We start from the raw sequence: 57,671 nt of genomic DNA on the forward strand, positions 1-57,671 counted from the left end.
GCAGAACGAGGCCGGCACGCGCACCGAGCCGCCGGTATCGCTGCCGAGCGCGAAGTCGCACAGCGCGGCCGCCACCGCCGCCGCCGAGCCGGATGAAGAGCCGCCCGGGATGCGCCCGGGCGCGCGCACGTTGCGCGGCGTGCCGTAATGGGCGTTCTCGCCCGCCACGCTGTAGAACAGTTCATCGCACACGGTCTTGCCTATCATGTCGGCGCCGGCCGCGAGCAGGCGTGTGATGAGCGGCGAGGTATGTCGTGCCGGCGCATGGCTGGCGAGCCACGCCGGAGAGCCGCCGCCGCTCACGTAGCCTTCGATATCGAACAGGTCCTTGACCGCGAAGCGCAGGCCGCTGAGCGGGCCGCCGGGCGTGCCGGCGATCGGCGGCGGCGTGTGGGGCACGAAGGCGCCGACCGTGTCGTGCGGCGGCGTCGGCGCGGCAGGGTGGTTCATGATGGGTGCGCGGCGAGGCGCGCGATACGGCAGGGCAGGCCACGCAACAGCCACGCGCCCATTACCGGGTCGATGTTGGCATCGTCGTCCGCGGTGCAGACATTGATGTTGGTCGCCCACAGGCCGAACGGATCGGCGCGGTCGTCAGTGCCTTCCGGGTACCACCAGCGATCGGCCTGCACCACGCGCGGCGCGACCTTGTCCGACAGTTGCGCGACGTGACGTACCTGGCCGAGGGCGGTGTGGATCGTGAACCACGCGCCGTCGACGATGCCGGCCTCGCGTGGTGTGCGGATGCAGGAGTGCCACGGATGCGGCGTTACCGCCGGAAGCGCGCTGCCTGCACTTTCACGAAAGCTTCCGAGCGACGCGCCCGCCGCTGGTGAGCAGCAGCGGATAGCAGTCGGTCGGCGAACAGCGCGGGCCGGGTGGCCAGTGGCAGCGCCGACTGTCCCCAGCGTTCGAGCAGGCTCGACGCCAGTTCGACCTTGCCGCTGGGCGTGCCGTAACGCGTGGGCGTGAAAGCCGCCGCGTGATCGGGATGACGCGCCTCGGCGCCGGCCAACATGCCGCGCGCCGCCACGCGCTCGAAGTCGAGCCCGGCCGGCGCCAGGCATTGCGTGTAGAAGTCCTCGGCGCGCCGAGGCCACGCGTCGCCCTGGCCCAGATGTTGCGCGAGGTCGCGCCACAGGTCGTAGTCGGAGTGATGCTCGTGGTTCGTTTCGAGTGCGGCGTGATTGGCCGCGACAAAATCACCGGCCGGCGCGACGAAGGCGATGCCCAGCGAGAAATACGGTTTCTCCAGCCAATGGGCGGCCGGCAGCAGGTAATCAGCCAGCGCCGAGGTTGGGGTGTGGAAGAGATCCTGCACCACCAAGAGTTCGAGTTGCTCGCTCATCAGTGCGCGCGCCGCGGCGGCGGCGTTGGCATTGGCGCCGAGCGGATTGTGGTGCTGCACCACCAGCGCCTTGACCGCATAGGGTTCGGCGTCGGTGATGGCGCGCCATAAACTCGGTTCGTGGGCGGTGGCTATCCAGCTCAAGGCGTGACGATGGCCATGCCAGGCGCGCGCCATCGCTGCGTCGACATCGTGGTAACCGTGACCGAGAAACGCGAAGCGCTCGGCGCCGAGGCGCTTGGCCTGTTGCGCCGGCGGCAGATGATCGGCATCGAGCATGCGGCCGTTGGCGCGGATGTCGCGCGGCGGCCCGGCGAGCTGATGCGCGCCGGCGCGGCCGAGGTTGCCGCCGAGGGCGATGAGATTGGCGATGGCGCGCGGTGTGCAGCGCCGGCGTACCGCTCTGGCACAGCCCGTTGCCGGCATTGATGACGGTCGGCCCGTGACAGCCTATCGCCTCGGCCACGCCGGTCAGGGTGTCGACATCGATTGCGCACTCGGCGGCGAGCTCAGCCAGGGATTGCGCGGCGAGATGCGTGGCGAGCGCTTCGAAACCCACGCACTGTTCGCGCACGAAGTCGGCATCGAACCAGCGGCGTTCGATCATCACCTTGAGCAAGGCCAGCGCCAGCGCCGCGTCGCTGCCGGGCAAGGGCGCAAGCCACAGGTCGGCGCGTTGTGCTTCCTGGGTGCGCAAGGGATCGATGACGATGAGCTTCGCACCGGCGCGATGGGCGCGCGAGATGGCGCGCCACAGCAAGGGCGCCGAGGCGATGGGACGCATGCCCCACAGCACGATGCAGCGCGTGACGCCCGCGAGCGGCCACGCGAACACGCTGGGGCCGAAGCCATAGGTGAGCGACTCGGCGAGCGTCAGGGTGCCGTAGCAGACCTTGTCCTGGCCGCAGCTGTTGGGGCTGCCGAAGCGGTTGAGGAAACGCTCACCCATGCCCCAGTCACCGCCGCGAAACGGCCGTAGCTGTAGGCCAGGCCTTCGGCGCCATGCACGTCGGTGATGGCGGCTATGCGGCTCGCGATCTCGGCGATGGCGTCGGTCCAGGAAATCGGCTGCCATTGACCGGCGCCGCGCGCGCCGACGCGCTTCAAGGGCCGATGCACGCGCGCCGGGTGATACACGACCTCGGGCGCGTCGGTGGCCTTGGGGCAGACATAACCTTGGCTGATGGCGCCGTGCCGGCGCCACGCTCGTCAGCTTGTGAGGCGCCGGGGCGGTCGCGGCGCCGGGCGGCACGCTGGCGGCCAGCACCACGCGGTCGCGGCCTTCGTTCTTGGCGCGGTAGAGCGCGCGATCGGCGGCCGACAGCAGCTCGTCGATGCTCGCGCCATCGGCCGGGTAGCTCGCCACGCCGATACTGACCGTGCATTGCACGCGCTGGCCGCCGAAGTCGAAGGAGGTATTGGCGACACCCAGGCGGATGCGCTCGGCGGCGTCCAGCGCGGTGCGCGCATCGGATTCGGGCAGCAGCGCGATGAATTCGTCCCCGCCCTGGCGCGCGCAGTTGTCGGTGCCGCGCAGGGCGGTCTTCAAGACCTCGGCGATGGTCGTCAACAGCCGATCGCCGGCGGCATGGCCGTGTTGATCGTTGGTCGGCTTCAAGCCATCGGCGTCGATCATCAGCACCGCGAACGGCCGGCCATGACGCTGCGCGCGCTCGTGCTCACGCCTCAAGATGCCGCGAAACGCCCGGCGGTTGGGCAGCCGCGTCAAATCGTCGGTCTGCGACACGGCCTGCAGCGCGATGCGCGAGAACTTCATGTCGGCGGCGAGCTGCATGACGAGGTAGGTGGTCAACACCATGGGCGCGAAGCGCGTCAGGAGATCGTTGAGCATCGCGCCCGAGAATTTGAGTTCACCGACGGCGCCGAAATCGAACTGCAGGTAGATGACCAACACCAGCGCCAACTGCAGCAGCGTGGTGGTCTTGCCGAGGGTCAGGCCGCTCATGATCAGCGCCAGCAGGTAGAGATTGAGCAAGGGGCTGGCGCTCTTGCCGGTCTGCCATAGCAGGTAGGTGATGAACGTCACCATCAGCCAGGTTTCGACGGCGAGCCGCAGCCGGCTCTCGGTGCGGAACAGGCCGGAATAGCGATGGATCAACACGCTCGCCGCGTACAGCACGGTGGCGCCGATGAACAGCGGCGGGTTCGCGATCGGCGAAGTGGGGGCGACGTAATAGAGCGTGACCAGCGCCACCAGCAGCCACTGCAGTTCGGCCATGCTGCGCGAAAAGCCACGCAACTCCATTTGTTCGATGCTGAACACGCCGGTGGCTTGCAGGGCGTCAGCCAAAGGTGCCGGCATTGCGGCCCTCCAGTTCATTATTCTTGAACGCCCCTTAGCGGCCGCCCGTTCGCTCGGCTTTACCGGCGGCCGGCCTTGCGTTTCAATGCAGACGCTCGCGCGCCACGGTTGCGCGGGCCTTCATGAATACCAAGGAGCGAGCATGGGCGCAGCAGCCGGCGCGGGTGACTTGAGACCCACCACCTTCAACCGCCATCTCGGCAACGTGTATCCGGCCCTCGCGATGCTGGCTGGCATGCAGCTGGAAGTATTCACGCCGCTGGCCGCAGGGCCGCTGAGCGTCGACGAGCTGGCGGCGCGTCTCGCGGTGCAGCCGCGCAAGCTCAAGCCCTTGCTCTACGCGCTGGTGGTGGGCGGCCTGCTCGAGGTCGACGGCGAGCGTTTCGCCAATACCGCCGAGAGCAATGAATTCCTGGTGGTGGGCAAGCCGCGCTACCTCGGTGGCACGCATGGCGCCTATGCCGACCTGTGGTCGGCCAGCCTGCATACCGCCGCCTCGATCCGCAGTGGCCAACCGCAGGCGCGCCATGATTTCGCGGCGATGTCCCATGCCGAATTGAAAGCCTTCATGCTCGGGCTGGACGCCGGCGCCACCGCCACGGCGCGCCGCCTCAACAAGGATTTCGGCATCGGCGGCGCCATGCAGGTGCTGGACGCCGGCGGTGGCGCCGGTGGTCTCGCCATCGCGCTGTGCGAACTCGAGCCGGCCTTGCACGCCACCGTTGGCGAACTCGGCAATGTCGCGCCCATCGCCCGCGAATGCGTGGCCGAGGCCGGACTCGGCGCGCGCGTGACGGTGATCGAATGTGACCTGGTCAGCGCGCCGCCGCCCGGCGCCTACGACGCGGTCATCATGCGCGCGCTGCTGCAGGTCATGAGCGCCGAGCATGCGCGCCTCACCGTGCGTCACGGCGCGGCCACGCTCAAGCCGGGCGGTGGCCTGTACATCGTCGGTCGCACGCTGGACGACACGCGCCTGTCACCGCTCGACGCGGTGGCCGCCAACGTCATGTTCCTCAACATCTACGACGACGGCCAGGCCTACACCGAAAGCGAATACCGCGGCTGGCTCGCTGATGCCGGTCTGGGCGACATACAGCGCCGCGAACTCGCCGGCGGCTACAGCATCATCCACGGCCGCAAGGCGTGAACGGGAGCGCAGCAATGGCAATCACTCGGCAAAGCATGAGCGACGAACAGCGCAAGTCGGTGGCGCTCGAATATTTCAAGTCCATGGACCAGGGCGGCGTGACGTCCGACGGCCAGTCGATGTTCACGCTGTTCGATGAACGCGCGCAGGCCTACTTCCCGAAGTGGGGGCTGGCCAATGGCCGCGCCGAAATCGAGAAGATGTTCGGCGAGGTGGGCAGCACTTTGAAAGGCATCACCCATCATTACGCGACCTTCAACTGGATCTTTTCCGGCGGCGACCTGGTGGTGGTGGAAGGCACCAGTCACGGCGAACATCGCGACGGCGCGTGGCGCGCCGGCCAGCCCGAATCCGCGCCCGGGCGCTTTTGCGACGTGTTCGAGATCCGCGACTTCCTCATCCAGCGCGTCTTCATCTACCTCGACCCGGATTACGCGTGCAAGGACACGGCGCGTTACCCGTGGTTGGAGTCTCGCTAGTACGCGTCCATGTCAGGCTGAAGCCTGACCCACAACTCGGCTGACTTTCGGGCAGGCCGCCCGCATCGGGGGCCCCGCGCGCGCCCCCCGGGGCGACGACGGGGGGGGGGGGAAGGGGGGGGGGGCGTGGGGGGGGGGGGGGGGGGCACCCACAGGTCTCCTGACTGCAGGCAAGTATTCAACCGCTGGGGCAATCAATCGCCCCGCGCCAGCGCCCGCGCGATGACGAGATTCTGGATGTCATTGGTGCCTTCGTAGATCGACAACACCCGCGCATCGCGATAGTACTTTTCGAGCGGATGCTCGCGCGTGTAGCCGGCGCCGCCCAAGGTCTGCAGCGCGGCCGAGCACACCTGTTCGGCGCTTTCGGTGGCGAAAGCCTTGGCCATCGAGGCCGCCAGCAAGGCTGATTCGCCGGCGCTCGCCAAGGCCGCGGCATGCCAGGTCAACTGCCGCGCCGCCTCGAGGCGCGTGGCCATGGCGGCGAGGCGAAAGCCCACCGCCTGGTGTTCGATGATGGCCTGGCCGAAGGTCCGGCGTTCGCGCGCATAGGCGAGCGCGGCATCCAGCGCCGCGCGCGCCACGCCCACGGCCTGGGCGGCGACGCCGATGCGCCCGCCTTCGAGATAGGCGAGCGCGATGCGATAGCCGTCGCCGACCGCGCCGAGCACGGCGTCGTCGTCGAGTTCGAGATCTTCCAGCCGCACTTCGGCGGTATCGCAATTGCGATGCCCGAGCTTGTCTTCGAGCCGTGCGACGCGGTAACCCGGCGTGTCGGTCGGTGCCAGGAAGGCGCTGATGCCGCGCTTGCCGGCGCTGGCGTCGGTGACCGCGATGATCATCGCGAGCTGCGCGCTGGCGCCGGCGGTGACGAAATGCTTGGCGCCATTCAATACCCAGCGCTGGCCGCGCCGCTCGGCGCGCGTGGTGATGGCGGCCGCATCCGAACCGGCATGGCTCTCGGTCAGCAGGAAGCAGCCGCGCAGTTCGCCGCGCGCGAGCGGCTTCAACCAGCGCGCATGTTGCGCGGCCGTGCCATGATCGCGCAGCGCCGTCGACACCGGCGAGTTGGACACGTTCATGAGGTTGGTGAGACCGCAGTCGGCGGCGGCGAACTCTTCTGTGACGAGGGCATAGGACAGCATGTCGAGGCCGCTGCCGCCGAGTTCGGCGGGCACCAGCATGCCGAAATAACCGAGCGCGGCCATGTCGCGCAGCACGCCCGCCGGCACGCCGCGCTGCTCGCGTTCCCAGCGCCCGGCGTGGGGCGCTATCTCGGTCTGGGCAAAGACCCGTGCGCCGGCGCGCAGGGCCTGTTGTTCATCGTTGAGCAGCATGGTTCACAACGCGCCCAGCACCTCGTCGAGCGCGCCCAGCAGCAGGTCGGCGTGTTCGGTCTGGATCGGCAGCGGCGGCCTCATCTTCAAGACGTTGTCGAACTCGCCGATGCGGCCCATCAACACGCCGCGGTCTTTCATGAGATTGATGGCGCGCTGCGCTTCGGCGCTGGCGGGCGCCTTGCTGGCGCGGTCCCGCACCAGTTCGACGCCGACCCACAGGCCCTGGCCGCGGATGTCGCCGATGATGGCATGCCGCGCAGCGAGTGCACGCAGACCCGTGCGCAGGTGTTCGCCCACCGCGCGCGCGTTGTCCATGAGCCGGTCGCGTTCGAGGATCTCCAGCACCTTGGCGCCGACCGCGCAGGACACCGGGTTGCCACCGAAGGTGTTGAAGTAGAACACGCGTTCGCGGAATTCCTCGACGAGGTCGGCGCGCGCCACCACGGCGGCGAGCGGATGGCCGTTACCCATGGGCTTGCCGAGGGTGACGATGTCCGGCACCACGCCCATCGCTTCGTACCCCCACATGCGCCCGGTGCGACCGAAGCCGGCCTGCACTTCATCGGCGATGAACAGGCCACCGGCGCCATGCACCACCTCCACCGCGCGGCGCATGAAGCCCGGCGGCACATCGGGCAGCCCTTCGTTGGCGAAGATTGAACACAACAGGAGGCCGGCGAAGCCGACGCCGCTCGCCTCGAGATCGGCAATCGCGCGTTCGAGTGCCGCGATGTAGTAATCGCACAGCGCCTCGCCCGTCAAACCTTGCGGCGCGCGGTAGCTGTCGGGATAGGGAATGGTGCGCACTTCGGCATGGGGCGGCGCGGCGGCGCCGTAAAACAGCGGCGACACCGCGTCGACCGCCGTGGTGTTGCCGTGGTAGGTGAGATTGGTGCACACGATGCCCTGCTTGCCGGTATGGCAGCGCGCGATGCGCAGGGCCTGGTCGTTGGCCTCGCTGCCGGTGCACACGAACAGGATCATCGACAGCGACGGGTCGAACTTCGCCACCAGGCGTTCGCCGTAATCGAGGATGGTTTCGTGCAGGTAGCGGGTGTGGATGTTGAGCGTGCCGGCCTGGCGCGCCAGCGCTTCGACTACTTCGGGATGACAATGCCCGACCAGCGGCACGTTGTTGTAGGCATCGAGATAGCGGCGCCCGTCGACGTCGTACAGCCATACGCCTTCGCCGCGCACGATGTGCAAGGGCGCGTCGTAGAACAGCGGCGCCTTGGCGCCGAGCAGTTTCGCGCGGCGCGCGAGCAGGGTGGCGGTATCGCTCATCGCAGCACGTTGTTGGGCGTGTGGTCGCCCGCCAGCCAGCGTTTCAGATCGGCATGCGCCGAGGCGCGCCGCGCCGGCGCGATGTTGAGGCCGTCCGCGGAATCGACCGTGAACTCGATGATGCAGCCGTTCGGATCGGTGATGTAGATCGAATGGCAGTAGCCGTGCTCGAGTTCCATGAAGCGCGGCTCGGTGTAACCCGCCGCCAGCACGCGCGCCTTGATGGCGGCCTGGGTTTCGGCATCGACCTTGTAAGCCTGGTGCTGGAACAGGCAGAACGGCATGTCGGGCGCGAGTTCATCGTGATCGGCCGCATCGGCGAACTGGAAGAAGGCCAGCGCGCCGCCGTCGCCGATGCCGAAGAAGGCGTGGCAGTAGGTGCGCATCTTGCCGAGCAGGGTTTCCTTCTCGCACCAGGTCGCGATCAGGGGCAGGCCAAGCAGGTCTTCGTAGAAGTGCCGCGTGGCTTCCAGATCGCGCGTCACGGCGGCGGTGTGATGAAGGCGGCTGGGCAGGGACGGACTGGCGCTCATGATGTCTTCCTCGTTACTCGGTGATGGCACGCCGTTCAGGCGTTCAAGGCTTCCAGGCTTTCCGGTTGCACCTGCCCGCCATCGACGACGATGGTCTGGCCGGTGATGTAGGCCGCTTCCTTGGAGGCCAGGAACAAGGCGGCGTTGCCGACATCGTCCACCGATCCGAGCCGCTTCAAGGGAATCGAGGCGGCCATGGTCTTCAAGTAGTCCTCACCGAGGTCGGCGAGACCTTCGGTGACGATATTGCCGGGCAACACCGCGTTGATGGTGATGCCGAAATTCGCGAGTTCGATGCAGGCGGTGCGCATGAAGCCGAGTTGGCCGGCCTTGCTGGCGCCGTAGTGGGTCCAGCCGGGAAAGCCGGTGATGGGGCCGGTGATGGAGGAGGTCAGCACCACCCGCGCCTGGTCGGATTTCTTGAGATGGGGCAGGCAGGCTTTCACCGCCAGGAAGCTGCCCTTGAGATTGGTCGCCATCACCGCGTCCCATTCGGCGACGTCCATGTGCTCAATCTTGGTCTGCGGGAACATGCCGGCGTTGGCGCACAGCACGTCGATGGCGCCGAAGGCGTCGAGCGTCGCCTGCGCCATCGCCTGGCACGACGTCCAGTCGCTGACATCGGCCGCGCAGGCGCGCGCTCCCTGGCCGAGTTCCGCCGCGCAGGCCTCGGCCTCGGCGAGATGGCGCGAGACCACCATCACCCGCGCGCCGTGACGCGCGAACACGCGCGCGATGCCCTTGCCTATGCCCTTGCTCGCTCCCGTCACCAGCACCACGCGACCGGCTATCGACGTCAACATCCCGCATCCTCCCCAAGCTTCAAGATGAGTCTCGTCCACGGCAGGATAACCGATGAAATATCCGCGCCGGAATGATTTAATCGAAGTCGACTGAGGACTGACCGGGCAAGGGGCTGTCGGCCATGACCACGCCATTCGAGCAACTCGACGAAGCGCAACGGCGCGCGCATCTCGCGACGGTGGCGGCGCGCGCGGCGCCGCGCTGGGGCGTGACGCCGGGCGCGCGCATCACGCTGCTCAACATCTCGGAAAACGCCACCTACCGCATCGACGATGACGCCCATCCCGAGCCACTGATCCTGCGCGTGCATCGCACCGGCTATCACAGCATCGATGCGATACGCACTGAACTGGCGTGGATGAAGGCTTTGAAGGAAGACGCCGGCGTCGAGACGCCGCAGGCCATGCCGGCGCTGGACGGTGAACTGATCCAGACCATCGCCTGCCCGGAGCTCGATGAACAGCGCCAGGCCGTGATGTTCGCCTTCATCGCCGGTGCGGAGCCGGCCCAGGACTCGCTCATCGAACCGTTCAAACGCCTGGGCGCGATCGCCGCGCGCATGCACGCCCATGCGCGCAGCTGGCAACGGCCCGACTATTTCGAACGCCTGGTGTGGGACTTCGAAGGCGCGGTCGGCAAGCGTGGCAACTGGGGCGATTGGCGCAATGGCCTCGGACTCGACGCCGCCGCCATCGACCTGCTCGAGCAGATGGTGGACAAGATGGGCGTGCGGCTCGAAGCCTTCGGCATGGACGATACGCGCTTTGGTCTCATCCACGCGGATCTGCGCCTCGCCAACCTGCTGGTGACCGCCGACGATACGCGCGTGATCGATTTCGACGACGCCGGCCTCGGCTGGTACCTGTACGACATCGCGACCGCGGTCAGCTTCATGGAAGAACGTGAAGACCTGGCCACCCTGCTGACGGCGTGGGTGGCGGGTTATCGCAGCGTGGCGCCGCTCAGCGCGGCGGAGGAACGCGAGATCCCGACTTTCCTGATGCTGCGTCGCATGGCCATCCTGGCCTGGATCGGTTCCCACGGTGAAACCGATCTGGCGCGCGAACTGGGCTTGCCCTATACCGCCGGCACGCTGCGTCTCGCGCGGCGTTACCTCGACGAATTTCCCGGCTGACGACGCCGCGTGGGCGTGGCGCCGGGCCACGCCTGGTGACTGGAGTACTGCAATGCGTGTGAAGATGTCATGGGCGCGCCGTGCGGCGCTGCTGCTTTTCCTGTTGGCGGCGAGCGTTGCGCGGGCCGCGCCCGAGGTGGTGGAGAATTCGCTCGGCATGAAGTTCGTGCGCATTCCCGCCGGCGACTTCACCATGGGCAGCGATGCGACGCCGGACGATCTTGCGAAGCACTTTCCCGCTTACGACAAGCAGCGTCTCGGCAAGATTGACGACGAAGCGCCGGCCCATCGCGTGCGCATCTCGCGCCCGTTCTATCTCGGACAGCACGAGGTGACGGTGGGGCAGTTCCGTCGTTACTTGGAACAATCCGGCCATGTGCCTGAATCGATCGCCGATCGCACCGGCGGCTATGGCTACAACCCGGATTACGATCCGGACAAGACCGTGCGCGGCGATGCCTTCGAAGGTCGCGACCCGAAATATTCGTGGACCAATCCTGGCTTCAAACAGGGCGACGATGAACCGGTGGTCAACGTCAGCTGGAATGACGCGGTGGCGATGGCGAGATGGCTCAGCGTGAAGGAAGGGCGCCATTACCGCCTGCCGACCGAAGCCGAATGGGAGTACGCCTGCCGCGCCGGCAGCAATACGACCTTTCCCAACGGCGACGACCCGCAAGGCCTGCTCGCCATCGCCAACACCTTCGACGCCGATGCCGCGGTCAACTGGCCACGTTGGCAGGAGTGGGCGTTGCCGGGCCACGATGGCTACGCCTTCACTTCGCCGGTCGGGCGCTTTGCGCCCAACGCCTTCGGCGTCTACGACATGCTCGGCAACGTGTGGGAATGGGTCGGCGACTGGTACGGCGCCGACACCTATGCGCGTTCACCGGCGGCCGACCCCACTGGGCCGCCAAGCGGCACGCGCTACGTGCGCCGTGGCGGCGCCTGGCACAGCTGGTCGCTGTACGCGCGCTGCGGCTTTCGCAATTGGAACCCGCCGGAGTCGCGTTACACCCTGCTCGGCATGCGCCTGGTGTTCGAGGCCGAGCGCTGAGCGCGACGCGCGCGAAACACCCATCCCGTCACACAACCCGCTGCCACCACGGCGGGCGGCCTTGAACTCCGCACGCGCGTCCCGAGATACATGTTCGAAGCGACGCGCGTGCCGTGCATGAACGTCGAATTGAGAAGGCATCGGCATTCCGGTGGCGCCGCGCGATCTTTTTGGTGACCCGGGTCACCATGGCAGTGCTCGGCGCTCGGCATAGTGCGCGGCATTGACGGCGGCCCGCGCGGTCGTACAGAACATGAGGATGGAAGGACATGAAGAAGCGTATCGATGATTTTCTGCGCCGTCGCAACGGCGGTGATGACGACGACGTGTTGCACGGCGATCGCGGCAGCGACGATCTGCGTGGCGGCGGCGGTGACGATGTACTGGACGGTGGCCGCGGCGACGACGACCTGGTTGGCGGCACCGGTGATGACACCCTCAAGGGCGGCGTCGGCGACGATTCGCTGGCCGGCGATGCCGGCGACGACCGCCTGTTCGGCGGTACCGGCAACGACGACCTGCGCGGCGGCCGCGGCGACGATCGCCTGACCGGCGGGCTCGGTCGCGACCTCCTGGCCGGCGGCGTCGGCAATGACACCTACGTCATCGATCGTATCGACGAGATCGGCAAGAGCAGCAGCGACGCGGGCATCGACCGCGTCGTCAGTTCGGTGTCCTACGGCCTCGGTAACCACCAGGAACGCCTGTCATTGATCGGCACTGGCGCTCTCAACGGCAACGGCAACAGCGGCGACAATGTGCTGACCGGCAACAGCGGCGGCAACCGCCTGACCGCTGGCGCCGGCGACGACACGCTGAACGGCGAGGCCGGCGACGACCGCCTCAATGGCGGTGCCGGCGATGATGACCTGCGCGGCGGCAGCGGCCACGACCTGCTGCATGGCGCGGCCGGCGACGACCGCCTGCATTACGACGCCGACGACAGCCGCGTCGACGGCGGTGCCGGCGAGGACACCCTGGTCATCGACGGCAGTGGCGTGAATCTCGACCTGTCGACCGTCGCCGACGGTCTCATCACCGGCATCGAAGAGATCAATCTCACCGGCACCGGCGACAACAGCATTACCTTGAACTTGAGCGACGTGCTGGCGATGTCACCGACCACCGACACCCTGATGCTGACCGGCAATGCCGGCGACAGCGTGACCTCCAGCGGTCAGGGATGGGTGCTGCAGGTCGGCGAGACCGAAGTCGAGCACGGTCACACCTACGATACCTGGACCTCGGGTCTCGGTACCCTGCTGGTGGACCAGGCCATGACCGCGACCTTGAGCTGAGGGCGGTCGCACAGGTGGAATGTGCGAATGAATTCGCACCTACAGCGACGGCGATGGCATCCCGCCCCTGTAGGTGCGAATTTATTCGCACACCGACATCCCCAGCACGCGCATCAACCACACCCCGCCACCCGCGCGCGCGCTTCGACCAGCGCCAGCACGGTGTCTATGGTCGGCGTGGCGACGCCGACCAGGCGACCGAGCTCCGCCACCGCCGCCACCAGGGCATCGGTTTCGAGCCGGCGTCCGCGTTCGAGGTCCTGCAGCATCGAGGTCTTGTGCGCGCCGACCGCCGCCGCGCCGGCGATGCGCTTGTCGACATCGATGGGAAATTTCACGCCCAGGGCTTCGGCGATGGTTTGCGCTTCGACCATCATGGCGCGCGCCACCGCGCGGGTGCCGGGATCGGCGCAGATCACGTCGAGGGTCGCGCCGGTCAGGGCGCTGATGGGATTGAAGCTCAGGTTGCCCCACAGCTTGATCCACAGTTCGTCGCGGATCTCGCGACGCACCGGTGCCTTGAAGCCGGCATGGCGCAGCGCATCGGACAAGGCGGTGACGCGCGCGGTCTTCTCGCCCGACGGTTCACCAAGCGTGAAGCGATCGCCTTCGATGTGTTGAATGACGCCGGGTGCCACCACTTCGCAGGCGGGGTAGACCACGCAGCCGATGATGCGCCGCGCTTCGATGGTGCGCGCCAGCAGACCATCGGCATCGACGCTGGTGATGCGCGTGTCGCGCCACGGCCCGTCGAGTCCATGGAAGTACCACCAGGGCAAACCGTTCACCGCCCAGATCACCGCGGTGTCGGCATGGAACAGCACCGGCAGCCGCTCGACCATCGCCGCCACCGAGTGCGCTTTCAGGGCAATCAGCACGTAGTCCTGGGCGCCGAGTTCGGCCGGATCTTCGACGCAGGGCAGGCGCAGGGTGAGATCGCCCGCGGCGCTGCGCAGGCGCAGGCCGTGTTCGACGATGGCCTCGCGCTGCGCGCCGCGCGCGACCAGCGAGACTCCGACACCGCTGGCGGCGAGCCGCGCGGCGATGAGTCCGCCGATGGCGCCGGCGCCGTAGACCGCGAGTTTCATCGGCCGCTGGCGCGCGTCATTCGAGGCCCAGCAGCTTGGCGAGGCCAATGCGGGTCAGCTTGCCGGTGCTGCCCTTGGGGATCTCGTCGACGAATACCACCCGCGCCGGCACCTTGAAGCCGGCCAGCTGGGTGGCGGCGAAATCGCGCAGCGCGCGTTCGCTGAGCGCCGCGCCGTCGCGCAGCACCACCGCCGCCGCCACGTCTTCGCCGAGCTTGGCGTGGGCGATGGCGAAGGTCACCGCCTGTTTCACATCGGGATGGGCACAAAGCACGTCGTCCACTTCGCGCGGCGCGATCTTCTCGCCGCCGCGATTGATGATCTCCTTGATGCGGCCGCTGATGGCGAGATAGCCATCGGCGTCGATGACGCCGAGATCGCCGGTGCGGAACCACGGCGCGCCACCCTCGGGATCGGGCGCGAAGGCCGTGGCGTTGGCGGCCTCGTTGTTGGCGTAGCCGCGCGTGACGTTGGCGCCGCGAATGACGATTTCGCCTTCGGCGCCGGCCGCGCAGAATCCGCCCTGTGCATCGAGCGTGCGAACTTCCGGCCCGGCCGGCAGGCCGACCGCGCCGGCCTTGCGTGGCGCCGGCGGCAAGGGATTGGAAGTCATCTGGTGGGCGGCTTCGGTCATGCCATAGGCTTCCAGCACCGGGCATGCGAAGACTTCCTCCAGGCGCGCCATCACCGGCGGCGGCAAGGATGATGACGAGGAGCGGATGAAGCGCAGCGGTGCGCGCATGATGATGTCGCGATTGCGCTCGGCACGATCGAGGATCACCTGGTGCATGGTCGGCACGGCCGTGTACCAGCTCGGGCGCGCGGCATCCAGCCAGCCGAAGAAGGCGGTGGCGCTGAAGCCCGGTGTGCAGGTCACCTGGCCGCCGCTCGCCAGCGATGACAGCACCGCGGCGATCAGGCCGTGAATATGGAACAGCGGCATGATGTTCAGGCAATGATCGGCCGCGGTGAGCGCCAGCGTGCGCGGAATATGGCGCGCCGAGGCCATCAGGTTGCCCTGTGACAGCGGCACTATCTTGGGCCGCGAAGTGGTACCCGAGGTGTGCAACACCAGCGCGACGTCGTCGATGCCGGGCGCGCGCGGCACGCCGGTCGCGCTGACGGCGCGCGTGTCGAGCGTGAACAGGCCGGCGCTGGCGGCCGGCTCTTCGTGAAGTTCGATGATGGCGATGCCGGCGCGTTGCGCGACATCGCGCGCCGGGCTCGAGTCGCCGGCGGCGAGGATCATGGCCTTGGGCGCGAGGTCGTCGAGGTAGAACTGGAACTCGGCATCACGATAGGCGGGATTGAGCGGCGCGGCGGTGGCGACCGCCGCCACCGACACGAAGCAACTCGCCATGGCCGGGCCATTGGCCAGCACGATGGCGACGCGATCGTCGGCGCCGATGCCGACGCGTGCGAGATCGGCGCCAACCTGGCCAATCTGCGCGCGCAATGCGCCGTAGCTGCTGGTGACGCGGCCGGGTGCGCCGAGCGCGGGCGCGTGGTCGGCGCCGGCGAGCAGGCTCACCAGGGGAGAAGAAGTGACAGCGGACATGGGCGGCCTCGTTGCTCGGGTTGGCGGATGATAGAGGGGGCCATGGGGCCGCTCAAGCGCGCTTGACCGCTGTCGTTGGCGCAGCGCTGGCAAACAGGCTAGGCTTGAAATAGTCATAGAGCATCGCCATCAAGTCTTTGGTTCCCGCGCACGCTACCCAGGCATCAACATCCATACCCGTTCAACGCCATGCTTCGTCGTTTCCACCGCATCGTCATTGCCCTGTTGCTGGCCACGCTGCCGGTGATGGGCTTGGCGGGTTTCGCGCGTGAAGGGCAGAGCGGCTGCGCCATGCACATGCAGGGCGACATGCACGGCACGCAGGCCGGGCAGGGCGAACACGCCATGACCATGGCCGAGCACTGCAAGGCCATGCACGCCGCCGCCAAGGCGACATGCAAGAACGGTGGTCATTGTGCGATGTGCGATGATCTCTCGACCTCGCTGGCCGTGACCGAGCTGCCGCTGGCAGAGGCCGGTGACGCCCAGGGCATCACGCTGCAAGGCGTCGATTTCCTCCTCGATTCCACCGTCGCCGGTCTCTGGCGACCTCCGCGCTTGAGCTGATTCCGCGTGCCGTCGCGGTGACCCGTGATCACGGGGCGCCGTCGTCGCCGTGCCTGTGCGCACGGTTCGTCGTGGAGTTGGCGTGTCATGAAAAGATTTATAGCGGCCCTGCTCGGGGCCTTGATGCCGTGGTGCGCTGGCGCCGCGGACAGTGTGTCGGTGGGCTTCGACGAAGCGCTGGCGGTCGCCGAGAGCAATGCGCCCAGCCTCGCGGCGGCCGGCGCACGCGACGCGGCGGCGCGTCACGCGGCCATCGCGGCCGGCGAATTGCCCGACCCGAAATTAATCGTCGGGCTCGACAACCTGCCAGTCACCGGCGCCGATGACTGGTCGCTGGGACGCGACTTCATGACCATGCAGCGCGTGGGCGTGAGCCAGGAATGGCCGAACGCGGGCAAACGCAAGGCGCGCGTCGCCGAAGCGCAGGCCGCCATCGCCGACGCCGAGTTCGTCGCCCGCGCCGAACGCCTGACGGTGCGCAAGGATGCCGCGCTGGCGTGGCTGGCGGCCTATTACAGCGTCGCGCGACTGGCCTTGCAGGACGAACTCACGCACGAGAACGCGTTGCTCGAGAAGACCACCGCCGCGCGTTACGCCGGCGGCTCGGCGGCCAGCGCCGAGCTGTTGGCGGCGCGCCGCGAAGCCTTGCTGCTCGCCGACCAGCGCGACGAGTTGCTGGCCGCCGAGGCGGCCGCCAACGCCGAACTGCGGCGCGTGTTGGGACGCCCGGCGGTGATCAAGGCGGGCGCCGCCGTGCCGGCCATCGACATCGATGCCGCGCATCTGCGCGCGCACCTCGAGCAACACCCCGACCTGCGCGTCTACGACGCGCGCGTGGCCGCCGCCAGCGCCGCCTTGCGTGAAGCCGAAGCGTCCAAGCGTCCCGACTGGAACGTCGAACTCGCCTACCAGCATCGCGGCCCGCGCTACGGCGAAATGGTGTCGGCGGAAGTCTCCATAGACCTGCCCTTGTTCAGCGCGCGGCGCCAGGACCCGACCATCGCGGCGCGCGCCGCCGACGTCGCCGCCATGAACGACGATCTCGCCGCCGCGCTACGTGTGCACGAAGCGGAACTCGAGCGGGATCTCGCTGACTACCAGCGCCTCGCGCAACAGCGCCAACGCATGCGCGACGCGCGCTTGCCGCTCGCCGAGCAGGCCTTGTCGCTCGCCTACCGTGCCTACGCCGCCGGCGAGGCCAGCCTCGCCGAGCTGTTGGCCGCGCGTCGTGAACTGGCGAACCTGCGCTTCGATGCGCTCAATCTCGATGCCGCGCTGACCATGGCCGCGGCCGGCATCTATTTCCGTTACGAGGGTGGCGAACATGACTGAGCAGGGCACCCAGGGGTTCGCGAAGTCGGCCCTGATGATGCTGGTGATACTGGCGCTCGGCATTGCCGTCGGCCTGGTCATCGGCCGTGGCGGCAAGACCGTCGACAACGCCACGCCGAGCGCCTCGCCGGCCGCCGCGCCGACGCCGGCCGAGCGCAAGGTGCTGTACTGGTACGACCCGATGAAACCGGACCAGCATTTCGACAAGCCGGGCCGTTCGCCCTTCATGGACATGGATCTCGTGCCGCGCTACGCCGAGCCGGCCATGACCGCGAGCGATGCGCCAGCCGCCGGCGGCGCCATCAAGCTCGATGCGGACCTGCCGCGTCGCCTCGGGCTGCGCACCGTGCAAGCGACACGCGGCCATCTCGAGTCGCGCATCGAGGCAGTCGGTGAATTCCAGTACAACCAGCGCGATGTCGCCAATGTGCAGGCGCGCGTCGACGGTTTCGTCGAACGCGTCCATGGCCGTGCGCCCGGCGACGTCGTCGCGCGCGGTGCGCCCTTGGTCACGCTGTTGCTGCCGGACTGGGGCAGCGCGCAGCAGGAATTCCTCGCCGTGCTGGAATTGGGCGATGCGCGCCTGGCGGACGCGGCGCGCACGCGCCTGCGCCTGCTCGGCATGTCCGCTGACCTGATTGCGCGCGTGGAGCAGACACGCAAGAGCGAGGCGCTCGTCACCCTCACCAGCCCACTGGCCGGCGTCATCACCACGCTGGACGTGCGTAGCGGCATGCGCGTGGCGGCCGGCGAGCCGCTCGCAACCATCAATGGCATCGACCCGGTGTGGCTGGAGGTGGCGGTGCCGGAGCAGCTCGCCGAGAGCGTACGCGTCGGCGCCGAGGTGCGCGCCGAGCTCGCCGCCTATGCCGGCACGGTGTTCCGCGGCGAAGTGGCGAGCATCCTGCCCGCCGCCGACAGCGCCACGCGCAGCGTGCGGGTGCGCGTCAGCTTCGCCAACGCCGATGGCCGCCTGCGTCCCGGCTTGAGCGCGCGGGTGACGCTGGCCGCGCCGCGCGGCGATGAAGTGGTGCTGGTGCCGAGTGCGGCGCTGATCCGCGGCGGCCAACAGGATCGCGTGATCATCGTCACCGATGACGGCCGCTACGCGCCGCGCGTGGTGCATGCCGGACGCGAAGCCGAGGGCCAGGTCGAGATCCTGCACGGGCTGGAGGCGGGCGTGACGGTCGCCGCCAGTGCGCAATTCCTGCTCGATGCCGACGCCAGTCTCAAGGGCGTGGCGCCGGAGATGCCGGCCATGCACGAGGGCCATGCGCCATGATTGCCAACATCATCGCGTGGTCCTTGCAGCGGCGCCTGCTGGTACTGCTGGCAAGCCTGGGCCTGGCGCTATGGGGCCTCGTGTCGCTGCGCGCGACACCGATAGACGCCTTGCCCGACCTGTCCGACGTGCAGGTGATCGTGCGCACCACCTGGGCCGGCCAGGCGCCGCAGATCGTCGAAGACCAGGTGACTTACCCACTCACCACCACCCTGCTGGCGGTGCCGGGCGCCAAGAGCGTGCGCGGTTATTCCGCGTTCGGCGATTCGTTCGTGTACGTGGTGTTCGCCGATGGCACCGATCTGTACTGGGCGCGGGCGCGCGTGCTGGAAACCCTCAACCAGCTGCAGGGTCGCTTGCCGGCGGGCGTGACGCCGGTGCTGGGGCCGGACGCGAGCGGCGTCGGCTGGATATTTCAATACGCGCTGGTCGATCGCAGCGGCCGACATGATCTCTCGGAACTGCGTGCCGTGCAGGACTGGCTGCTGCGTTTCGAATTGAAGGCGCTGCCCGATGTGGCGGAGGTCGCGACCATCGGCGGCATGGTGCGCCAATACCAGGTCCAGCTCGATCCCGAGCGCATGCTGGCGCGCGGCATCGGCGTCGATACGGTGATGAGCGCGGTGCGTGCCGCCAACCAGGAAGCGGGCGGCGGCGTGGTCGAACTCGCCGAAGCCGAATACATGGTGCGCGCCAGCGGCTACCTGCGCACGCTCGCGGACTTCGAAACCATACCGCTCGGCCTCGGCGCCAACGGCACGCCGTTGTTGCTGCGTGATGTCGCGCGCATCGCGCTCGGCCCCGAGCCGCGGCGCGGTATTGCCGAGCTCGACGGCGAAGGCGAAGCGGTTGGCGGCGTGGTGTTGCTGCGCGCTGGTCGCAACGCCAGCACCACCATCGCCGCGGTCAAGCGACGCCTCGCCGAACTCGCTCCCAGCCTGCCGGACGGCGTCGAGGTCGTGACGGTCTACGATCGCTCGCAACTCATCGAACGCGCCATCGACAACCTCAAGAACAAGCTCGGCGAGGAGCTGCTGGTGGTGGCGTTGGTGACCTGGCTGTTCCTCATGCACCTGCGCTCGGCGCTGGTCGCCATCGTCACCCTGCCGCTTGGTGTGCTGTGCGCCTTCGTCATCATGCAAAGCCGTGGCATCAACGCCAACATCATGTCGCTGGGCGGGATCGCGATCGCGATCGGCGCGATGGTCGATGCCGCCATCGTGATGGTGGAAAACGCCCATCGCCGTCTCGAACTGTGGCAGGACGCCCATCCCGGGCAGACGCTGGCCGCCCCTGCGCGCGTGCAACTGGTGGGCGAGGCGGCCATCGAAGTCGGGCCGGCCCTGTTCTGGAGCCTGCTCATCATCACCTTGTCGTTCACGCCGGTGTTCGCCCTCGAAGCGCAGGAAGGACGCTTGTTCGGACCGCTGGCGTTCACCAAGACCTATGCGATGGCGGCGGCGGCCGGCCTGTCGGTGACCCTGGTGCCGGTGCTGATGAGTTTCGCCATGGGCGGGCACATCACGCGCGAAGCGCGCAATCCGCTCAACCGTTTCCTGATCGCGCTCTACCTGCCGCTCTTGAACGCCGTGCTGCGTTGGCCGCGCGCCACCTTGCTGGTGGCGGCGCTGGCGCTGGCGAGCTGCATCCATCCGCTGCGCCAGCTCGGCGCCGAGTTCATGCCGGCGCTGGACGAAGGCGACCTGCTCTACATGCCGACCACCTTGCCCGGCCTGTCGCCGGCCGCGGCCAGCGCTCTCCTGCAGCGTACCGACCGTATGATCGCGGCCGTGCCGGAAGTCGAACACGTGTTCGGCAAGGCCGGTCGCGCCGAGACCGCGACCGATCCGGCGCCGCTCGAAATGTTCGAAACCAACATCAAGTTGAAGCCGCGTGACGAGTGGCGCGCCGGCATGACGCCCGAGAAATTGATGGCCGAACTCGACCAGGCGGTGCAGGTGCCGGGCCTCGCCAACCTGTGGGCGGCGCCGATCCGCACGCGCATCGACATGCTGGCTACCGGCATCAAGAGTCCCATCGGCGTGAAAGTGGCGGCCGCTTCGCTGGACGCCATCGATCGCGCCAGCACGGCGGTCGCCAAGGTCGCGCAAAGCGTGCCGGGCGTGAGCTCGGCGGTGGCCGAGCGCGCCACCGGCGGGCGCTACATCGACGTGCGCATCCGGCGCATGGATGCCGCGCGTTACGGCATGAGCGTCGCCGACGTGCAGCGCCTGGTCAGCAACCTCATCGGCGGCGAGAACATCGGCGAAGTGATCGACGGCCGCGCGCGCTACCCGATCAACCTGCGCTATCCGCGCGAGCTGCGCGACTCCGTGACGGCGCTGCGCGAACTGCCGTTCAGCGCGCCCGGCGGTCAGCGCCTGACCCTCGCCAGCGTCGCGGATGTGCTCATCAGCAGTGGGCCACCGGCCATCAAGAGCGAGAATGCGCGGCCGTCGGGCTGGGTGTATATCGACGCGCATGGCCGCGACCTGGTGAGCGTGGTGCACGACATCCAGCGCGCGGTCGCGCGCGAGGTCGAACTCGAGGACGGCGTGACCTTGAGCTATGCCGGACAGTTCGAATTCTTCGAACGCGCCCGCGAACGCCTGACGCTGGTGGTGCCGGCCGCGCTGGTCATCATCCTCATGCTGCTCTACCTCATCTTCACGCGTTTCGACGAGGCCCTGCTGATCATGGTGACTTTGCCCTGCGCGCTGGTCGGCGGCATCTGGTACCTGTACCTGCTCGGCTATCACTTCTCCATCGCGACCGCCATCGGCTGTATCGCGCTGGCCGGTGTCGCCGCCGAGTTCGGCGTGGTGATGCTGCTGTACATCAAGCACGCGCTTGAGGCCCATGGCGGGCGGCGCGACGAGGCCACGGTGCTGGCGGCGGTGCGTGAAGGCGCGGTGTTGCGGGTGCGGCCCAAGGCCATGACCGTGGCGGTGATCGTGGCCGGCCTGGTGCCGATCATGATGGGCCACGGCAGCGGTTCGGAGATCATGAGCCGCATCGCCGCGCCGATGGTGGGTGGCATGCTGAGCGCGCCGCTGTTGTCCTTGTTCGTGCTGCCGGCGGCCTACCTGTTGCTACGGCGAGTCAAAGATCTGTAGGTCCGATTTCTTCTGTTTGGGCGGCGGCTGGCGCTCGCGCGCCCGCTTGCCGTCGGCCGTGCGCTTGTCGTGCGCCGTGCGCTTGTCGGCCTTCTTCTTCTTGTTCTTCTTCTTGGATGGCGCGGTGTCGATATCGAGCGCGGCGGTGAGATCGCCGACCGCGGCGCGTACGCCGGGCAGCGGCGCGAGGTTGTAGCGGCGCGTGATGAGCTTGGCGATGGAGGTGGTGTCGTACACCGTGCTGTCGACGTAATGCTTGCGCGCGAAGGGCGAGACGATGATGGCGGGGATGCGTGTGCCGGGCCCGAAGCGGTCGCCCTGTGGCGGCGCCACGTGGTCCCACAGGCCGCCGTTCTCGTCGTAGGTGATGATGATGAGCGTCGACGGCCACAGCGTGCTGGCCTGGATGCGTCGCACCACCTCGGCGATGTGCTTGTCGCCGGACTCGATGTCGGTATAGCCGGGATGCTGGTTCAGTCTGCCGCTCGGCTTGTAGAAGCTCACTTCCTCGAGCGCGCCGTAGTCGATGGCCTCGAAGAATTCCTCGGCGTCCTTCAGGTGCGCGAGGCGCTCGGCGGTGCCGGGTGCGTATTTCGCGAAATAATTGAACGGCTGGTGATGCGCTTGGAAATTGGCGGCGCCGTTGTCGCTCTTGTAGATCACGCTGCGCGCGCCCGGCGCATGCACGGCATCGGCCTGCGCATCGCGCCATGCGCCGGCATACCAGGCCCAGGTCACGCTGCGCGCGCTCAAGGTGTCGCCGATGGTGGTGGCGGTTTGCGGCGGCAGCGGGTGGCCGGCCGGATCGGCGCGACTCGGGTCGCTGGCGAGCGGCGCGATGCCGCTCGGTTGAAACGGCGGCTGCACGGTGTTGACCGCGTAGCCGTCGGGTGTCACGGCGCGATCGGCGACGTAAAGCGGCGGCCCATCGACGGCGCGCGCCGGTGAATCGGCGCTGCGTCGCAGACGCCCTTGTTCGTCGAGTTCGGCACGCAGTTCCGGCGGCGCGTCCTTGTACTCGGGCGTGCACGCGCAGACCAGCCAGAAGTGGTTGAGAAAGGAGCCGCCGAAAGCGCCCATGAAGAAGTGATCGGCGAGCGTGTATTCCTGCGCGAGCTTCCACAGTTCGAGGCTCGCGCCGTTGTAGTGACCCATGCTCAAGGCGCCGGCATCGGACACCGCCGCGAACTGGTCGAGCCTGCCGCCGTTGATCTGCTCGATGTGCTGGTAGTAGCGGTGCACGAGATCGCGGCTCGGTACGTCGAGGCCGAGCTTGGCGCCGGCGGGATCGTCGATGGCGAACGGCCGGTTGGGCAATTGCGCCGGGAAGCGCGTATCGGCGCGCGGCGCGGCGCCGTGCGCGGCGGGGCTTTGCCACACCGGCGGCAGGAAGGGCAGCAGCGCGCCATTGCGATCGCGCTGCTCGTATTGCTCGGGCTTGGCGTTGGCGATGCCGTCGGCGCCCGGGAACAGGCCGTACAGGTTGTCGAAGCTGCGATTCTCGGCGTAGATCACCACGATGTGCTGGATGCTGTTCAGGCCCGGCGCGCGCGGCTTGTCGGCGGCGCCGACCTCGACCACGCCCAGCGCCATGGCGAGCGCCACCAGGAGAGCAAGCGGCTTGGTGATTGGGAACATGAAATCGACAGTCCTCGGGCGCGGGGCGGAGTATAGACCGGGCGTCGCGCGCCGCGCCGCACCGACAGTGCATTACCCGATGCGGGGCGGTGCGTGGCGGGCATAGCCGCTATACTCCCGGCCCCCTTCGTGAATCGTTAACGCCAGGCAGCCGCGCCATGAATCTCGTCATCGAAAAGAATCTCAGCGTCGCGATGCGCGACGGCGTGAGCCTCGCCACCGATGTGTATCGTCCGGCCGGCGACGGCGCGTGGCCGGTGGTGATGCTGCGCCTGCCCTACAACAAGGAGAACCCGGTGCTGCTGTTCCTGGCCGGCGACATCCTGCGCGTGGCGCAGGCCGGCTACGCGGTGGTGGTGCAGGACTGTCGTGGCACCTTCGCTTCGGGCGGCGCATTCGATCCCTACTTCCAGGAAGCCGAGGATGGCGCCGACGCCATCGCCTGGGCCGCGGCCCAGCCCTGGTGCAGCGGCGCGGTGGGCACCATGGGCGCTTCCTATTACGGCGCCACGCAGTGGCTGGCGGCTGGCCAGGCGCCGCCGGCGCTGCGTGCCATGGCGCCCTTCATCACCACCGACCAGTACTACGACCGCTGGACCTACCAGGGCGGCGCGTTTCAACTGGGCTTCATGCTGCAGTGGTGCGCCTCGACCTTCGCGCTCGGCGAAACGGTGAGGCGTCTCGGCCAGGGCCGTGCCGGGCTCGCCGAACTCGGCGCCGCGATTGCCGGCGGCGACGGCGTGGCCGCGGCCTACGAGCACCTGCCGCTCAACAGCGTGCCGGGGCTTGCCGATCTCGCGCCCTACTATTTAGACTGGCTGGCGCACCCGGGCTACGACGACTACTGGCGTGGCGCCGCGCCGTGCGAGCAGTACGAGAACATCACCGCGCCGGCGCTCAACTTCGGCGGCTGGTACGACCTCTTCCTCGGCGGCACGCTCGCCAACTACACCGGCATGAAGGCGCGCGGCGGCAGTGAAGCGGCGCGCACCCGGCAGCGCCTCGTGATCGGCCCGTGGGTGCACGGCTACAACGGCGGCGTCTATCCCGAGCGCAACTTCGGCCTGATGGCGATGGACGCCGTGGCCGACGTCACCGCCATGCAGATCCGCTGGTTCGATCACTGGCTGAAGGGCGAGGCCAATGGCGTGCCCGACGACAAGCCGGTCAAGCTCTTCATCATGGGCCTCGATGCCTGGCGCGAGGAGGCCGACTGGCCCTTGCCCGACACCCGCTTCGAGAAGTGGTACCTGCACAGCGGCGGCCGCGCCAATACCGCGGCCGGCGATGGTGAACTCTCGCCGCAGGCGCCGCGCGCTGAAACGCCCGATACCTATCTCTACGATCCGCGCGACCCGGTACGCACCTGCGGCGGCGCGACCTTCCTGCCCGGCCTCTTCATCGCCGCCAATGCCGGGCCGCGCGATCAGCGCGCCGTCGAAAGCCGCGCCGACGTGCTGTGCTACACCAGCGCCGTGCTCGCCGAGGACACCGAGCTCACCGGCCCGGTGAGCCTCACGCTGTACGTGAGCTCCTCGGCGCTCGACACCGATTTCACCGGCAAGCTGGTGGACGTCCATCCCGACGGCCGCGCCATGATCCTGACCGACGGCATCCTGCGCGCGCGCTATCGCGAGTCGCTGTCGGCGCCGAAGCTCATGCAGCCCGGCACGGTGTACGAACTCGTCATCGACATGGTCGCGACCGCCAACCTGTTTCGCGCCGGTCATCGCATCCGTCTGGAAGTGTCGAGCAGCAACTTCCCGCGTTTCGATCGCAACACCAACAGCGGTGGCGTGATCGCCGAGGAGAGCGCCGACGATTTCGTGGTGGCGACCAACCGCGTGTGGCATGACGAGCGCCATCCGTCGCATGTCGTGCTGCCCGTGATACGACGGTGAGGGCGGCCAGGACGCACCTGCCCCGCGCTCGTCATGGGCGGGGAGGCAGGCCATGAGCCGTGGTTTCATGCCGGGTTTCATCGTCTCGCTCGTCGCGGTGATCTTCTGGGGCGTGCAGCTGCCGGTGGCGAAGGACGCCTTCGTCGCGGTCAACCCGTTTCACCTGAGCCTGTTCCGCTACTGCGTGGCGGTGGCCTGCCTGGTGCCCTTCCTGGTGGCGCGCGAAGGCTGGGCCGCCTTGTCCTACCGTGGCCTCGGCGGCCGCGCCATCGTGCTGGGCCTGGTCGGCATGTGCTTGTCGCCGATGGGCGCCTTCGTCGGCATGTCGCTGTCGAGCGCCGAACATTGCGTGGTGCTGGGCGCACTGCAGCCGACCATGGCGGTGCTGGCGATGTGGTTCATGAAACGCCAGCGTCCGGCCAATTTCACGCTGGTATGCATCGCGCTCGCGTTCGCCGGCGTGGTGCTGGTGGTGACCAACGGCAATCTCGAATTCATCAACTCGAGCTCGCAGCTGCTCGGCGATCTGATCATCCTGCTCGGCGCCGGCTGCTGGGTGATCTACACCGCGGGCATCGGCCGCCTGACCGGCTGGAGCACCTGGCGCATCACGGTGTTGACCATGATCCCCGGCACGCTCGGCACCATGCTGCTGACTTCGGTGCTGGTGGCGGTCGGCCATATCCACGCACCGAGTGTCGCGGCCCTGCAGAGCGTGGCCTGGCAGCTCGCCTATCTCAGTCTCATCGGTGTGACGTTCTCGATGATGGCGTGGAATTTCGGTTCGCGGCGCATCGGCGTGCTGAACTCCAGCCTGTTGATCAACTTCATGCCGGTGGTGACCTTCACCTGGCGCGCGCTGCACGGCCACGCCTTTCATCGCATCGAGCTGCTCGGCGCGGCGATGGTGGTGGGCGCGCTGATTGCCAACAACATGTTCCTGCGTCGCCAGTACCTGGCGAGGACGCAGGCCGATTGATGTCGGTGCAAAATGTGCAAGGTCGTCCGACTGAAGTCGGACCCACAATCGACCATGGCCGCACATTCTTGTGTGGGTCCGACTTCAGTCGGACATTGATTTGCGCGGCAAACAGTGCGAGAGGCTGAGCCCGATGCACCACGCCACCCCCGAACAAGTCGGCCTGTGTTCCAAGCGTCTGTCGCGCATCGGCCCATGGATGCGCGAATGGGTGGACAGCGGTCGCCTGCCCGGCATGGTGACGCTGGTCGCGCGGCGCGGGCGCGTGGCCTGGTTCGACAGCTACGGCCTGCGCGACGTCGCGGCCGGCGCGGCGATGGGCACCGACACCGTGTTCCGCATCTATTCCATGAGCAAGCCCTTGACCAGCGTCGCCATCATGATGCTCTACGAGGAGGGCCGCTTTCAGCTCGACGACCCCATCGCCAGGCACCTGCCGATGTTCGCCGACATGCGCGTGTTCAGCGGTGGCAATGCCGAGCATTACGAGACGGTGGCGGCCAACGGGCCCATCACCTTCAAGCAGCTGCTCACCCATACCTCGGGCCTCACCTACGGTTTCCTGGAAGCGACGCCGGTCGATGCGCTGTATCGCCAGCACGGCGTCGATTTCCAGGTGGCCGACAAGCCCTTGCTCGACATGATGGCGCCGCTGGCGGCGCTGCCGCTGCTCAATCATCCCGGCGCCGAATGGAACTACAGCGTCGCGACCGACGTGCTGGGCGCGCTGGTGGAAGTGCTGGCTGGCCAGCCCTTCGAGCAATTCATGCGCGAACGCATACTCGTGCCGCTCGCCATGCATGACACCGATTTCCATGTGCGTGAAGACAACCACGGCCGCTTCGCCGCCAACTACACGCGCAGCCGCGACGGCGGCCTGAAGCAGATCGACAGCGCCACCGACAGCCGCTATCTCAAGCCGCGCACCTTGATCTCGGGCGGTGGCGGCCTGGTATCGACCGCCGCCGATTACTTCCGCTACTGCGCCTTCATGCGCAACCTGGGCGAACTGGACGGTGTGCGCCTGCTCGGCCGCAAGACCGTTGAATTCATGACGCGCAATCACCTGCGCGGTGACATGGCCGACATGGGCCAGCCGCGCTTCAGCGAATCGACCTATAGCGGCATCGGCTTCGGGCTCGGGTTCTCGGTGATGCTCGATCCGGCCAAGGCCGAGATCATCGGTTCGCCCGGTGAATACGCCTGGGGCGGCGCCGCCAGCACCGCGTTCTGGGTCGATCCGGTCGAAGACATGACGGTGATCCTGCTCACCCAGTTGCTGCCGTCATCGACCTATCCGCTGCGTCGCCAGCTGCGCGTGCTCACCTACCAGGCCATCGTCGACTGAAGGCCAGCGGACGGCGGCGTGGCGACGGGCGCGCGACCGCCATTTGCAAAACAATGCCGCCTGCGGAGCCAAGCCCTTCTAAGCCCGGCCGCGAATTGCTACCGTCGGCGGGCCGTTGCCCTTGACAGCGAATCCCCATGGTGAAAAAGCGTAGCGCCCCCAAGTTCGAAGCAGCTCGCAGCGAGCCTGGCGAGACCCTGTCGGCATGGCGGCCGCCGACCGCGGACGTGCCGCCCGCGCCGCACCGGACCGGCGCCGCGACTTTCGGCGGCGCATCCGAGTCGAGCGGCGCCCTCTCGCTCCATACCCCCAGCGCTTCGAATCCACCGCATGACGCCAGCGCGCCCCTGACACTGCGCTCGGCCGACCTGCCGGCGAGCTACAACGATCCCTTGTTGCCGTCCTATTGGCATCTCGGCGGCACGGGCGGCGCGACCAAGGGCATCAATGTCAGCGCGGTATGGAACGAGTTTCGCGGCACGGGCGTGCTGCTCGGCATCGTCGACAACGGCGTCGATTACCTGCACCCGGAGCTGGCCGCCCATTACGACACCACCCGCGACTACGACGCCGCCCAGGGTGACTTCGACGCCTATCCGACGCTCGCCGGCGACAACCACGGCACCGCCGTCGCCGGTACGGCCGGCGCGCTGCTCGACAACGGCGTGGGCGGCGCGGGCGCCGCGCCCGGCGCGACGCTGGCGGGCTACCGCATCACTTTCGGCACCGGCACCGAGAGCCAGGTGGGCGACGTGTTCTCGCGTCTCGACCAACTGGATGTCGCCAACAACAGCTGGGGCTACTCGGGATTCCTCGGCGACAACTTCCTGTCCTCGGTATTCGCACCCGCCGCCAATGGCCTGCTGCAGGCCCTGCACGGCGGCCGCCAGGGACTCGGCACCATCGTGGTGTTCGCGGCCGGCAACGAGGGCGCGAGCGGGCAGAACGTCAATTACCACAGCTTTCAGAATCACCGCGGCGTGGTCAGCGTCGCCGCGCTCGACAGCGCCGGCAACGTCGCGAGTTTCTCGACGCCGGGCGCGGCGCTGCTGGTGGCGGCGCCGGGCGTCAACATCCAGACCACCGACCGCGTCGGCGCGGCGGGTTACAACAGCACCAACGCCGTGACCTTGAGCGGCACCTCGTTCGCCGCGCCGCTGGTCAGCGGCGTGGCGGCGCTGATGCTGGAAGCCAATCCCGCGCTCGGCTGGCGCGACGTGCAGGAGATCCTCGCCTCCAGCGCGGTGCTGAGCGGCGGCAGCGGCGCGTGGGATCTCAATGGCGCCAGCAACTGGAACGGCGGCGCCATGCATGTCGGTCACGCTTTCGGCTTCGGCCTGGTGGACGCCATGGCGGCGGTGCGCATGGCCGAGAGCTGGCGCGCGCAATCGACCTCCGCCAACGAACTGGTGACGGGCGCGACGCTGTTTCCCGGTGACGCGCTCGCCGATCTCGGCAGCCTGCAATACGGACTCACGCTTGGTGAAGGTCTGCGTATCGATCGCGTCGAGGTCGACATCGTCATCGAGCACGCCTCGATAGGCGATCTCAGCATCACGCTCACCAGTCCGAGCGGCACCCAGAGCGTGCTGTTCGCCAATCCGCCCACCACCCAGGACAACATCGTCTTCACGTTCTCCACCACCCACAGCTGGGGTGAGCTGTCGAACGGCAGCTGGACGGTGTCCATCAACGACACCCTGGCCGGCAATGCCGGCGTGGTGCACCAGGTCGGGGTCTATGCCTTCGGCGATGCGGCTGTCGACGACACCTACGTCTATACCGGCGAATTCCATCGCTTCGCCGACCTCGACGCCAGCCGACTCGTGCTGACGGACGCCAATGGCGTCGACACCATCAATACCGCCGCCATCGCCGGCGACACCTCGATCGATCTGCGCGAAGGGCATGCCAGCAGCATCGATGCTCGCGTCGTCAATCTCGCGGCCGGCACCGTCATCGAGAACGTCGACAGCGGTGACGGCAACGACGTCCTGCACGGCAATGGCGTCGCCAATTCGCTGCGCGGCTGGCGCGGCGACGATCAGCTGTTCGGCGATGCCGGCAACGACACGCTCGACGGCGGCGCCGGCAACGATCGCCTGGACGGCGGCGCCGGCATCGACCTCATGCGCGGTGGCCAGGGCAACGATGTCTATGTCGCCGACGAGCTCGGCGACGCTGTCGAAGAAGCGCAGGATGCCGGCCTCGACACCGTCGAGACCGGTCTTGGCGTCTACACCTTGAATGCCAATGTCGAGAACCTGACCTACACCGGCGGCGCCACCCTCACCGCCACCGGCAATGCGCTGGCCAACCTCATGCTGGGCGGCGCCGGCAATGACAACATCAGTGGCGCCGACGGCGCCGACACGCTGTTCGGCGGCGCCGGCAACGACATCTTGGATGGCGGCGCGGACATCGACTACGCCTGGTTCAGCTACCTGCTGGGCGATTACAGCATCGTGACCTTGGGCGGTGTCACGACCGTCACGCACCTGGTCGGCGCCGAGGGCGTCGACACCCTGACCCATTTCGAATTCCTGCGTTTCTCCGACCAGTTGTTCTCGCTCACCAGCCTGCCGATAGACGGCGACGATGGCGACAATGTCCTGCTCGGCACCGCCAGCGACGACACCCTGCGCGGCTTCGGTGGCAACGATCGCCTGCGCGGACTGGGCGGCGCCGACGTGCTCGATGGCGGCCTCGGTAACGACACGGCGGACTATTCCGGCAGTGCGGGTGCCGTGAACGTCAATCTCGCGAGCGGCAGCGCCAGCGGCGGCGATGCCGCGGGCGACAGCTTCGTGTCGATCGAAAACCTTATCGGCTCGAGCGGCAACGACGTGCTCGGCGGCGATGGCGCCGCCAACCACGTGCAAGGCGGTGATGGCGACGATAGCCTGAGCGGTGGCGGCGGCGCCGACGTGCTGGCCGGCGAAGCGGGCGACGACACCTATGTCCTCGCCGATACCAGTGCCAACCTGGTGGAAGTGGCCGGCGGCGGCATCGACACCGTGCGCGTCAGCATGACGAACTACACGCTGGCCGCGGAGTTCGAACGCCTGGTCTATACCGGCAGCGGCGCTTTCACCGGCGTCGGCAATGGCGCCAACAACGAAATCATCGGTGGCGACGCCGCCGACAGCCTCGACGGCGCGGGCGGCGATGACGTGCTGGACGGCGGCGTGGGCAATGACACCCTGCGTGGCGGCAGCGGCAACGACAGCTACCGCGTCGACAGCAGTGGCGACGTGCTGGTGGAAACCTCCACCGGCGGCATCGACACCGTCGTCACCACGCTCGCCAGCTTCACGCTCGCGAATTACTTCGAGAACTTGCGCTACGCCGGCAGCGGCGGCTTCAGCGCCATCGGCAACACGCTCGCCAATGTGCTGGAGGGCGGCGTCGGCAACGATACGCTGGACGGCCGCGGCGGCGCCGACCAGATGAGCGGAGGGCAGGGCGACGATACCTACGTGGTCGACAACGTCGGCGACGTGGTCAGCGAAGCCGCGCTCGGCGGCACCGACACCGTGCGCACCAGTCTCACGCTCCATACGCTCGGCAGCGAAGTTGAAAACCTGGTTTATACCGGCACCAGCGCGTTCACCGGCACCGGCAATGGTGGCGCCAACCAATTGAGCAGCGGCGCCGGGGCCGATGTGCTGGACGGCGGCCTCGGCGCCGATGTCATGAGCGCCGGCAGCGGCAGTGATACCTACGTGGTCGACAACGTCGGCGACGTGATCGTGGAAAGCGTGAGCGCCGGCACCGACACCGTGCGCGTGAGCCTCGCCGCTTACACGCTCGGCGCCAATCTCGAGAACCTGGTCAACATCGCCGCCACCGGCATCAACGCCGTCGGTAATGCACTCAACAACACCCTGACCGGCGGTAACGGCGCCGACACCCTGTCGGGCCTGGCTGGCAACGACGTGTTGAATGGCAACGGCGGCGCCGATGTCTTGCAGGGCGGTGACGGCACCGACACCCTGAACGGCGGCAGCGGCGCCGATGACATGGCTGGCGGCGCGGGCAACGACACCTACACGGTCGACGATGCGGGCGACGTGGTCAGCGAAGCACTCAGCGCCGGTACCGACACCGTGCGCGTCGCGCTCGCGGCTTACACCATGTCCGCCAACCTCGAAACCATGACGGTGACTTTCGCCGGCGGCGCGCTGGTGTTCGGCAACGCGAGCGCCAACAGCATGACCGGCGGCAACGGCAACGATCAGCTGTCGGGCCTCGACGGTAACGACAGTCTCACCGGTGGCGCCGGCGACGACCTGCTGGTCGGCGGCAACGGCAACGATGCCTTGGTCGGCGGCGTGGGCATCGATCGGCTCGAAGGCGGCGTCGGCAACGATACCTATACCGTCGACACCGACGGTGACCTGGTGGTGGAACTCGCCGGTAGCGGCACCGACGCCGTGCGCAGCGCCTTGGCCAGCTACACGCTGCCCGCCGACGTGGAGAACCTCACGCTGACGAGCACGCTGGGCGCGAGCGGCACCGGCAACGGCCTCGCCAACGCCCTGACCGGCGGCGCCGGTAACGACAGCCTTTTCGGTCTCGGCGGCAACGACACCTTGAACGGCGGTCTCGGCGTCGATCGCCTGGAGGGCGGCGGCGGCAACGATACCTACAGCATCGACACCCTCACCGACGTGTTGGTCGAGAGCGCGGGCGGCGGCACCGACACCGTGCGCACCACCAACCTCGCGGGCTTCACCCTCGACGCGGAGTTCGAGAACCTGACCAACCTGTCGGCCATCGCCTTCACCGGCACCGGCAACAATGTTGCCAACGTGCTCACCGGCGGCGGCGGCGGCGACACCTTGTGGGGCCTGGCCGGCGATGACAGCTTGTCCGGCGGGCTGGGCAACGATGTCCTCATCGGTGGCGGCGGCCGCGACACCTTGACCGGCGGCGGCGGCGCGGACGTGTTTCGCTACACCGCGCTCGGCGATCTCGGCGCCACCAGCACGACCACCGACACGCTGCGCGACTTTCTGCATGCGCAGTTTGATGTCATCGACCTGTCAGCCCTCGATGCCAACAGCCTGGTGGCGGGCGACCAGGCGTTTTCCTTCATAGGCACGGCGGCGTTCACATTGAACGCCGGAGAACTGCATTACGCGGTGAGCGGCACCACGTCGTCGCTGAGCGGCGACGTCGATGGCAATGGCGTGGCGGACTTCGTGCTGCAGCTGACGTCGGTGACGACGCTGGTGGCGGGCGATTTCGTCGTGTGAGTGCGCCCTGTAGGTGCGAATTCATTCGGACATCCGAGACGCGCTCGCCTGCATGCATTTCAATGTCAGACTGAAGTCTGACCCACGGGGAGATACCCCCCGCTCCTCAATACCGCGCATCCGGCGGCTTGCCGCCTTGCGGCCAGTCTTCGTTCTTGCGCGCGAAATCCGGACGCGGTTGCTTGATGACGTAGGCGGCGATGTCGAACGCGGCCTGGTCGTCGAGGCTGCCGCCTTGGCCCAAGGGCATGTTGGCCTTGATGAAGGCCGCCGCGGTGTTGAGTCGCGCCAGGCCGGCGCCGATGTTGAACGCCTTGTCGCCCCACAGCGGCGGCACGAATTCGGCGGTGCCGATGACGCCGCGACCGGCGCCGTTCTTGCCGTGACAGCTCACGCAGTGTTCGGCGTAGAGCGGCGCGCCGCGTTCGGCGCTCGCGGCCCGCGGCGCTTCGAAGCGCAGAAAGCCGCGACCCTTGACGCTCTCGCCGGTGGGCACTTCGCGCGACAGCCATTGCATGTAGGTCAGGATGGCGGTCATTTCCGGCGCATCGGCCGGCATGCGCTTGCCGTTCAGCGAGCGCTCGAAGCAGTCGTTGATGCGATCTTGCAAGGTGTTGACCTGCGCATTGCGTGCCCGGTATTCGGGGAACACACCCCAGATGCCGACCCACGGCGCGGCGGCCGGGGTGCGACCGCCATCGAGATGACAGTTGGTGCAGGTCAGCGCGTTGCCACTATAGGCCGCCGCGTATTTCGGCGCGTTGCTCAAGATGCGGCGGCCATGGGCAATGGCGGCGCCCACCGGGCCGTCGGGCAGGGGCGCGTCGTGCCAGCCGGGATAGTCGGTGGGCGGCTGGCTGAGCTTGTCGGCGGCGCTCGCGGCGCCGAACAGGGCGAGGCACAGCGGCAACGCCGCCAGCCACACAGCCATTGCGCCACGGCGCACGCCCAGCCTCGTCATCGCGCCGCGCTCAACCCGCGAAGCAGTAGGTACAGCCGCGCGACTGCGCGCCATGCACCGCGATCACGCCCGAGGGTGCGACGAACACACCGGGCATGACCGCTGCCAACCACTCCTTCTTGATCGCTTCGGCGTCGCCATTGGTGCTCTTGGCGAAGGCCATGCTGTAGTGGTGGATGGCCATGCCGCAGGTCGCGACTTTCACGCCGCGCGCCATGAGCTTGTCGAGGCCGGCTTCCATGAGCGGCAGATCGCCCGCTTTCAGATTGGCGAAGGGATTGCGCGTGGCGGGCGCCTTGGTCTGCGGATCGTCGATCTTGAAGAACTCGCCGAACTTGTACTTAGCCCACACGCTGTCGCCGAGCGTGAGCGGGAACGCCGAGTGACGCAGCACGATCACCACGCCGAGTTCCGATTCTGGCACGCCGTAGGCCTGGGCGCCGGTCATGAGAAACACGTGCGACCACATCAAGGGCATGCCGTTGTGGTGCTGGGGCGCGTCGTAGACCTGGCGATGCTTGCCGGGGATGGTGTCGAGCCAGCGCTCGAAGTCGGTGCCGGTGGCGGCGGGCGCGTCGGCGGCCTGGGCGCCGGACACGCTCGTCGCGCTGCCGAGCGCGACAGCGGTGGCGGCGGCCACGCTGCCTAGGAAGCCGCGGCGTTGTTCGGAAGGAAGCTTGCTGGTCATGGGATTCTCCTGAATGTAGTCACCGGCACCGCATCGCGAAGTCCATCGCGACGCGCGCCTATGCTACTTGCTGACGCAGGAAAAAACCCGACCTCGCGCAGTTTTTGCAGTCGTCAGTCGCGGCGCGACTGCGCGGCGCCGACCACGCCGCCGTCCAGCGACAGGGCAACGTCGGTGAGGACGTCCCAGCAATAGAGCGCGAGCGAGGTGTCGACGAACAAACGATAGCCGGGCGTGCCGGCCTCGCCGGCACGCAGCAGCACGGCACTCATCAGTGCCACCTGGGTCTGGGCAATGGCATCGTCACCGAACGACGCGCCGACGTCGACCGCGCACAGGCGCGCGAGCACTTCGAGCGCGCGCCGGCCATCGATGGCGATGCAGGCGAGGCCATGCTGGCGTGGCACGATGTAGGCGCCGGATGGGGCATCGTGCTGCCAACGTGCGACCAGCGTGTCCGTCAGTCCGGCGCTGCCGTCGCCCTCGTCGAAGATCAGGAAATCCTGCGCGCCGAGCCGCGCAACCACCGCGCCGCTCGCGTCACGACACCAGCGATTGGGCGTGCCGGGCAGCATCACGCCCGCGCTGTGCAGCCAGTCGGTGGTGCCACGGCCCTTGAAGCCGATGCGTGGTCGATGGCTGAGGCAGCGCAGCCACGGGCCGTCGTCGTTGCGTGTCGCCGATGCGGGGTGGCCGTGCACGCGCGCGCACACCTGGTAGCCGTTGATGCTTTGCCACTCCGCCGCGAGCGGCGCCAGGCGTTCGTGCAAGGGCCCGCGTCGTGAGTGCAGGGCGGCTCGATGATCGAGGGGCGTGTTCATAGTTTCTGCCGCGCGTTGTCGGCGTCGTAGAACGGCAGTGGCACCACTTCGGCGCTGACGCGGGCGCCGCCGCCGGCCAGCTTGATGTCGAAGCGCGCACCGACCTCGGCCATGTCCGGCGCCACGTAGGCGAGACCGATGATGTGCCCGACCGCTTCGGAATACGCCACCGAGGTCACGCGCCCGACGATGTCGTTGCCGCGCAGGGTCAGGCTGCATTCCTCCGGCACGGGCGTACCCGGCGGCAGGCGGAAGCCGACCAGGCGCCGCGTGAGGCCGCGGCGCGCCATGGCCTCGATGGCGCGCTGGCCGACGAAGAACGGCTTGTCGCCGGCGACCGCCCAGTTCATGTCCACTTCTTCGGGATAGCTGAGTCCGTCGCTGTCCTGGCCGACGATGATGTGGCCTTTCTCGAGGCGTAACAGCCGCTGCGCTTCGATGCCTACCGGTGTCACGCCGAGTTCGGCGCCGCGCGCCATCAACAGCCGCCACAGCGCATCGCCGTGATGGGCGGGCACGTGCACTTCCCAACCGAGTTCGCCGACGAAGCCGACGCGCATGAGGCGCGCGGCCAGGCCGCCGACAAGGCCTTCGCGGCATTCGGAAAAGCCGAAGGCGGTGGCCGACAGATCCACGCCGTTGACCAGCGGCGCGAGCAGTTCGCGCGCCGCCGGGCCGGCGACGTTGATGGCGGCCCACGCGCTGGTGACGTGGATGAGATCTACCTCGAGTTGCCACTGCGCCTGCCAGCGCAGCATCTGGCGATAGACCGCGTCGACGCCGGTGGTGGTGGCGGTGACGTAGAAGAAATCCTCGGCGAAGCGTGCCGCGATGCCGTCGTCGCTGATGATGCCCGCCTCATCGGTCATCAACACGTAACGCAGGCGTCCGAGCGGCTGCTTGGCGTAACGGAAAGTGTAGATGCGTTCGAGAAACTGCGCCGCGTCGGGGCCGCGCACTTCGATTTTGCCGAGCGTCGAGACATCGATGAGGCCGACGCGCTGGTGCACGGCCGCCGCTTCACGCGCCGCGGCCGCCGCCGTACTGCTGGCCTCGCCGTAGTAAGCGGGGCGGTGCCAACTGCCGGCCGGCATCATGCGTGCGCCGTGGGCGAGGTGCCAGTCGTGCATGGGCGTGCGCCGCAGCGGCTGGCGATCGCGCCCGGCGAGATGCGCGATGGGCTCGGGCAGGATGGGCGGGCGCTGCGTGGTGAGCCGCGCGCCGGTCAACACCGCGCCCTGCTCGGACAACGCGATGCGCAGCGTGTTGGCGGCCGAATAGCGGCCCTGCGAGGGGCCCATCACCGCGGTCGAATAACGCTTGACGAGATTGATGTCGGTATAGCCGGCAATGACCGCGTCTTCGATGTCCTTGACCTGCAGGTCTTCATCGACGTCGACGAAGTCGCGGCCACGCTCGTCGTGCACGATGGGCCAGGCGTGGCCATCGGGCGTTTCGAAGGGCGCCGACGGTGGCGCCTCGTCTCGCGTGAGTCCCAGCGCGTGCGCCGCCAGCGCGCCCGCGTGACGTCCATCGGCCATGGCCGCGTCGAGCGAGGCGCGCCCGTTCACGGCGCCGGCCAACATGGCGTGGGCATTGTCGGCGGGTGCGCGTACCACGAACCAGGCGCCGTCGGCTTCGGCGGTCATGTCGCCACCGGCTTGCGACACCAGTTGCGCGGCGGGCATCCAGCCGGCGCTGACACACAGGAGATCGCAGGGCAGGGTGCGCGGCTGGCCGCTGCCGTCGGCGGCCCGCACCACCGCGCCCGCCAGTTCATGGCCGAGCTTGCGCGTCAGCGCTTCGGAGACGACGTGGCCATGCAGGATCTCGACGCCCGCGGTATGCAAGGCGTCCTGCATCGCGTCGCCGTCACGCGCGTCGCGCATGTCGACCACCGCCGCCACTTCGATGCCGGCATCGAGCAGGTCGAGCGCCGCGCCGTAGCCGGCCGCGGTGGCGGTCAACACCACCGCGCGCGTGCCGGGCTTGACGCCGTACAGGTGCATGAGGCGTTGCGCCGCGCTCGCCAGCATCACGCCGGGCGCGTCGTTGTTGCGGAACACCGCCGGCTGTTCGATGACGCCGGTGGCGGCGATCACCACGCCGGCGCGGATCTTGTAGTAGTGGTTGGCGTCCATCGCCGCCAGCCAGTTGTCGGCGAACCAGCCGCTGCAGGTGGCATTGCTCAGCACGCTGATGCGCGGCTCGGCGGCGACGGCCGTGCGCAATTCATGCAAGGCGGCGCGCGCGGCGCCGGCGTCCAGCGCGTGGCGGCCATGGTTCAAGGCGCCGCCGAGTTGCGCACCGTCGTCCACCACGATCACGCGCGCGCCATGCGCGGCCGCCGACAGCGCCGCGCTCATGCCGGCCGCGCCACCGCCGATCACGGCGACGTCGGCGAAGCGATGGATGTGATCGACGGTCTCGTGCTCGGCGCTGCGCTCGACGCGCCCGAGGCCGGCCATGCGTCGGATCACGGGCTCCCAGAATCGCCAGGCGCGGCCCGGCTTGTAGAACGCGTGGTAGTAGAAGCCGACCGGCAGGAAGCGGCTCACGGCTTCGACCGCGCGGCCCCAGTCAAAGGCGAGATTGCCGGCCACGTTCTGCGCGCTGACGTTAAGCCCCGCTTCGATCAGGCGCGCGTCGGCGCGCACGTTGGGCTCCGGCCCGACCTGCACCAGGCAGTTGGCATCGTTGCCGGCCAGGGCATGGATGCCGCGTGGACGGTGGTACTTGAACGAGCGCGACAGCGTGCGCACGCCGTTGGCGGCCAGCGCGCTGGCGATGGTGTCGCCGGCATAGCCGTTGTAACACTCGCCGTCGAAACGAAAGCGGATGAGCCGTTCACGATCGATGAGTGAACCGTAGGGCGCCGCCAGGCGCATGTGCGTGCGCTTGCTCATGCGTCCTTGCCCGTGTCGCGCGCGCCGAACAGCCGCGACGCCGGGTAGGTGGTGAGGATGGTGTCGGTGGCGGTGTCGCGCTCGGCGATGAACCAGTAGGCGCTGGCGCTATGGAACCACCATTCGCGCACCACGCCGCGCGTGTTGTTCTCGATGAACAGGTATTCCGCCCAGCGCCGGTCGTCGACGCTCGCCGGCTCGGGCATGGCGCTGACGGTGCCGCCGTAGACGAACTCGGAAATATTGCGCGGACCGTTCAAGGGACAATTCAGGATCTTCATCTGTCAGTGTCCGACCGAGGCCGCGCCTTTCTCGCCGACCTGCGCATAGTCGTAGAAGCGCTCCAGCGAGAAGGGCGCGCACAGGTGATGGGGTTTGCCGGTGGCGATGGTCTCGGCCATGCAGGTGCCGGACACCGGCGTGGCCTTGAAGCCCCAGGTGCCCCAGCCGGCGTCGATGTAATAGTTCTCGAGCGGCGTCAGGCCCATCACCGGGCTGAAGTCCGGCGTCATGTCGGCCATGCCCGCCCATTGGCGCAGCACGCGCAAGGAACCGATGAAGGGAAACAGTTCCAGCATGTGCATCATGAGGTCTTCCTTGAATTCGAGCGTCGAACGCGTCGAATACAGGGGATAGGGATCGGTGGAGCCGCCCATTACCAGTTCGCCGCGCGCCGACTGCGAGACGTAGATGTGCAGAGAGCCGGACACGATGATCGGATCGAGAAACGGCTTGACCGCTTCCGACACGCAGGCCTGCAGCGGAATGGTGCGTATGGGCAGGCGGAACCCGGCCATGCGCGCGAGCTCCGAACTCATGCCGGCCACCGCCTGCATGGCCTTGCCGCAGGCGATGCTGCCGCGATTGGTGTCGATGCCGACCACGCGGTTGTGCTCGACGCGAATGCCGGTCACTTCAGTGTGGGTGTGGATCTCCACTCCGAGCTCGGCGGCGCGCTGCGCATAGCCCCAGGCCACCGCGTCGTGGCGCGCGATGGAACCCGGCGGATGGTAGAGCGCGCCGAGAATGGGATAGCGCACGTCGTCGGCGAGATTCAGTTCCGGGCACAGGCGCGCGATGTCATCGGGATAGACCAGGCTCGAATCGACGCCCAGGTGCTGATTGACCTCGGCGCGCCAGCGCGCGGTGCGCATGGCGGCGTCGGTGTGGGCCAGCGTCAGGTGGCCGCGCTCGCCGTACATGATGTTGAAATCGAGTTCGTGGCTGAGATTGCCGAACAGGCGCACCGATTCATCGTAGAAGCGCACGCCCTCGGGCGTCAGGTAATTGGAGCGCACGATGGTGGTGTTGCGCGCGGTATTGCCCGACGCGAGGTAGCCCTTCTCCAGCACCGCGACCTTGGTGATGCCAAACGTGCGCGCCAGGTAGTAGGCGCAGGCGAGCCCGTGGCCGCCGCCGCCGATGATGACGACGTCGTAGGACGGTTTCAGCGCGGGCGTCGCCGGCAATTGCCGCGCTGGCCGCCCGCCGGAGAGACCGCGTTTAATCAGGTCAAGCATGCAATGTGGTGGTGTGGCGCCATCGCCCCTGTAGGTGCGAATTCATTCGCACGTTCAATCCAGACCAGTACCGGCATACGAATTTAAACGACCGGCAGATCAACAATCCAGCGTGTTCTTGCGCTCCCATTCGCTCAAGTGCGCCGTGTACTCGCGCCACTCGCCCATCTTGAGCTTGATGTAGGACGCCACGAACTCCTCACCCAGCACCGCGGCAATCTCCTTGTTCTTCTCGAACAGGCGCAAGGCATCGAGCAGCGTGGCAGGCAGGCGCTTGGCCGACTTGATGGTGTGGCCCTCGGTGTACATGTTGATGTGCAGCGGCGCGCCCGGGTCGCGCTTGTGCGCGATGCCGTCGAGGCCGGCGGCGAGGATGCCGGCCTGCGCGAGGTAGGGATTGGTGGCGCCGTCCAGCAGGCGCAGTTCGAAACGCCCGGCGTCCGGCACACGAATCATGTGGGTGCGGTTGTTGCCGGCATAGGTCACCGCGTTCGGCGACCAGGTCGCGCCGGAGCTCGTGACCGGCGCATTGATGCGCTTGTAGCTGTTGACCGTCGGGTTGAACAGCGCGCACAGGGAAGTGGCGTGCTGCATGATGCCGCCGAGGAAGTGATAGGCGAGCTGCGACAGGCCGAGCGCGTCGCGCGCGTCGAGGAACAGGTTCTTCTTGCCGGCGGTGTCCCACACCGAGACATGGGAATGGCAGCCGTTGCCGGTCAGGTGCGGGAACGGCTTGGGCATGAAGGTCGCGCGGTAGCCATGGTTCTCGGCGATGGTCTTGACCATGTACTTGAAGAACACGTGACGATCGGCGGTGACCAGCGCGTCGTCGTAATCCCAGTTCATTTCGAACTGGCCGTTGGCGTCTTCATGGTCGTTCTGGTACGGGCCCCAGCCGAGTTCCAGCATGGCGTCGCAGATCTCGCGGATCACCGGGTAGCGTCGCATCAAGGCCTGCTGGTCATAGCAGGGCTTGCCCTGGTCGTCGGCCGGATCGGACAGGCTGCGGCCGTCCGGCGAGGTCAGGAAATATTCGCACTCGACGCCGCTCTTCATGCGGTAGCCGAGCTTGGCGGCCTTGGCGACCTGGCGTTTCAACACCACGCGCGGCGAGGCTTCGACTTCCGCGCCGTTCATCCACAGGTCGGCCGCCAGCCAGCCGATCTCCTTGTTCCATGGCAATTGAATGAGGCTGTCGGGATCGGGGCGGCCGAACATGTCGGGGTGGGCAGGCGTCATGTCCAGCCACACCGCGAAGCCGGCAAAGCCGGCGCCGTCGCGCTGCATCTGCTTGATGGCGCTGGCCGGCACCAGCTTGGCGCGCAGCGTGCCGAACAGGTCGACGAAGCTGATGAGGAAATACTTGATGCCGCGCGCCTTCGCGACTGCTGCCAGATCGGTTGCCATGCTATGCCTCCTTAGAGGGCTGAATCATCAGCCTGCCCAATGCCGTGCTGCCTCGACGCGCGCGCGCGCCGCCGCGCTTCAGAACTTGCCGTGCCCGGGTATCCAGTCAGTGCCCGCCAGCGGCACCTTGGCCATGGCCGCCGCTTCTATGGTCAGCGCCACCAGGTCTTCGGGCTCGAGGTTGTGCACATGGCTCTTGCCGTTGGCGCGCGCCAGGGTCTGGGTCTCGAGCGTCAGCACGCGCAGGTAATTGGCCAGGCGTCGTCCGCCGAGCTCGGGGTCGAAGCGCGCCGCGAGCTCGTCGTTCTGGGTCGAGATGCCGGTCGGGTCGCGGCCTTCGTGCCAGTCGTCGTAATAGCCGGCCGAACTGCCGAGCGCGTTGTACTCGTCTTCGAGATCGGGGCTGTTGTCGCCGAGAGCTATCAATGCCGCTACGCCTATCGACACCGCGTCGGCGCCCATCGCCAGCGCCTTGGCGACGTCGGCGCCGCTGCGTATACCGCCCGACACGATGAGCTGCACCTTGCGATGCATGTCGAGCTCCTTGAGCGCTTCCACCGCCTGGCGCAGGGCCGGCAGCGTCGGTATGCCGACGTGTTCGATGAACACATCTTGCGTCGCGGCGGTCCCGCCCTGCATGCCGTCCAGCACGATGACGTCGGCGCCGGCCTTCACCGCCAGCGCGGTGTCGTAATAGGTGCGCGCGGCGCCAATCTTGATGTAGATGGGTTTCTCCCACTCGGTGATTTCACGCAGCTCCTGGATCTTGATCTTCAGATCGTCCGGGCCCGTCCAGTCGGGATGCCGACAGGCGCTGCGCTGATCGATGCCGGCCGGCAGGTTGCGCATGCCGGCCACGCGCTCGGAGATCTTCTGGCCGAGCAGCATGCCGCCGCCGCCGGGCTTGGCGCCCTGGCCCACCACCACTTCGATGGCATCGGCGCGACGCAGGTCGTCGGGATTCATGCCGTAACGCGAGGGCAGCAATTGGTACACCAGCAGGCGCGAGTGCTCGCGTTCTTCCGGCGTCATGCCGCCGTCACCGGTGGTGGTGCTGGTGCCGGCGATGGTCGCGCCGCGGCCCAGCGCTTCCTTGGCCGGCGCCGACAGCGCACCGAAGCTCATGCCGGCGATGGTGATCGGGATCTTGAGCTCGATGGGCTTCTTCGCGTAACGCGTGCCGAGCGTGACGCTGGTGTCGCAACGTTCGCGATAACCTTCCAGCGGGTAGCGCGACATGCTGGCGCCGAGGAACAACAGGTCGTCGAAGGTCGGCATCACGCGCTTGGCGCCGAAGCCACGGATGTCGTAGATGCCGGTGCGCGCGGCGCGCTGGATCTCGGCGATCACCTGGCGCGGGAAGGTCGCCGATTCGCGCAGCCGCGAATGCAGTTCCGCGGTGTTGACGGAGTCGCGTTTGCGACGGCGCTTAGTAGGCATCGGCGTTGTCCACGTTGAAGTTGTAGAGTTTGCGCGCCGAGCCGAAGCGGCGGAATTCGGCGGCGTCGGCGCCGCTCACGCCGGCCTCGCGCAAGAGGCTGTCGAGTTCGTACTTGTGCTTGTCCTTCATGACTTTCTCGACGCAGTCGGCGCCGAGGCCGGCGACGTTGCCGCGCACGTAGAGGCGCGCCTCGTAGAGCGAATCGCCGAGCGCGTCGCCGGCATCGCCGCACACCACCAGGCGCCCGCTCTGGGCCATGAAGGCGCTCATGTGACCGACGTCGCCGCGCACCACGATGTCGACACCCTTCATGGAAATGCCGCAGCGTGAGCTGGCGCTGCGCTCGATGATCAGGAGGCCGCCGTGGGCGGTGGCGCCGGCATACTGGGAAGCGTTGCCGGTGATGCGCACCACGCCCGACATCATGTTCTCGGCGACGCCCGGGCCGGCGTTGCCATGCACCGTCACGCGCGCGAACTTGTTCATGCCGGCGCAGTAGTAGCCGACGTGGCCCTCGATATCGACGGTCAAGGGCGCATCGAGGCCGACCGCCAGGTTGTGCAGGCCGTTGGCATTCTTGACCTGCCATGCGGCCTCGCTGTCGGTGCCATTGAAGGCATGCAGCGCGTGGTTGAGATCGCGCGTGCTGCCGTGCGCGAGGTCGAAGTGATGGACCATGTCAGTGGCTCCAACTGTAGATGCGACCGGGCGCGGGTTCCCAGCAATCCGCCTGGTCGGCGCCCGGCAGCACCGCCAGCGCGCGGTATTCGGACGCCATCGCCACCCATTGCTCGGTCTCGGCGATCACCGCCGGCTTGCAGGCGATGGGGTCGCGCAGCACCGCGAAGCCGTCGCGCGTGCCGATGGCGAAGGTGTAGAAGCCGTCGAGTTCGACGATGGCGCGATCGAGCGCCGCTTCCAGGCTGTCGCCTTCCATGAGGCGCCAGGTCAGAAAGCCGGCCGCCACCTCGCTGTCGTTGTCGGTGGTGAAATGGATGCCGCGCTTGGCGAGCTGGGTGCGCAACCGATTGTGGTTGGACAGCGAGCCATTGTGCACCAGGCACAGATCCTCACCGGTCGAGAACGGATGGGAGTGTTCGGTGGTGACGGCGCTCTCGGTCGCCATGCGCGTATGGGCGAGGGCGTGGGTGCCGACGAACTGCGAGACGCCAAAGTTGTGCGCGACCTCGGCCGGCAGGCCCTTCTGCTTGTAGATCTCGATGGTGCTGCCGGAGCTGTTGACGCGTACCGCCGGGTAGTTGGCGCGGATCCAACTGGCCAGATCGCCGCTCGCGGCATGCGCGGTCAAGATGGCGTGGTTGCCCATCAGCCACAGGCCGGTGACGCCGGGGAAGGCGTTGCGCAGTGCGTGTTCGAAATCCTGCCAGGCGAACCACGGCGCGGTCGACAGCAGGGTCAGCTTGACCTGGCCGTCGCCTACCGGGTTGCGATAGACCGCGACGCCGGCGCTGTCGGGGCCGCGGTCGGTCATTTCCAGCAGCATCGGCGCCAGGTAATGGCCGAGCTGCGATTCGAATTCAGGGGTCTTGGCGAACAGCCCGACGATGCCACACATGGTTCCTGTCCCGACCGGCCCAGCCAGTCCGTTTGAGTGAATACGCTACGCGACGCGCGGTCCGCGCCCGTGTCAGGGCCTCGGCCTGAAATTGCATGTCGGGAACAAAATTATCCTAATAGGAAAATATCGGCAAGCCCTATTCCTGTTCCCGCGCGCGGCTCAGCACCGCGATCATCCGGACCGGCAGGGCAATCAGTTCCTCGGGGCCGTGGGCCGCTTCGGAGTCGAAGAACAGCGAATCGCCGGGCTTCAAGTGGTAAGTCTTGCGTCCGTGCCGATACAGCACTTCGCCGGCCAGGAGGTAGATGAATTCGACGCCGACATGCTGGAACAGCGGGAACACTTCCGAGGCGTCGGTCAGCGTCACCAGGTAGGGCTCGACCGTCAGGTGACCGCGGATGCTGTGGCCGAGCAGGCGGTATTCATGACCGGCGCGCGTGCCGGCACGTTCGATGACCAGGCCCTCGCCGGCGCGCACGTAGGCGCAGTCGCGTTGCTCCTCGTATTTGCGGAAGAACGCGGTGACCGGCACGTTGAGCGCGGATGCGATGGCGGTGAGGGTGCTCAAGGACGGCGAACTCACGCCGCGCTCGATCTTGGACAACATGCCGACCGACAGCCCGGCCAGGCCCGCGACTTCGGCCATGGTGACGTCGAGCTGCTTGCGGAACTCGCGGATCTGGGCGCCGATGGCCTCGGCGAGACGCCGCTCGTCGGCCTTCATGGGCGACAGCCCGGGTGTTTGTTCGGTGTCGGTCATGCGCATGTCTTCCCGCAAAGGGCAGTGGAATTTATAGACGAGCGCGCCAACCCTGGCAACGACGGCGATTTCTTCTGCAGGTGCGAATTCATTCGCACACTGGAGCCGCACCGAGGCGGCCTGGCCAGGCGCTGCAATGTGCGAATGAATTCGCACCTACGGGAATACAGCTTGATCTATTTTGACTAAATAACTAGAAATGTAGTCATGAAGAAAAACTACATGCGTGCCCTGCCCAAGGCCTGGCTGCGCACCGCCGATGTTTTCATGGCGCTCGGCGACAGCCATCGGCAACGCATCCTGCTGACTTTCGACCGGCACGAGCGCCTCACCATCACGCAGATCGCTGCCGTTGCGCCCTTGTCGCGTACCGCCGTCACCCATCACGTGCGCATGCTGGAGCAGGCCGGCATCCTGGTCGCGGAGAAATGCGGGCGCGAAGTGTTTTTCCAGATCGACGCGGACTATCTCAGGCACACGCTGCAAAGCGTGATCGACTACATCGACGAAAACGTGTGAGCGCGGCGGCCGCCGCGCCGCGCGACAGCAAAGGAGCACAGGGCAATGACGGGACTGGCATTCATCTGCGGCATCGTGGTGCTGTTCATAGGCGTGCTGGCCTACGAGACCGAGGATGGCGCGGCGCGCCTGCGCGACTCGCAGCGCGGCCTGTGGCAGTGGCTCACGTCCGACAACTGGCCGGCCAAGGTCGGCGCCGCGCTGATGGTGCTGGGTATCGGCGCCTTGTTGCGCTACCTGCTCATCCACACCGACGTGCCGCCGGACGCCAAGCTTGCGGCCGGCGTGCTGATGGCGGCGCTGTTCGGTTATCTCTCGTCACGCCTGCACGGACACGCCGAGCGTCGTGGCCTGCACCTGGCGCTGGCCGGCGCGGCTGCCGGCATCGCCTACCTGACCGCCTACAGCGCTTTCGCCCTGTTCGGCTATCTCGACAACATTGCCGGACTCACGCTGCTGGTGCTGGTCTCGGTGGCGGTGGCGGTATTCGCGCTGTCGGCCGAGGCGCCCTCGATGGCGGTGCTCGGCATGCTGGGCGCCTATGCCGCGCCGGCCTTCGGCATCAACGATCCCGGGCCGCTGGTGGTGGGCGGTTATTACTTCGTGTTGAGCGTGTTGGTATTGCTGATGGTGCTGGCGCGCGGCTGGCGCATGCTCATCCATCTCAGTTTCCTGTTCACTCTCGCCGGCGCTGTGTTCTTCGGCTGGTCCGATCAGTATTACCGGCCCGAGCATTACACGGTCATGCAGCCGCTCATCTACCTGCTGGTGGCCTTGCACATCGCCATGCCGATCATCGAACGTCGGCGCGCCATCTTCGGCGGCGCGCCGCACGAAGCGCAGTGGCTGGCGCGCCTCGACCAGGGTTATTTCGTCGCGTTGCCGCTGGTGGCGGTGCTGCTCACCTACTGCGTCGCGCCGCATGTCTCGCCCGAGGCGGCGATGGGCACCCTGGGGCTTGCCCTGTTGTGGACAGTGGCCGGTGCGGTGGTGTGGAGCAACCGTCGCGAGGCGACGCGTCATGGCATCGTGGCGCTGCTGCTGGCGGCGGCGGCGCTGCTCGCGTGGTTCGACGAAGTGCCGGGCACGCTGGTGGCGCTGTTCATGATGGCGGTGTTGCTGACCATGGCGGTGCGCATGCCGCTCACCGAGGCGGTGGAGAATTTCGCGAGCTTCATGGTGACGCTGCTGGCGGCGCTGTACGTCGTGCAGTCGATGTTCCATCACGGTGACGGCGCCATCATGTTCAACGGCTGGTTCGGCCAACGCATGGTGGCGGTCGCCATCATCGCCTGGTGCGCGTGGTTGCGCAGCCGCAATGCGCCGAGCTACGGCCAGTTGCTGTACGTGATTGCCGGCGTGCTGTTTTGCGAAAGCGTCATCATCGAACTGCTGCGCTGGCACCTGCGCATCACCGCCGAGTTCGTGCACGTGCTGGCGGCCGCGCTGATCGTCACGGCGGCGTGGTACAGCGAACGCTACGCCGGTGCGTCGCGCGTGGCCGGCGGCGCAACGGTGGTGCTGTGGTTGTCGGCGTCGTGGGCGGCGGCCAATACCGCCAGCCACATGCCGTGGCTGGGCGTGGTGCTGATCGTGGTCGACGCCGCGGTGCTCGGCTACGGGGCGCGGCGCTTCGCGGGCGGCTCGCACGCGCAGGACGGCACCGCCATGAACCTGTTGTTCGCCATGCCGCTGCTGGCCGCAAGTTGGAACATCGGCTTTCATCCGCTGGTGGACGACGGCGCGGGCTTCCGGCTGCTGTGCGTGACGTCGTTCGCGGCGCTGGCAATGGTGCTGTACGCGCAGCGCCTGCCGTGGCTGGACCAGCGCTGGAGCCGCCAGGCGCTGCCGGCCATGTTCTGGTTCGGCGCCTACCTGCTCGGCGCGCTGACGCTGTGTTACATCGCGCGCGGCGCCTGGCCGGTGGCCTACGAGTGGTCGGGCCTCGCGCTGCTGGCGACCTTGTGCTGGTTGCAACGCGACCTGCCCGGCGAAGATCGGCGCGCCCTTACCACGCTGGTGGTCGGCGCGCTGGTGTTGCAGGCGCAGTTGCTGCGTTTGCTGACGCCCGAGTTCTCGCCGACGCGGGTCATGAACGTGCTGGACGTCACGGCCATGCGTCTGCCGGCGGTGCTGTCGCTGGTGTGGGCGGTGCTGGGCGCCGCGCTGGCGTGGTGGAGCAGTCGCGCCGGCAAGCGCGGTGCGTGGACCGCCGGCACCGGCCTCATGGCGGTGGCCGCCGGCAAGCTGGTGCTGCTGGACTTCGGTTCGCTGGGCGACCTTGGCAACATTCTCGCCCTGATCGCCGCCGGCGCGGTGTTCATGCTGGTGGCATGGGCGGTGCCCATGCCACCGCGCGCGCCGGCCACGCCTGCCGCGACGCCGCCGCCATCGGAACACGCCCGGGCGGGCGGCGAGGCCGATGCCTGGCGCGCGTCCGCTTCGGCGCCACCCACGGCTGCCAAGCCGCCGGTCGCACCGCTGGAATTCGGCACCTTCAATTTGCGTCCGCGCAGCAACGACACGCCGCCGCGTACGCCGCCACCGGACGACGGCGCGAAGCCTGGCTAACCTTTCTCGGAGGCCGGCGCGCGCCGCGCTATCGTGGCCACGCGCGCCTGGCTCGCACGCACCGCGTTCGCCACCGCGAGTTGCAGGGTGCGGGTGCGCAAGCCGGCGCCGCAGCGCATCCAGCTCTGCGCGAGCAGCGCGGTATCGATGACGACCTCGATGTCCGGCCGGATCGCGAACGGCCCGAGGCCGCCTACTTCGAAACCCAGCTCGGCCTCGACGCGCGGCGCGGGCAGCAGGCGCAGGGCGCGCCGATTGCAGCCCAACAGCGCGCTCAGGGCCTTGTAGTCGACCTGCGCATCATGGGCCACCGCGGCCAGCACCACGCGTGGCCCGGGCTCGATCTCGAAGGCAATGGTCTTGGCCAGGTTTTCGACGAGGTGCGGCGCGAGCGCGTGCGCTTCGTCGATGGTGCGCACCGCGGCGTGTTCGTGCACGGTGGGCCTGACGCCGCCGCGGCCGAGCAACTCGAGGATCATTTCAAAGGTGGCGGACACGCGACCGGGTTCCTGCAACGCGAATACCATAGTGTGAGCTGCCGACACACGTGCGTGTAGTCCTCGCCGCGCGTGCCGCGCTCGCCGCGACCGGCTGCCATGCGGCGCGCTCCCGTCGTACCATGGGTCATTGCTCATTCCATTGCCTTGCGAGGGGAGACACATGGCCGCGACCGATCCCAACAACCTGTGGCGCCAGCACACGCCGGGCAGCGACTGGCCGCGCTCGCCGCAGCCCACGGCCGCCAACAAGTACTTCATGGTCTCGGCCGATTGCCATGTGCAGGAACCAAACGACTTCCTGTCGGCGCGCATGGACAAGAAATTCCAGGAGCGTCTGCCCGGCATCGTGCTGGGGGGCGATGGCTCCAAGCTGCAGAAGACCGAGGGCTTCCGCCCGATCCGCATCGGCAGCTTCACGCTCGAAGGCGAGGACCTGGAGCGCAGTGAATCGGGCAAGACGCCCGAGGAACGCCTTGCCGCGCTCGACCGCGACGGCGTCGACTGCGAGATCCTGTTCCCCAACAAGGGCCTCACCATCTGGGCCACGCCCGATGTCGAATTCAGCCAGGCCATGTGCCGCGCCTACAACGACTGGGCGTGGGAAACCTTCGCCGCCTACAACGACCGCATGGCGCCCATGGCCTGCATCGCGTCGGCCGACATCGATGGCGCCATCGCCGAGGTGCAGCGCGCCGCCAAGCGCGGCTTTCGCGGTTTGTCACTGCCGTGCAAACCGGTGTGGGGGCCGCCCGATCACGAGGCCGTCAACTACAACCTGCCGCTGTTCGACCCGCTGTGGGCGGCGGTCTGCGACGCCGACCTGCCCATCACTTTCCATGTTTCCACCGGCCGTGACCCGCGCACCGCGCGCGGCAACGGCGGCGCGGTGATCAACTACGCCGTCCACTCGCTGTCGCCGACCATGGAGCCCTTGGTCAACCTGTGCGCGTCGGGCGTGGTCGAGCGTTTTCCCAAGCTCAGTTTCGGCAGCATCGAGGCCGGCATCGGCTGGGTGCCGTGGATGATGACGGCCATGGACGAGGCCTATCACAAGCATCACATGTGGGTGCGGCCGAAACTGAAGGCCCTGCCCAGTGAATACTTCCGCGCCAATGCCTTCGCGAGCTTTGGCGAGGACGCGCCGGGGCTGGACCTCATGCGCGACTACGGCTTGTCCGACAACTTCCTGTGGGCGAATGATTTCCCCCACCATGAAGGCACCTGGCCGCACTCCGCCGCCGCCATCGAACGCACCATGGGCAAGCTCGATGACGGCGAGCGCGCCAAGGTGCTGGGGCTGAACGCGGCACGCATCTTCAAGTTCGACATACCGGCGCGCTACCGCAATTTTGCCGATGTCGCCGCCGTGGCTTGAGCATGAGTCAACGCACGCTGCGGGGACGCAGCGCCGTCATCGGCATCGGCGAGACGACCTACTACAAGCGCGGTGAGTCTCCCCACGCGGAGTTCAAGCTGGCGCTCGAAGCTGTCGTCAAGGCCTGCGAGGATGCCGGCATCGCGCCGCGCGACATCGATGGCTTTGCGTCGTTCAGCAACGACCGCAGCGATCCTTCCCAACTCGCTGCCGCGCTCGGCTGTCGCGAGCTGCGCTACGCCAACATGCAGTGGGGTGGTGGCGGCGGCGGTGGCTCGGCGGCGATAGGCAACGCGGCCATGGCCATCGCCTGCGGTTCGGCCGAGTGCGTGGTGGTGTTTCGTGCGCTCGCGCAGGGCCAGCACTGGCGTTTCGGGCTCGGTCCCCAGGCCAACGGCGTCAGCGGCAACGCCGCGCATACCGTGCCCTATGGCTTGATGTCACCGGCGCAGATGTTCGCCATGAAGGTCATGCGTTTCATGCACGAACATGGCGTACGCCAGGAGGCCTTGCGCGCCATTGCGCTGGCAAGCTATCACCATGCGCAGTCCAATCCGCGCGCGGTGATGTACGGCCGGCCGCTGGACGAAGCGCGCTACGACGCTTCGCGCTGGATCACCGAACCGTTTCATCTCTACGACTGCTGCCTCGAGAACGACGGCGCGGCGGCCATGATCCTGGTCAGCGCCGAGCGCGCCAAGGATTTCAAGCACGAGCCCTGTTACGTGCTGGCGGCGGTGGCGGGCAGCCAATATCGCGCCGGCGCCGGCGTGCACAATACGCCGGACTACGCCAGCGCCTCGTTCAAGACCGTGGCGCCACGCCTGTACGCGATGGCCGGCATGGGCCCGAGCGACGTCGACGTCCTGCAGTGCTACGAGAACTTCAGTGGCGGCGTCTTGATGAGCATCGTCGAGCACGGTTTCTGCACGCCCGCCGAGTGCAATGACTATTTCACTCTCGACAACCTCACGGCGCCCGATGGCGACCTGCCGCTCAACACCAGCGGCGGCAATCTCGCCGAGTGCTACATGCATGGCTTGGGACTCAACATCGAAGCGGTGCGCCAGGTGCGCGGCACCTCGACCGCGCAAGTGCCGCGCGTGGAAGTGTCGATGGTCGCCTCCGGCCCGATGGTGACGCCTGTCAGCAGCTGCATCTTCGGCAGCGAGGCGACGATATGAGCGCGCCTTACCTCGCCGACGGCTTGCCGATACCGCTGGCCACCGAACTCGATCGACCGTTCTGGGACGGCCTGCGCCAGGAACGCTTGCTGCTGCAACGCTGCCGCGCCTGTCATCGCTTCCAATGGGGGCCGGAATGGATCTGCCACCGCTGTCAGAATTTCGATCTCGCCTACATCGAAGTGCCGCCGGAAGGGCGCATCTACAGCTATCAACGTGTATGGCATCCAGTGCATCCGGCGCTGCGGACGCAGGGGCCCTACCTCATCGCGCTGATCGAGATCCCGCATGCCGACAACGTGCGCATGGTCGGCAACCTGCTGGGCGACCCGCGGCAGGCGGTCGCGATAGGCGCGGAGGTGGAAGGCGTGTTCGAGCAGCACGCCGAGGCCGAGCCGCCGTTTGCGCTCTTGCAGTGGCAACTCGTGTAGGTGCGAATTCATTCGCACATAGTCTTGAAGGCACGGAGAGAAACATGAATGTGCGAATGAATTCGCACCTACGGGGCATCCTGCTCGCCGTGACCGTCTCGTTCGGACCTGCGGCGTACGCCGAGATCACAGCCCTCGAACTTGCCGAGACCTGCGCGCGCGCGCTGGCGCAGAACTACGTGGGTCTCGATGCCGAGGCCTGCAACTGGTACGTCGCGCCGTGCCCCGTGTGCGGGCCGGGCGCCACGCCCGAGGCCGCGTGGTGCGCGCCGGCCGGGGAACCGGTGACGACCATCGCCGCGCGCGCCGCGGCGGCGCTGCGCGCGCGGCCCGATGCCGCGCATGAGGGCGCCAAGGCAGCGGTCAAGGACATCCTCGGCCGCGCCTATCCGTGCAAGTAGTGCGCGCCTACCAGGCCGCTTCCAGCAACTCCAGCACCACCGGCGGCCCGCTGATCGGGCGCGGATTGGTTTTCACCCACAGGTCGTGCATGGACTCCTCGGCAATCTTGGGCAGCAGTTCGCGCGGCACGTTGGCATCGCGCAAACGCCCCGGCAGTCCGAGATCGGCCACCAGCTTCTGCACGATGTCGGCGGCCGGCGTGCCGGGCGCGCCCATCGCTTCGGCCAGCAGGCGCTGACGTTCGCGCGTCTGTTCGATGTTGTAGCGCAATACATGGGGCATCATCACGCACGAGGTTTCGCCGTGGGGCATGCCGGCGGTGCCGCCCAGCACGTGGCCGATGCCGTGGCTCGCGCCGAGATCGACGCCGGTCGACACGCCTTGCACCGACAACCATGAGCCGAGCTGGCATTGCAGGCGCATGTCGAGATCGTCTGGATTGGCAAGGCTGCCGCGCAGGCCGGCGGTCAACAGCCTCAAGGCATGCAGGGAGGTCGCCTCGATCGGCGGCGTGACATTGATCGAGCACCACGACTCGACGGCATGATCGACCGCGCGTATGCCGGTGGAAAACCACAGGCGCGGCGGCGTCGCCAGGGTCAGGGCCGGGTCGAGGATCACGAGGTCCGGCGCGAGGTCGGGCTGGATGTACAGTTCCTTGCGCGGCCCGCGCTCGTCGGTGACGCCGGCAAAGTGCGTGAATTCGCCGGCCGACAGCGTGGTCGGAATCATGATGTAGGGCAGCGTGGGCCCGGTGGCATCGGACGGCGCGCGCAGCGCGTCGAATTGTTCCGCGCGTTCGACCTGGTTGGCGAGGCCGAAGGCCGCGACCTTGACCGCGTCGCACACCGAGCCGCCGCCGAAGCCCACCACCGCGTCGGCATCGTGCTTGCGCAGCGCCGCCATGATGCGCAACACGTCGCCGCGCGGCGAATGCGCGCCGATGCCGGTGACGATTTCCATGCAGCGTGCGCCGAGCGCCGCCGCCACCGTCGCGCCGAGCTTGCCGGGCGCCGACAGGCTGTTGGTGGTGACCATCACCACGCGCTTGGCGCCGAACGATTCGAGCGCGGCGGGCAGCGCGGTGGCAACGGGTTTGCCGTAGACCACGGTCTGGCGCGGCGGCGGTGAGAATTGGCCGGATAGAGTCATAGCACGTCTCCCCTGATGTTGGACGGCGCGCCATCGGCGCCACCGCGTGGCCGCATTGTAACGAGGGCATCGCGTTGCGTGGGCGCGCCTGACGCTATCGATAGTGGAACTGACAGCCACACCGGGCGCGCGTTTAAGATGCCCATCCCTTGGCGAGACCGACACCATGACCGACACCCATTCCGACGCGCGGGCCGCGGCCTTTGCCGACGCCGTGGCGCTGGCCAACATACCCAGCCTGCTCATGATGCTGGTGCAGATGACCGGCGAATTGCATTGGCTGGAACCGCCGTTCCGCCCCAGCCGCGGCCGCGGCGTCACCGATCACGACAGCGGCGGTCTCGGCGAGGCCGAGCAGGCCATGGTGCGGCGCGCGGCACTGGACGCGATCCTGGCGTGGCACGCGGGACGGCCGCTTGCGATTGCCGAGCCCGATGCGGCGCTGCGCCGGCGCATGATGAGCGTGGCGGTCGCCGAGGACGTCCCAGCGGACTATGACGGCATCATCTGCGCCGAGCTGCCGCTGGCGCGGCACGATCAGCACGAACGTCTCGCGGCGCCCGCCGGTTTCGTTGCCGTCATCATCGGCGCGGGCGTGTCGGGCCTGTGCGCGGCCATCCATTTCCAGCGCGCTGGCATTGCCTTCGAGATCCTGGAGAAGAACGCCGAACTCGGCGGCGTGTGGCGCGACAACCGCTACCCGGGCGCCGGCGTCGACACGCCCAACCATCTTTATTCCTTCACCTTCGCACCCTATGACTGGAGCAAGTATTTCGCCCTGCGCGGCGAACTGAAGGAATACCTGGAACACGTCGCCGACCAGTTCGACCTGCGCCGCCACATCCGTTTCAACACCGAGGTCTCATCCGCCGCGTACGACGCGGGATCGCAGCGCTGGCGCCTCGCGGTGCGCGAGGCGGGCGGCGGCGCCACGCTGCGCGAGGCCAACGTGGTGGTGAGCGCGGTCGGCATCTTCAACCCCGCCAAGTGGCCCGACATCGCCGGCCTCGAGCGCTTCCAGGGGCCGTGCTTTCACACCGCCGAATGGCGTGACGATGTCGACTTGCATGGCAAGCGCGTCGCCATCATCGGCAACGGCGCAAGCTGCATGCAGACCGCGCCCGCCATCCAGGACCAGGTCGGCTCGCTCACCATCTTTCAACGCTCGCCGCACTGGGTGGCGCCCAATGCGCAGTTCGGCAAGGCCATCCCCGCGCCGCTGCGCATGCTGTTGAAGGAAGTGCCGCTGTACCGCGCGTGGTACCGCTTGCGTCTCGGCTGGACCTATGGCGATCAGATCTTCAACGCCCTGCACAAGGACCCGGCCTGGCCGCATCCCGAGCGCGCGCTCAACCAGGCCAACGATGGACACCGCGCCTATTTCACCCAGTACGTCAAAGCCGAACTCGGCGATCGCGAGGACCTGCTGGACAAGGTGCTGCCCAAGTATCCGCCGTTCGGCAAGCGCATGCTGATGGACAATGGCTGGTACCGCATGCTGCGCAACCCCAAGGTCACGCTGGTCGACACTCCCATCACCGAAGTTCGCGAGGGTGGCGTGGTCACCGCCGATGGCAACGAGTTCCCAGCCGACGTGCTGGTGATCGCAACCGGCTTCGACGTGCTGCGTTTCATGACCGCGTTCGAAGTGCGCGGTCGCAGCGGGCGTAGCTTGCGCGAAGCGTGGGGCGACGATGACGCGCGCGCCTATCTCGGCGCCGTGATGCCGGACTTCCCGAATTTCTTCTGCCTGTACGGGCCCAACCTGCAGGCCGGCCACGGCGGCAGCCTCATCTTCATGATCGAAATGCAGATGCGCTTCATCATGGACGCGCTGAAGAAAATGCTCGAAGGTGGGTTCGGCGCGCTGGAGATCCGTCCGGAAGTGCACGACGCCTACAATGCCGACATCGATCGCCTGCACGAAGACATGGTGTGGACCCATCCGGGCATGACCACCTATTACCGCAATTCGCGCGGTCGCATCGTGGTCAATTCACCGTATCGCAATGCCGAGTTCTTCGAGATGTCGCGCGTGGCCAAGCTCGAGGATTTCCTTACCGAGCCCCGCGCCCTGTAGATGCGAATTCATTCGCACGCGGAACCATCCAATGTGCGAATGAATTCGCACCCACAGTAGAGAACAAAGCCATGAGCACACTCGCAGGCAAACGCATCGTCATCACCGGCTCGTCGCGCGGCCTCGGCCGGGGCTTCGCCCTGGAAATGGCCAAGGCCGGCGCGCGCGTCGTCATCAACGGCACCCAGGCCGAGGCGCTGGCGGCGACCGAGAGCGCGATACGCGAGGCCGGCGGCACGGTCACGGCGGTGCGCGGCTCGGTGGCACAGGCGGCGGTGTGCAGCCAACTCATCCAGGCCTGTGTCGACGCCTACGGCGGCATCGACGTGCTCATCAATAATGCCGGCCAGGTGCGCGACCGCACGCTGTTCAAGATGAGCGACGAGGATTTCGACGAGGTCATCGCCGTGCACCTGCGCGGCACCTTCCTGTGCTCGCGCCAGGCCGCCATCGCCATGCGCGAGCAGGGCGGCGGTCACATCATCAACGTGGTGTCGAACTCGGGCCTGTCGGGCGGCTTCGGGCAGAGCAATTACGCCGCCGCCAAGGCCGGCATGATGGGCCTGTTGCACACCTGGGTGCTGGAGCTGGCGCGCTACGGCATCCGCTGCAACGCGTTCTGGCCGATAGCCGAAACCGACATGACGCAGGTGGTGTTCGAGCGCGCCGCCAAGGATGCCAGCGCCACGGGCAAGCAGGCGCCGAGCCCGGCCGCGCTCGGTTTCGGCACGCCGGTGGAAGTGGCACAGGGCATGGTGTGGCTGGCCAGCGAGCACGCCGCCAGGTTCAACGGCCAGTGCTTCACCTTCAATGGCCGCAAGACCGCGCTGTGGACTCACCCGACCGAGATCAACGAAAGCTTCAAGGCCACGCCTTGGAGCGTCGCCGAGTTGGCCGCGCACTACGACGCCATCGTACCGGTGCCGGTCTACCAGCCGCGTTTCGTCGAGTAGTCGGCGCGGCCCTGCATTATCATGGCCCATCACCAACCGCGGGAGATCTCCATGGGCCAGTCACTCACCGATGCCGCCAACGTCATCCTGATCGAGACCGTCAGTCGCGCCGGCGGCGCGCCGGGCGTGGTGGCGATGGCCACCGATCGCAAGGGCAACATCTACGAGGGGGCGGCCGGCGTGCGCGAGCTCGGCAAGCCGCAGGCCATGACCACCGATACCGTGATGTTCCTTGCCTCCTGCACCAAGGCGCTGACCGGCGTGGCGGTCATGCAGCTGGTCGAAGAGGGCAAGCTCAAGCTCGACGACCCGGCCGGCAAGTACGTGCCGGAGATCGACGCCATCCAGGTGCTGGACGGTTTCGATGCCAATGGTGAAGCGCGCCTGCGCAAAGCGCGCACGCCGATCACCATCGATCACCTGATGCTGCACACCGCTGGCTTCTGTTACGACTTCTTCAGCGCCGACCTGTTGCGCTATCGCACCGCGCGCAATATCCCCTCGGTGTTGGGCTGTACCTTCGCGTCCATCCAGGACGTGCTGCTGCACGATCCCGGCGAACGCTGGACCTATGGCAACAACATCGACTGGCTGGGACGCATCGTCGAAGTGTTGCGCGGCAAGCGCCTCGGTGAAGTGTTGCGCGAACGGGTATTCGCGCCGCTGGGCATGCAGGACATCGCTTTCAACATGACGCCGTCCATGCGTGCGCGCCTCGCCAGCCTGCATCAACGGGTGGCCGACGGTCAGCTCACCGCCCATCCCGAGATCGTGCTGCCGCAGCCGCCCGACATGGACATGGGCGGCGCCGGCCTCTACGCCACCATCGGCGAATACATGAAATTCATCCGCATGGTGTTGAACGATGGCGCCGGCGCCGAGGGCCGCGTGCTGAAGGCCGAGACCGTCGCGAAGATGGCGAGCAATGGTCTCGGCTCACTGACGAGCGGCGCGTGGACCAGCTCCAATCCCTTCTATGCCAACAGCGGCGATTTCTTCCCGGGGCTGCGCAAGAGCTGGTCCTATACCTTCCAGGTGCTGGAAGAAGACGCGCCCACCGGCCGACCGGCCGGCGCGCTATCGTGGGCGGGGCTGGCCAACACCTACTACTGGATAGACCGCAAGAACGGCGTGGGCGGCATGTGGGGCACCCAGATCCTGCCGTTCCAGGACATCGGGTCCTACCCCGGCTTCGTGGAATTCGAGACCGCGGTATATCGCTCGCTGAAATCGTAGGTACGAATTCGCTCGCGTGTCGCGGCATGTGCGCCGCGACACGCGAGCGATTTAAATCGCACCACCAGCAGACGCCGGAGGGCTATTTCCCTTTCATCATCGTCATCGCCTTGTGCGCGGTCTGGCAGCGCTCGCCATCGGCGCCTTCCTCCTTGCACTGGCCGGCGTACTTGCCGAGCTTGTCGCGCATGCCCATGCAGCGCTTGGCTTCCTCGCCTTCGGCCTTGCAGTGCATCGCGTAGGCGATATCGAGATCGTCCTTGCCGGCGGCCTTGGCCGCGGCGGCCGCGGGCGCGGCCTTGGCGGCGGGGGCGGGACTGGCGATGCCGGGTTGCTCGGCAAGTTTGTGCGCCTTTACCACCTC

General features: G+C 67.6%; 47 protein-coding genes (1 of these 47 running past the window's edge). 22 read left to right on the top strand and 25 right to left on the bottom strand.

All coding sequences use genetic code 11. The features are described 5' to 3' along the window. From IPM80_20195 to IPM80_20210, 4 genes are all read right to left on the bottom strand, one after another. The coding region (locus IPM80_20195; protein MBK8960674.1) for an amidase at positions 1–450 on the bottom strand (450 nt) is incomplete at its 3' end. Continuing rightward, positions 447–635: a hypothetical protein gene (locus IPM80_20200; protein MBK8960675.1), complete on the bottom strand. Its 189-nt coding sequence runs from the start codon at positions 633–635 to the stop codon at positions 447–449. The genes IPM80_20200 and IPM80_20195, both read right to left, overlap by 4 nt. A 134-nt stretch (positions 636–769) precedes the next feature. Next, positions 770–1,348, bottom strand: a complete 579-nt coding sequence (locus IPM80_20205) for a molybdopterin-dependent oxidoreductase (protein ID MBK8960676.1) — start codon at positions 1,346–1,348, stop codon at positions 770–772. Beyond that, a complete protein-coding gene (locus IPM80_20210; GenBank protein ID MBK8960677.1) occupies positions 1,281–3,671 on the bottom strand; it encodes a diguanylate cyclase in 2,391 nt (796 codons plus the stop codon). Before IPM80_20210 ends, IPM80_20205 begins: the two co-directional genes overlap by 68 nt. A 142-nt stretch (positions 3,672–3,813) precedes the next feature. Between IPM80_20210 and IPM80_20215 the strand changes: the two genes are divergently transcribed. Beyond that, positions 3,814–4,821 (top strand): methyltransferase, encoded by a 1,008-nt coding sequence (locus IPM80_20215; protein ID MBK8960678.1) that lies wholly within the window; start codon positions 3,814–3,816, stop codon positions 4,819–4,821. A 14-nt stretch (positions 4,822–4,835) separates the two neighbouring features. After that, positions 4,836–5,300, top strand: coding sequence for a nuclear transport factor 2 family protein (locus tag IPM80_20220; GenBank protein ID MBK8960679.1), 465 nt, complete (start codon positions 4,836–4,838; stop codon positions 5,298–5,300). Positions 5,301–5,494: 194 nt separating this feature from the next. On the opposite strand, the gene IPM80_20225 is transcribed toward IPM80_20220, so the two are convergent. The 4 genes from IPM80_20225 to fabG are packed head-to-tail and all read right to left on the bottom strand — an operon-like array spanning position 5,495 to position 9,260. Continuing rightward, positions 5,495–6,637, bottom strand: a complete 1,143-nt coding sequence (locus tag IPM80_20225; GenBank protein MBK8960680.1) for an acyl-CoA dehydrogenase family protein — start codon at positions 6,635–6,637, stop codon at positions 5,495–5,497. A 3-nt stretch (positions 6,638–6,640) separates the two neighbouring features. Beyond that, on the bottom strand, positions 6,641–7,924 hold the full coding sequence (locus tag IPM80_20230; GenBank protein MBK8960681.1) for an aminotransferase class III-fold pyridoxal phosphate-dependent enzyme: 1,284 nt from the start codon (positions 7,922–7,924) through the stop codon (positions 6,641–6,643). Beyond that, positions 7,921–8,457 carry a VOC family protein gene (locus tag IPM80_20235; GenBank protein ID MBK8960682.1) on the bottom strand — a complete coding sequence of 179 codons (537 nt, stop codon included), beginning with the start codon at positions 8,455–8,457 and terminating at the stop codon, positions 7,921–7,923. Before IPM80_20235 ends, IPM80_20230 begins: the two co-directional genes overlap by 4 nt. Positions 8,458–8,492: 35 nt before the next feature. Continuing rightward, positions 8,493–9,260: a 3-oxoacyl-ACP reductase FabG gene (fabG, locus tag IPM80_20240; protein ID MBK8960683.1), complete on the bottom strand. Its 768-nt coding sequence runs from the start codon at positions 9,258–9,260 to the stop codon at positions 8,493–8,495. Positions 9,261–9,382: 122 nt separating this feature from the next. Here fabG and IPM80_20245 point away from each other — a divergent pair, with 122 nt between their 5' ends. The 3 genes from IPM80_20245 to IPM80_20255 all read left to right on the top strand — a co-directional run bounded on the left by IPM80_20245 (position 9,383) and on the right by IPM80_20255 (position 12,751). Further along, complete coding sequence (locus tag IPM80_20245) at positions 9,383–10,396, top strand: phosphotransferase (protein ID MBK8960684.1); 1,014 nt, start codon at positions 9,383–9,385, stop codon at positions 10,394–10,396. A gap of 52 nt (positions 10,397–10,448) precedes the next feature. Then, entirely contained in the window at positions 10,449–11,453 is a 1,005-nt protein-coding gene (locus IPM80_20250; GenBank protein ID MBK8960685.1) for a formylglycine-generating enzyme family protein, read from the top strand. A gap of 269 nt (positions 11,454–11,722) precedes the next feature. Continuing rightward, on the top strand, positions 11,723–12,751 hold the full coding sequence (locus IPM80_20255; protein MBK8960686.1) for a hypothetical protein: 1,029 nt from the start codon (positions 11,723–11,725) through the stop codon (positions 12,749–12,751). A 113-nt stretch (positions 12,752–12,864) separates the two neighbouring features. On the opposite strand, the gene IPM80_20260 is transcribed toward IPM80_20255, so the two are convergent. Together IPM80_20260 and IPM80_20265 are read right to left on the bottom strand one after the other, a co-directional pair. Beyond that, positions 12,865–13,839, bottom strand: a complete 975-nt coding sequence (locus IPM80_20260) for a 2-dehydropantoate 2-reductase (protein ID MBK8960687.1) — start codon at positions 13,837–13,839, stop codon at positions 12,865–12,867. 16 nt (positions 13,840–13,855) lie between these two features. Continuing rightward, the gene (locus IPM80_20265) at positions 13,856–15,397 is read right to left on the bottom strand and encodes an AMP-binding protein (protein ID MBK8960688.1); all 1,542 of its coding nucleotides are present in this window, start codon (positions 15,395–15,397) and stop codon (positions 13,856–13,858) included. Positions 15,398–15,586: 189 nt separating this feature from the next. Here IPM80_20265 and IPM80_20270 point away from each other — a divergent pair, with 189 nt between their 5' ends. The 4 genes from IPM80_20270 to IPM80_20285 all read left to right on the top strand — a co-directional run bounded on the left by IPM80_20270 (position 15,587) and on the right by IPM80_20285 (position 21,694). Then, on the top strand, positions 15,587–15,964 hold the full coding sequence (locus IPM80_20270; GenBank protein ID MBK8960689.1) for a hypothetical protein: 378 nt from the start codon (positions 15,587–15,589) through the stop codon (positions 15,962–15,964). Between the two features lie 87 nt (positions 15,965–16,051). Then, entirely contained in the window at positions 16,052–17,296 is a 1,245-nt protein-coding gene (locus IPM80_20275) for a TolC family protein (GenBank protein MBK8960690.1), read from the top strand. Beyond that, on the top strand, positions 17,289–18,578 hold the full coding sequence (locus tag IPM80_20280) for an efflux RND transporter periplasmic adaptor subunit (GenBank protein ID MBK8960691.1): 1,290 nt from the start codon (positions 17,289–17,291) through the stop codon (positions 18,576–18,578). Before IPM80_20275 ends, IPM80_20280 begins: the two co-directional genes overlap by 8 nt. After that, positions 18,575–21,694, top strand: a complete 3,120-nt coding sequence (locus tag IPM80_20285; GenBank protein ID MBK8960692.1) for an efflux RND transporter permease subunit — start codon at positions 18,575–18,577, stop codon at positions 21,692–21,694. The genes IPM80_20280 and IPM80_20285 overlap by 4 nt, the downstream gene beginning before the upstream one ends. Here the strand turns inward: IPM80_20285 and acpA are convergent. After that, positions 21,671–23,332, bottom strand: coding sequence for an acid phosphatase (acpA, locus tag IPM80_20290; protein MBK8960693.1), 1,662 nt, complete (start codon positions 23,330–23,332; stop codon positions 21,671–21,673). The genes IPM80_20285 and acpA overlap by 24 nt on opposite strands. A 158-nt stretch (positions 23,333–23,490) precedes the next feature. Here acpA and IPM80_20295 point away from each other — a divergent pair, with 158 nt between their 5' ends. From IPM80_20295 to IPM80_20310, 4 genes are all read left to right on the top strand, one after another. Next, positions 23,491–25,233 carry a CocE/NonD family hydrolase gene (locus IPM80_20295; GenBank protein ID MBK8960694.1) on the top strand — a complete coding sequence of 581 codons (1,743 nt, stop codon included), beginning with the start codon at positions 23,491–23,493 and terminating at the stop codon, positions 25,231–25,233. 52 nt (positions 25,234–25,285) lie between these two features. After that, a complete protein-coding gene (locus IPM80_20300; GenBank protein MBK8960695.1) occupies positions 25,286–26,212 on the top strand; it encodes a DMT family transporter in 927 nt (308 codons plus the stop codon). Positions 26,213–26,345: 133 nt separating this feature from the next. Then, on the top strand, positions 26,346–27,560 hold the full coding sequence (locus IPM80_20305) for a beta-lactamase family protein (protein ID MBK8960696.1): 1,215 nt from the start codon (positions 26,346–26,348) through the stop codon (positions 27,558–27,560). A gap of 137 nt (positions 27,561–27,697) precedes the next feature. Then, entirely contained in the window at positions 27,698–32,821 is a 5,124-nt protein-coding gene (locus IPM80_20310) for a S8 family serine peptidase (GenBank protein MBK8960697.1), read from the top strand. 106 nt (positions 32,822–32,927) lie between these two features. On the opposite strand, the gene IPM80_20315 is transcribed toward IPM80_20310, so the two are convergent. The 11 genes from IPM80_20315 to IPM80_20365 all read right to left on the bottom strand — a co-directional run bounded on the left by IPM80_20315 (position 32,928) and on the right by IPM80_20365 (position 44,904). Then, positions 32,928–33,767 carry a c-type cytochrome gene (locus IPM80_20315; GenBank protein MBK8960698.1) on the bottom strand — a complete coding sequence of 280 codons (840 nt, stop codon included), beginning with the start codon at positions 33,765–33,767 and terminating at the stop codon, positions 32,928–32,930. A 25-nt stretch (positions 33,768–33,792) separates the two neighbouring features. Further along, positions 33,793–34,470 carry a hypothetical protein gene (locus IPM80_20320; protein ID MBK8960699.1) on the bottom strand — a complete coding sequence of 226 codons (678 nt, stop codon included), beginning with the start codon at positions 34,468–34,470 and terminating at the stop codon, positions 33,793–33,795. A gap of 113 nt (positions 34,471–34,583) precedes the next feature. After that, positions 34,584–35,291, bottom strand: a complete 708-nt coding sequence (locus IPM80_20325) for a hypothetical protein (protein MBK8960700.1) — start codon at positions 35,289–35,291, stop codon at positions 34,584–34,586. Beyond that, complete coding sequence (locus IPM80_20330; GenBank protein MBK8960701.1) at positions 35,288–38,197, bottom strand: (2Fe-2S)-binding protein; 2,910 nt, start codon at positions 38,195–38,197, stop codon at positions 35,288–35,290. The genes IPM80_20325 and IPM80_20330 overlap by 4 nt, the downstream gene beginning before the upstream one ends. Continuing rightward, positions 38,194–38,478 (bottom strand): sarcosine oxidase subunit delta, encoded by a 285-nt coding sequence (locus tag IPM80_20335; GenBank protein MBK8960702.1) that lies wholly within the window; start codon positions 38,476–38,478, stop codon positions 38,194–38,196. Before IPM80_20335 ends, IPM80_20330 begins: the two co-directional genes overlap by 4 nt. Before the next feature lie 3 nt (positions 38,479–38,481). Further along, the gene (locus tag IPM80_20340; GenBank protein MBK8960703.1) at positions 38,482–39,717 is read right to left on the bottom strand and encodes an FAD-dependent oxidoreductase; all 1,236 of its coding nucleotides are present in this window, start codon (positions 39,715–39,717) and stop codon (positions 38,482–38,484) included. A gap of 99 nt (positions 39,718–39,816) precedes the next feature. Then, complete coding sequence (glnT, locus tag IPM80_20345) at positions 39,817–41,124, bottom strand: type III glutamate--ammonia ligase (GenBank protein ID MBK8960704.1); 1,308 nt, start codon at positions 41,122–41,124, stop codon at positions 39,817–39,819. Between the two features lie 78 nt (positions 41,125–41,202). After that, complete coding sequence (locus IPM80_20350) at positions 41,203–42,564, bottom strand: FMN-binding glutamate synthase family protein (protein MBK8960705.1); 1,362 nt, start codon at positions 42,562–42,564, stop codon at positions 41,203–41,205. Further along, the gene (locus IPM80_20355) at positions 42,554–43,243 is read right to left on the bottom strand and encodes a protein GlxC (protein ID MBK8960706.1); all 690 of its coding nucleotides are present in this window, start codon (positions 43,241–43,243) and stop codon (positions 42,554–42,556) included. Before IPM80_20355 ends, IPM80_20350 begins: the two co-directional genes overlap by 11 nt. Before the next feature lies 1 nt (position 43,244). Continuing rightward, complete coding sequence (locus IPM80_20360) at positions 43,245–44,141, bottom strand: amidophosphoribosyltransferase (GenBank protein MBK8960707.1); 897 nt, start codon at positions 44,139–44,141, stop codon at positions 43,245–43,247. 139 nt (positions 44,142–44,280) lie between these two features. Beyond that, complete coding sequence (locus IPM80_20365; protein ID MBK8960708.1) at positions 44,281–44,904, bottom strand: helix-turn-helix transcriptional regulator; 624 nt, start codon at positions 44,902–44,904, stop codon at positions 44,281–44,283. Between the two features lie 207 nt (positions 44,905–45,111). Here IPM80_20365 and IPM80_20370 point away from each other — a divergent pair, with 207 nt between their 5' ends. Together IPM80_20370 and IPM80_20375 are read left to right on the top strand one after the other, a co-directional pair. Further along, a complete protein-coding gene (locus IPM80_20370; protein ID MBK8960709.1) occupies positions 45,112–45,423 on the top strand; it encodes a winged helix-turn-helix transcriptional regulator in 312 nt (103 codons plus the stop codon). 45 nt (positions 45,424–45,468) lie between these two features. Then, on the top strand, positions 45,469–47,994 hold the full coding sequence (locus IPM80_20375; protein ID MBK8960710.1) for a DUF2339 domain-containing protein: 2,526 nt from the start codon (positions 45,469–45,471) through the stop codon (positions 47,992–47,994). Here the strand turns inward: IPM80_20375 and IPM80_20380 are convergent. Beyond that, the gene (locus tag IPM80_20380; GenBank protein ID MBK8960711.1) at positions 47,991–48,491 is read right to left on the bottom strand and encodes a YbaK/EbsC family protein; all 501 of its coding nucleotides are present in this window, start codon (positions 48,489–48,491) and stop codon (positions 47,991–47,993) included. The two genes, IPM80_20375 and IPM80_20380, sit on opposite strands and share 4 nt — an antisense overlap. A gap of 163 nt (positions 48,492–48,654) precedes the next feature. On the opposite strand from IPM80_20380, the gene IPM80_20385 reads away from it, so the two are divergent. The 4 genes from IPM80_20385 to IPM80_20400 are packed head-to-tail and all read left to right on the top strand — an operon-like array spanning position 48,655 to position 51,885. After that, positions 48,655–49,869 (top strand): amidohydrolase, encoded by a 1,215-nt coding sequence (locus IPM80_20385; GenBank protein MBK8960712.1) that lies wholly within the window; start codon positions 48,655–48,657, stop codon positions 49,867–49,869. Between the two features lie 2 nt (positions 49,870–49,871). Continuing rightward, positions 49,872–51,053 carry an acetyl-CoA acetyltransferase gene (locus tag IPM80_20390; protein MBK8960713.1) on the top strand — a complete coding sequence of 394 codons (1,182 nt, stop codon included), beginning with the start codon at positions 49,872–49,874 and terminating at the stop codon, positions 51,051–51,053. Beyond that, positions 51,050–51,484, top strand: coding sequence for an OB-fold domain-containing protein (locus IPM80_20395; GenBank protein MBK8960714.1), 435 nt, complete (start codon positions 51,050–51,052; stop codon positions 51,482–51,484). Before IPM80_20390 ends, IPM80_20395 begins: the two co-directional genes overlap by 4 nt. Positions 51,485–51,540: 56 nt before the next feature. Beyond that, the gene (locus tag IPM80_20400) at positions 51,541–51,885 is read left to right on the top strand and encodes a hypothetical protein (GenBank protein ID MBK8960715.1); all 345 of its coding nucleotides are present in this window, start codon (positions 51,541–51,543) and stop codon (positions 51,883–51,885) included. Between the two features lie 7 nt (positions 51,886–51,892). Here IPM80_20400 and IPM80_20405 read toward each other — a convergent pair whose 3' ends face one another. Further along, positions 51,893–53,038 carry an iron-containing alcohol dehydrogenase gene (locus IPM80_20405; GenBank protein MBK8960716.1) on the bottom strand — a complete coding sequence of 382 codons (1,146 nt, stop codon included), beginning with the start codon at positions 53,036–53,038 and terminating at the stop codon, positions 51,893–51,895. Positions 53,039–53,204: 166 nt separating this feature from the next. On the opposite strand from IPM80_20405, the gene IPM80_20410 reads away from it, so the two are divergent. The 3 genes from IPM80_20410 to IPM80_20420 all read left to right on the top strand — a co-directional run bounded on the left by IPM80_20410 (position 53,205) and on the right by IPM80_20420 (position 57,307). Next, positions 53,205–55,118, top strand: a complete 1,914-nt coding sequence (locus tag IPM80_20410) for an NAD(P)/FAD-dependent oxidoreductase (GenBank protein ID MBK8960717.1) — start codon at positions 53,205–53,207, stop codon at positions 55,116–55,118. 71 nt (positions 55,119–55,189) lie between these two features. After that, complete coding sequence (locus IPM80_20415; protein ID MBK8960718.1) at positions 55,190–56,071, top strand: SDR family NAD(P)-dependent oxidoreductase; 882 nt, start codon at positions 55,190–55,192, stop codon at positions 56,069–56,071. Positions 56,072–56,122: 51 nt separating this feature from the next. After that, positions 56,123–57,307 carry a beta-lactamase family protein gene (locus tag IPM80_20420; GenBank protein MBK8960719.1) on the top strand — a complete coding sequence of 395 codons (1,185 nt, stop codon included), beginning with the start codon at positions 56,123–56,125 and terminating at the stop codon, positions 57,305–57,307. An 82-nt stretch (positions 57,308–57,389) separates the two neighbouring features. Here IPM80_20420 and IPM80_20425 read toward each other — a convergent pair whose 3' ends face one another. Then, positions 57,390–57,671: the 3' portion of a hypothetical protein gene (locus IPM80_20425; GenBank protein MBK8960720.1), read on the bottom strand. 231 nt of this gene lie beyond the right edge of the window; 282 of the gene's 513 nt are visible here — the last part of the coding sequence; its start codon lies off the right edge, out of view; its stop codon occupies positions 57,390–57,392.

The sequence above is a fragment of the Pseudomonadota bacterium genome, from assembly GCA_016719885.1.
GTDB lineage: Bacteria > Pseudomonadota > Gammaproteobacteria.

Excerpts from the sequence above, each read along its gene's own strand:
- IPM80_20250 (MBK8960685.1), top strand. The coding sequence starts at position 10,449 with ATGCGTGTGAAGATGTCATGGGCGCGCCGTGCGGCGCTGCTGCTTTTC.
- IPM80_20360 (MBK8960707.1), bottom strand. The coding sequence starts at position 44,141 with ATGTGTGGCATCGTCGGGCTGTTCGCCAAGACCCCTGAATTCGAATCG.
- acpA (MBK8960693.1), bottom strand. The coding sequence starts at position 23,332 with ATGTTCCCAATCACCAAGCCGCTTGCTCTCCTGGTGGCGCTCGCCATG.
- IPM80_20215 (MBK8960678.1), top strand. The coding sequence starts at position 3,814 with ATGGGCGCAGCAGCCGGCGCGGGTGACTTGAGACCCACCACCTTCAAC.
- IPM80_20325 (MBK8960700.1), bottom strand. The coding sequence starts at position 35,291 with ATGAACACGCCCCTCGATCATCGAGCCGCCCTGCACTCACGACGCGGG.
- IPM80_20255 (MBK8960686.1), top strand. The coding sequence starts at position 11,723 with ATGAAGAAGCGTATCGATGATTTTCTGCGCCGTCGCAACGGCGGTGAT.
- IPM80_20280 (MBK8960691.1), top strand. The coding sequence starts at position 17,289 with ATGACTGAGCAGGGCACCCAGGGGTTCGCGAAGTCGGCCCTGATGATG.
- IPM80_20420 (MBK8960719.1), top strand. The coding sequence starts at position 56,123 with ATGGGCCAGTCACTCACCGATGCCGCCAACGTCATCCTGATCGAGACC.
- IPM80_20300 (MBK8960695.1), top strand. The coding sequence starts at position 25,286 with ATGAGCCGTGGTTTCATGCCGGGTTTCATCGTCTCGCTCGTCGCGGTG.
- IPM80_20365 (MBK8960708.1), bottom strand. The coding sequence starts at position 44,904 with ATGACCGACACCGAACAAACACCCGGGCTGTCGCCCATGAAGGCCGAC.
- IPM80_20235 (MBK8960682.1), bottom strand. The coding sequence starts at position 8,457 with ATGAGCGCCAGTCCGTCCCTGCCCAGCCGCCTTCATCACACCGCCGCC.
- IPM80_20355 (MBK8960706.1), bottom strand. The coding sequence starts at position 43,243 with ATGGTCCATCACTTCGACCTCGCGCACGGCAGCACGCGCGATCTCAAC.
- IPM80_20330 (MBK8960701.1), bottom strand. The coding sequence starts at position 38,197 with ATGAGCAAGCGCACGCACATGCGCCTGGCGGCGCCCTACGGTTCACTC.
- IPM80_20405 (MBK8960716.1), bottom strand. The coding sequence starts at position 53,038 with ATGACTCTATCCGGCCAATTCTCACCGCCGCCGCGCCAGACCGTGGTC.
- IPM80_20205 (MBK8960676.1), bottom strand. The coding sequence starts at position 1,348 with ATGAGCGAGCAACTCGAACTCTTGGTGGTGCAGGATCTCTTCCACACC.
- IPM80_20285 (MBK8960692.1), top strand. The coding sequence starts at position 18,575 with ATGATTGCCAACATCATCGCGTGGTCCTTGCAGCGGCGCCTGCTGGTA.
- IPM80_20390 (MBK8960713.1), top strand. The coding sequence starts at position 49,872 with ATGAGTCAACGCACGCTGCGGGGACGCAGCGCCGTCATCGGCATCGGC.
- IPM80_20270 (MBK8960689.1), top strand. The coding sequence starts at position 15,587 with ATGCTTCGTCGTTTCCACCGCATCGTCATTGCCCTGTTGCTGGCCACG.
- IPM80_20295 (MBK8960694.1), top strand. The coding sequence starts at position 23,491 with ATGAATCTCGTCATCGAAAAGAATCTCAGCGTCGCGATGCGCGACGGC.
- IPM80_20225 (MBK8960680.1), bottom strand. The coding sequence starts at position 6,637 with ATGCTGCTCAACGATGAACAACAGGCCCTGCGCGCCGGCGCACGGGTC.
- IPM80_20370 (MBK8960709.1), top strand. The coding sequence starts at position 45,112 with ATGAAGAAAAACTACATGCGTGCCCTGCCCAAGGCCTGGCTGCGCACC.
- IPM80_20305 (MBK8960696.1), top strand. The coding sequence starts at position 26,346 with ATGCACCACGCCACCCCCGAACAAGTCGGCCTGTGTTCCAAGCGTCTG.
- IPM80_20320 (MBK8960699.1), bottom strand. The coding sequence starts at position 34,470 with ATGACCAGCAAGCTTCCTTCCGAACAACGCCGCGGCTTCCTAGGCAGC.
- IPM80_20265 (MBK8960688.1), bottom strand. The coding sequence starts at position 15,397 with ATGTCCGCTGTCACTTCTTCTCCCCTGGTGAGCCTGCTCGCCGGCGCC.
- IPM80_20275 (MBK8960690.1), top strand. The coding sequence starts at position 16,052 with ATGAAAAGATTTATAGCGGCCCTGCTCGGGGCCTTGATGCCGTGGTGC.
- IPM80_20310 (MBK8960697.1), top strand. The coding sequence starts at position 27,698 with ATGGTGAAAAAGCGTAGCGCCCCCAAGTTCGAAGCAGCTCGCAGCGAG.
- glnT (MBK8960704.1), bottom strand. The coding sequence starts at position 41,124 with ATGGCAACCGATCTGGCAGCAGTCGCGAAGGCGCGCGGCATCAAGTAT.
- IPM80_20395 (MBK8960714.1), top strand. The coding sequence starts at position 51,050 with ATGAGCGCGCCTTACCTCGCCGACGGCTTGCCGATACCGCTGGCCACC.
- IPM80_20210 (MBK8960677.1), bottom strand. The coding sequence starts at position 3,671 with ATGCCGGCACCTTTGGCTGACGCCCTGCAAGCCACCGGCGTGTTCAGC.
- IPM80_20220 (MBK8960679.1), top strand. The coding sequence starts at position 4,836 with ATGGCAATCACTCGGCAAAGCATGAGCGACGAACAGCGCAAGTCGGTG.
- IPM80_20400 (MBK8960715.1), top strand. The coding sequence starts at position 51,541 with ATGAATTCGCACCTACGGGGCATCCTGCTCGCCGTGACCGTCTCGTTC.
- IPM80_20350 (MBK8960705.1), bottom strand. The coding sequence starts at position 42,564 with ATGCCTACTAAGCGCCGTCGCAAACGCGACTCCGTCAACACCGCGGAA.
- IPM80_20375 (MBK8960710.1), top strand. The coding sequence starts at position 45,469 with ATGACGGGACTGGCATTCATCTGCGGCATCGTGGTGCTGTTCATAGGC.
- IPM80_20410 (MBK8960717.1), top strand. The coding sequence starts at position 53,205 with ATGACCGACACCCATTCCGACGCGCGGGCCGCGGCCTTTGCCGACGCC.
- IPM80_20245 (MBK8960684.1), top strand. The coding sequence starts at position 9,383 with ATGACCACGCCATTCGAGCAACTCGACGAAGCGCAACGGCGCGCGCAT.
- fabG (MBK8960683.1), bottom strand. The coding sequence starts at position 9,260 with ATGTTGACGTCGATAGCCGGTCGCGTGGTGCTGGTGACGGGAGCGAGC.
- IPM80_20385 (MBK8960712.1), top strand. The coding sequence starts at position 48,655 with ATGGCCGCGACCGATCCCAACAACCTGTGGCGCCAGCACACGCCGGGC.
- IPM80_20335 (MBK8960702.1), bottom strand. The coding sequence starts at position 38,478 with ATGAAGATCCTGAATTGTCCCTTGAACGGTCCGCGCAATATTTCCGAG.
- IPM80_20415 (MBK8960718.1), top strand. The coding sequence starts at position 55,190 with ATGAGCACACTCGCAGGCAAACGCATCGTCATCACCGGCTCGTCGCGC.
- IPM80_20340 (MBK8960703.1), bottom strand. The coding sequence starts at position 39,717 with ATGCTTGACCTGATTAAACGCGGTCTCTCCGGCGGGCGGCCAGCGCGG.
- IPM80_20230 (MBK8960681.1), bottom strand. The coding sequence starts at position 7,924 with ATGAGCGATACCGCCACCCTGCTCGCGCGCCGCGCGAAACTGCTCGGC.
- IPM80_20260 (MBK8960687.1), bottom strand. The coding sequence starts at position 13,839 with ATGAAACTCGCGGTCTACGGCGCCGGCGCCATCGGCGGACTCATCGCC.